The organism is Amycolatopsis sp. w19 (assembly GCF_051373225.1).
GTDB classification, from domain to species: domain Bacteria; phylum Actinomycetota; class Actinomycetes; order Mycobacteriales; family Pseudonocardiaceae; genus Amycolatopsis; species Amycolatopsis japonica.
In genome coordinates, this window is the sequence record NZ_JBPQFM010000001.1 from 970825 (window position 1) to 1027148 (window position 56324).

48 protein-coding genes (1 of these 48 running past the window's edge) are annotated in these 56324 nt (G+C 68.9%); 14 read left to right on the plus strand and 34 right to left on the minus strand.

What is annotated here, in order from left to right:
* Together ACSMFO_RS04400 and ACSMFO_RS04405 are read left to right on the plus strand one after the other, a co-directional pair.
* Nucleotides 1-693 carry the 3' portion of a PDR/VanB family oxidoreductase gene (locus ACSMFO_RS04400; protein ID WP_436457014.1) on the plus strand. The gene continues 261 nt to the left of window position 1, outside the view, so 693 of the gene's 954 nt are visible here — the last part of the coding sequence; the start codon falls outside the window, past its left edge; the stop codon is at nt 691-693.
* Nucleotides 694-794: 101 nt separating this feature from the next.
* The gene (locus tag ACSMFO_RS04405) at nt 795-2018 is read left to right on the plus strand and encodes a cytochrome P450 family protein (protein ID WP_436457015.1); all 1224 of its coding nucleotides are present in this window, start codon (nt 795-797) and stop codon (nt 2016-2018) included.
* Here the strand turns inward: ACSMFO_RS04405 and ACSMFO_RS04410 are convergent.
* The 3 genes from ACSMFO_RS04410 to ACSMFO_RS04420 form a co-directional block, all read right to left on the minus strand.
* A complete protein-coding gene (locus ACSMFO_RS04410; RefSeq protein ID WP_436457016.1) occupies nt 2007-2960 on the minus strand; it encodes an Lrp/AsnC family transcriptional regulator in 954 nt (317 codons plus the stop codon). The two genes, ACSMFO_RS04405 and ACSMFO_RS04410, sit on opposite strands and share 12 nt — an antisense overlap.
* 203 nt (nt 2961-3163) lie before the next feature.
* Nucleotides 3164-4669, minus strand: a complete 1506-nt coding sequence (locus ACSMFO_RS04415) for an FAD-dependent oxidoreductase (protein ID WP_436457017.1) — start codon at nt 4667-4669, stop codon at nt 3164-3166.
* 1 nt (nt 4670) lies between these two features.
* Nucleotides 4671-5579 (minus strand): AurF N-oxygenase family protein, encoded by a 909-nt coding sequence (locus ACSMFO_RS04420; RefSeq protein WP_436457018.1) that lies wholly within the window; start codon nt 5577-5579, stop codon nt 4671-4673.
* Between the two features lie 162 nt (nt 5580-5741).
* Here ACSMFO_RS04420 and ACSMFO_RS04425 point away from each other — a divergent pair, with 162 nt between their 5' ends.
* On the plus strand, nt 5742-6554 hold the full coding sequence (locus tag ACSMFO_RS04425; protein ID WP_436457019.1) for an alpha/beta fold hydrolase: 813 nt from the start codon (nt 5742-5744) through the stop codon (nt 6552-6554).
* Here the strand turns inward: ACSMFO_RS04425 and ACSMFO_RS04430 are convergent.
* A complete protein-coding gene (locus ACSMFO_RS04430) occupies nt 6538-6864 on the minus strand; it encodes a putative quinol monooxygenase (protein WP_037338511.1) in 327 nt (108 codons plus the stop codon). The genes ACSMFO_RS04425 and ACSMFO_RS04430 overlap by 17 nt on opposite strands.
* A 75-nt stretch (nt 6865-6939) precedes the next feature.
* On the opposite strand from ACSMFO_RS04430, the gene ACSMFO_RS04435 reads away from it, so the two are divergent.
* The 3 genes from ACSMFO_RS04435 (at nt 6940) to ACSMFO_RS04445 (ending at nt 9249) form a co-directional block, all read left to right on the plus strand.
* Nucleotides 6940-8139, plus strand: a complete 1200-nt coding sequence (locus ACSMFO_RS04435) for a sensor histidine kinase (RefSeq protein WP_436457020.1) — start codon at nt 6940-6942, stop codon at nt 8137-8139.
* Nucleotides 8127-8774 (plus strand): response regulator, encoded by a 648-nt coding sequence (locus ACSMFO_RS04440; protein ID WP_038512999.1) that lies wholly within the window; start codon nt 8127-8129, stop codon nt 8772-8774. The genes ACSMFO_RS04435 and ACSMFO_RS04440 overlap by 13 nt, the downstream gene beginning before the upstream one ends.
* 280 nt (nt 8775-9054) lie before the next feature.
* Nucleotides 9055-9249: a hypothetical protein gene (locus ACSMFO_RS04445; protein ID WP_436457021.1), complete on the plus strand. Its 195-nt coding sequence runs from the start codon at nt 9055-9057 to the stop codon at nt 9247-9249.
* A gap of 41 nt (nt 9250-9290) precedes the next feature.
* Here ACSMFO_RS04445 and ACSMFO_RS04450 read toward each other — a convergent pair whose 3' ends face one another.
* From ACSMFO_RS04450 to ACSMFO_RS04545, 20 genes are all read right to left on the minus strand, one after another.
* On the minus strand, nt 9291-12602 hold the full coding sequence (locus ACSMFO_RS04450; protein WP_436457022.1) for a serine hydrolase: 3312 nt from the start codon (nt 12600-12602) through the stop codon (nt 9291-9293).
* Nucleotides 12599-13591, minus strand: coding sequence for an ABC transporter ATP-binding protein (locus tag ACSMFO_RS04455; protein WP_436457023.1), 993 nt, complete (start codon nt 13589-13591; stop codon nt 12599-12601). The genes ACSMFO_RS04450 and ACSMFO_RS04455 overlap by 4 nt, the downstream gene beginning before the upstream one ends.
* A complete protein-coding gene (locus tag ACSMFO_RS04460) occupies nt 13588-15474 on the minus strand; it encodes a dipeptide/oligopeptide/nickel ABC transporter permease/ATP-binding protein (RefSeq protein WP_436457024.1) in 1887 nt (628 codons plus the stop codon). The genes ACSMFO_RS04455 and ACSMFO_RS04460 overlap by 4 nt, the downstream gene beginning before the upstream one ends.
* A 1-nt stretch (nt 15475) precedes the next feature.
* The gene (locus ACSMFO_RS04465; RefSeq protein WP_436457025.1) at nt 15476-16456 is read right to left on the minus strand and encodes an ABC transporter permease; all 981 of its coding nucleotides are present in this window, start codon (nt 16454-16456) and stop codon (nt 15476-15478) included.
* Nucleotides 16456-18054: an ABC transporter substrate-binding protein gene (locus tag ACSMFO_RS04470; RefSeq protein WP_436457026.1), complete on the minus strand. Its 1599-nt coding sequence runs from the start codon at nt 18052-18054 to the stop codon at nt 16456-16458. The genes ACSMFO_RS04465 and ACSMFO_RS04470 overlap by 1 nt, the downstream gene beginning before the upstream one ends.
* Before the next feature lie 183 nt (nt 18055-18237).
* On the minus strand, nt 18238-19140 hold the full coding sequence (locus ACSMFO_RS04475) for a serine hydrolase (RefSeq protein ID WP_436457027.1): 903 nt from the start codon (nt 19138-19140) through the stop codon (nt 18238-18240).
* Nucleotides 19137-20525, minus strand: a complete 1389-nt coding sequence (locus tag ACSMFO_RS04480) for a serine hydrolase domain-containing protein (protein WP_436457028.1) — start codon at nt 20523-20525, stop codon at nt 19137-19139. Before ACSMFO_RS04480 ends, ACSMFO_RS04475 begins: the two co-directional genes overlap by 4 nt.
* Nucleotides 20526-20646: 121 nt before the next feature.
* On the minus strand, nt 20647-21558 hold the full coding sequence (locus ACSMFO_RS04485) for a serine hydrolase (RefSeq protein WP_436457029.1): 912 nt from the start codon (nt 21556-21558) through the stop codon (nt 20647-20649).
* Nucleotides 21559-21694: 136 nt separating this feature from the next.
* Nucleotides 21695-22963 carry an MFS transporter gene (locus ACSMFO_RS04490; protein WP_436457030.1) on the minus strand — a complete coding sequence of 423 codons (1269 nt, stop codon included), beginning with the start codon at nt 22961-22963 and terminating at the stop codon, nt 21695-21697.
* Nucleotides 22964-23102: 139 nt separating this feature from the next.
* Nucleotides 23103-24773 carry a PucR family transcriptional regulator gene (locus tag ACSMFO_RS04495; RefSeq protein ID WP_436457031.1) on the minus strand — a complete coding sequence of 557 codons (1671 nt, stop codon included), beginning with the start codon at nt 24771-24773 and terminating at the stop codon, nt 23103-23105.
* A gap of 76 nt (nt 24774-24849) precedes the next feature.
* Nucleotides 24850-25956: an o-succinylbenzoate synthase gene (gene menC / locus ACSMFO_RS04500; protein ID WP_038512963.1), complete on the minus strand. Its 1107-nt coding sequence runs from the start codon at nt 25954-25956 to the stop codon at nt 24850-24852.
* Nucleotides 25953-26837, minus strand: coding sequence for a GNAT family N-acetyltransferase (locus ACSMFO_RS04505; protein ID WP_436457032.1), 885 nt, complete (start codon nt 26835-26837; stop codon nt 25953-25955). The genes menC and ACSMFO_RS04505 overlap by 4 nt, the downstream gene beginning before the upstream one ends.
* 31 nt (nt 26838-26868) lie before the next feature.
* Entirely contained in the window at nt 26869-28011 is a 1143-nt protein-coding gene (locus ACSMFO_RS04510; RefSeq protein ID WP_436457033.1) for a M20 family metallopeptidase, read from the minus strand.
* Nucleotides 28008-29483, minus strand: a complete 1476-nt coding sequence (locus ACSMFO_RS04515) for an amidohydrolase family protein (protein WP_436457034.1) — start codon at nt 29481-29483, stop codon at nt 28008-28010. The genes ACSMFO_RS04510 and ACSMFO_RS04515 overlap by 4 nt, the downstream gene beginning before the upstream one ends.
* 302 nt (nt 29484-29785) lie before the next feature.
* Nucleotides 29786-31117: a GH1 family beta-glucosidase gene (locus ACSMFO_RS04520; protein WP_073843487.1), complete on the minus strand. Its 1332-nt coding sequence runs from the start codon at nt 31115-31117 to the stop codon at nt 29786-29788.
* A gap of 32 nt (nt 31118-31149) precedes the next feature.
* Nucleotides 31150-31989, minus strand: coding sequence for a carbohydrate ABC transporter permease (locus tag ACSMFO_RS04525; RefSeq protein ID WP_037338559.1), 840 nt, complete (start codon nt 31987-31989; stop codon nt 31150-31152).
* Nucleotides 31982-32938 carry a carbohydrate ABC transporter permease gene (locus ACSMFO_RS04530; protein ID WP_436457035.1) on the minus strand — a complete coding sequence of 319 codons (957 nt, stop codon included), beginning with the start codon at nt 32936-32938 and terminating at the stop codon, nt 31982-31984. The genes ACSMFO_RS04525 and ACSMFO_RS04530 overlap by 8 nt, the downstream gene beginning before the upstream one ends.
* Nucleotides 32938-34251, minus strand: coding sequence for an ABC transporter substrate-binding protein (locus tag ACSMFO_RS04535; protein ID WP_436457036.1), 1314 nt, complete (start codon nt 34249-34251; stop codon nt 32938-32940). The genes ACSMFO_RS04530 and ACSMFO_RS04535 overlap by 1 nt, the downstream gene beginning before the upstream one ends.
* 143 nt (nt 34252-34394) lie before the next feature.
* Nucleotides 34395-34919, minus strand: coding sequence for a hypothetical protein (locus tag ACSMFO_RS04540; protein WP_436457037.1), 525 nt, complete (start codon nt 34917-34919; stop codon nt 34395-34397).
* Entirely contained in the window at nt 34916-35572 is a 657-nt protein-coding gene (locus tag ACSMFO_RS04545) for a GntR family transcriptional regulator (protein WP_436457038.1), read from the minus strand. The genes ACSMFO_RS04540 and ACSMFO_RS04545 overlap by 4 nt, the downstream gene beginning before the upstream one ends.
* Nucleotides 35573-35674: 102 nt before the next feature.
* On the opposite strand from ACSMFO_RS04545, the gene ACSMFO_RS04550 reads away from it, so the two are divergent.
* Nucleotides 35675-36106: a VOC family protein gene (locus ACSMFO_RS04550; protein ID WP_400563608.1), complete on the plus strand. Its 432-nt coding sequence runs from the start codon at nt 35675-35677 to the stop codon at nt 36104-36106.
* A gap of 200 nt (nt 36107-36306) precedes the next feature.
* Complete coding sequence (locus tag ACSMFO_RS04555; RefSeq protein ID WP_037338568.1) at nt 36307-36786, plus strand: cupin domain-containing protein; 480 nt, start codon at nt 36307-36309, stop codon at nt 36784-36786.
* A 3-nt stretch (nt 36787-36789) separates the two neighbouring features.
* Here the strand turns inward: ACSMFO_RS04555 and ACSMFO_RS04560 are convergent, their stop codons facing one another.
* Nucleotides 36790-37197: a RidA family protein gene (locus ACSMFO_RS04560; protein ID WP_360094603.1), complete on the minus strand. Its 408-nt coding sequence runs from the start codon at nt 37195-37197 to the stop codon at nt 36790-36792.
* A gap of 95 nt (nt 37198-37292) precedes the next feature.
* Between ACSMFO_RS04560 and ACSMFO_RS04565 the strand changes: the two genes are divergently transcribed.
* The 3 genes from ACSMFO_RS04565 (at nt 37293) to ACSMFO_RS04575 (ending at nt 40587) form a co-directional block, all read left to right on the plus strand.
* Entirely contained in the window at nt 37293-37682 is a 390-nt protein-coding gene (locus ACSMFO_RS04565) for a winged helix-turn-helix transcriptional regulator (RefSeq protein ID WP_360132641.1), read from the plus strand.
* Between the two features lie 60 nt (nt 37683-37742).
* Complete coding sequence (locus tag ACSMFO_RS04570) at nt 37743-38678, plus strand: helix-turn-helix domain-containing protein (RefSeq protein WP_436457039.1); 936 nt, start codon at nt 37743-37745, stop codon at nt 38676-38678.
* Between the two features lie 82 nt (nt 38679-38760).
* Entirely contained in the window at nt 38761-40587 is a 1827-nt protein-coding gene (locus ACSMFO_RS04575) for a fibronectin type III domain-containing protein (RefSeq protein WP_436457040.1), read from the plus strand.
* Nucleotides 40588-40858: 271 nt separating this feature from the next.
* Here the strand turns inward: ACSMFO_RS04575 and ACSMFO_RS04580 are convergent, their stop codons facing one another.
* Nucleotides 40859-41632 carry a maleylpyruvate isomerase N-terminal domain-containing protein gene (locus ACSMFO_RS04580; RefSeq protein ID WP_436457072.1) on the minus strand — a complete coding sequence of 258 codons (774 nt, stop codon included), beginning with the start codon at nt 41630-41632 and terminating at the stop codon, nt 40859-40861.
* A 297-nt stretch (nt 41633-41929) separates the two neighbouring features.
* On the opposite strand from ACSMFO_RS04580, the gene ACSMFO_RS04585 reads away from it, so the two are divergent.
* Complete coding sequence (locus ACSMFO_RS04585) at nt 41930-43378, plus strand: DHA2 family efflux MFS transporter permease subunit (RefSeq protein WP_436457041.1); 1449 nt, start codon at nt 41930-41932, stop codon at nt 43376-43378.
* 9 nt (nt 43379-43387) lie between these two features.
* Here the strand turns inward: ACSMFO_RS04585 and ACSMFO_RS04590 are convergent, their stop codons facing one another.
* The 3 genes from ACSMFO_RS04590 to ACSMFO_RS04600 are packed head-to-tail and all read right to left on the minus strand — an operon-like array spanning nt 43388 to nt 46637.
* Nucleotides 43388-44515, minus strand: coding sequence for an acyltransferase family protein (locus ACSMFO_RS04590; protein ID WP_436457042.1), 1128 nt, complete (start codon nt 44513-44515; stop codon nt 43388-43390).
* 57 nt (nt 44516-44572) lie between these two features.
* Complete coding sequence (locus tag ACSMFO_RS04595) at nt 44573-45967, minus strand: ATP-binding protein (protein ID WP_436457043.1); 1395 nt, start codon at nt 45965-45967, stop codon at nt 44573-44575.
* On the minus strand, nt 45960-46637 hold the full coding sequence (locus ACSMFO_RS04600; RefSeq protein ID WP_038512919.1) for a response regulator transcription factor: 678 nt from the start codon (nt 46635-46637) through the stop codon (nt 45960-45962). Before ACSMFO_RS04600 ends, ACSMFO_RS04595 begins: the two co-directional genes overlap by 8 nt.
* A 211-nt stretch (nt 46638-46848) precedes the next feature.
* Between ACSMFO_RS04600 and ACSMFO_RS04605 the strand changes: the two genes are divergently transcribed.
* Nucleotides 46849-48579 (plus strand): glycoside hydrolase family 6 protein, encoded by a 1731-nt coding sequence (locus tag ACSMFO_RS04605; protein WP_436457044.1) that lies wholly within the window; start codon nt 46849-46851, stop codon nt 48577-48579.
* A gap of 57 nt (nt 48580-48636) precedes the next feature.
* On the opposite strand, the gene ACSMFO_RS04610 is transcribed toward ACSMFO_RS04605, so the two are convergent.
* Genes ACSMFO_RS04610 through ACSMFO_RS04630 form a run of 5 tightly spaced genes read right to left on the minus strand, consistent with a single transcriptional unit; the run spans nt 48637 to nt 55085 of the window.
* Nucleotides 48637-50400: a glycoside hydrolase family 35 protein gene (locus ACSMFO_RS04610; protein WP_436457045.1), complete on the minus strand. Its 1764-nt coding sequence runs from the start codon at nt 50398-50400 to the stop codon at nt 48637-48639.
* Nucleotides 50393-51937 carry an alpha-N-arabinofuranosidase gene (locus ACSMFO_RS04615; protein WP_436457046.1) on the minus strand — a complete coding sequence of 515 codons (1545 nt, stop codon included), beginning with the start codon at nt 51935-51937 and terminating at the stop codon, nt 50393-50395. The genes ACSMFO_RS04610 and ACSMFO_RS04615 overlap by 8 nt, the downstream gene beginning before the upstream one ends.
* A gap of 3 nt (nt 51938-51940) precedes the next feature.
* On the minus strand, nt 51941-53269 hold the full coding sequence (locus ACSMFO_RS04620) for an ABC transporter substrate-binding protein (protein ID WP_436457047.1): 1329 nt from the start codon (nt 53267-53269) through the stop codon (nt 51941-51943).
* A gap of 23 nt (nt 53270-53292) precedes the next feature.
* Complete coding sequence (locus tag ACSMFO_RS04625; protein WP_240598267.1) at nt 53293-54156, minus strand: carbohydrate ABC transporter permease; 864 nt, start codon at nt 54154-54156, stop codon at nt 53293-53295.
* Nucleotides 54156-55085 (minus strand): carbohydrate ABC transporter permease, encoded by a 930-nt coding sequence (locus tag ACSMFO_RS04630; RefSeq protein WP_436457048.1) that lies wholly within the window; start codon nt 55083-55085, stop codon nt 54156-54158. The genes ACSMFO_RS04625 and ACSMFO_RS04630 overlap by 1 nt, the downstream gene beginning before the upstream one ends.
* 89 nt (nt 55086-55174) lie before the next feature.
* Here ACSMFO_RS04630 and ACSMFO_RS04635 point away from each other — a divergent pair, with 89 nt between their 5' ends.
* Nucleotides 55175-56185, plus strand: coding sequence for a LacI family DNA-binding transcriptional regulator (locus ACSMFO_RS04635; RefSeq protein WP_436457073.1), 1011 nt, complete (start codon nt 55175-55177; stop codon nt 56183-56185).
* Nucleotides 56186-56324: the final 139 nt, after the last annotated feature.

Here is a 56324-nt window from a genome sequence, read left to right on the forward strand (position 1 = left end):
GGCGATCACCTCAAGATCAGCGAGCCGCGCAATCTGCTGACCGTCGCCGAAGACGCGGACCGGCACGTCCTCGTCGCCGGCGGCATCGGCATCACGCCGCTGCTTTCGATGGCCTACGAGCTCTACACCTGGGGCAGCGAATTCGAGCTGCACTACTTCGCGCGCTCGCGGGAAACCGCGGCGTTCGTGGAACTGCTGGAAGAACGGGTCGAGTTCGCCGACCGGATCCGGCCGCATTTCGGCGTCCCCCGCGCCGGACATCCCGCCGTGCTGCGGACGATCGCCGAGGGACTGACCCCGTCGACCCACGTCTACACCTGTGGCCCCGACGGTTTCATGCGACAGGTCGGCGACGTGCTCGGCCCGGTCGTCGGCGCGGACCACGTGCACGTCGAACATTTCGAAGCCGCCGAGGTGGACACTTCCGGCGACCGTCCCCTCACCGTCGAACTCGACACCGGCGAGGAATTCGAGGTACCGGCCGGGAAATCGATCCTGGCGGTGCTCGAGGACAACGGCATCGAGGTCTTCAAGTCCTGTGAGGAAGGGATTTGCGGCTCGTGCGTGTCCGGCGTGCTCGAAGGCACCCCGGATCATCGGGACAACTGCCTGACCGCGGCCGACCGCGAAGGCCAGATGGCACTTTGCGTTTCGCGCGCGCTCACCGACCGGCTCGTCATCGAGCTGTACTGAGCGACCACCGTTTGGGCGACCACCGTTTGGCGAATAGCCGGGCGACGGGCGCCGCTGGCAGGCTGGACCCGGTCCGCTCCGCCGAGAAAGGGTGATCCCCGGTGACGCGTCCCCTGGTTCTGGACCCGAACGGCCAAGACATCCACGCCGAGAACGAACGACTCCGCGAACAAGGCCCGATCTCCCGGGTCGAGTTGCCGGGCGGTGTCGTGGCCTGGTCGGTGACCGGCTACGAACTCCTGCGTGACCTGCTCAGCGACCCGCGTGTGTCCAAGGACGCCCGCCAGCACTGGCCGGCGTTGGCCGAGGTCACCGCGGACTGGCCGTTGCTGGTGTGGGTCAACGTGCGGAACATGTTCACCGCTTACGGCGCCGACCACAAACGGCTCCGCTCGCTCGTGACGCAGGCCTTCACAGCGCGCAGGATCGCCACGCTGGAGCCCTGGATCACCCGGATCGTCACCGATCTGCTGGACGGGCTCGCGGCCCTGCCCGCCGACGAACCCGTGGACCTTCGGGAGAACTTCGCCTATCCGGTGCCCATCGAAGTGATCTGCCACCTGTTCGGCGTACCGGATTCGGCCCGAGGCAGACTGCGGCACTCGGTCGACGTCTTCTTCCGGACGTCGGCGAGCCAGGAGGCGATGCTGGCCGCGTACCAGGACATCCATTCGATCTTCACCGAGCTCGTCGCCGCCAAGCGGGAGAACCCCGGCGAGGATCTCACCACCGCGCTCATCGCCGCGCAGGACGACGGCGCCCGGCTGGACGAAACCGAGCTGATCGACACCCTGATCCTGTTCATCTCGGCCGGTCACGAAACCACCGTGAATCTCCTCGACCAGGCCATCACCGCGCTGTTGACCCATCCCGATCAGCTCGCACTGCTGCGCGCGGGGCAGGTCTCTTGGAGCGACGCGATCGAGGAAACCTTGCGGTGGCAGGCTCCCGTGGCGAACCTGCCGTTGCGCTACGCCGTCGAGGACATCGCCGTCGCCGGTGTGGTCATCCGGCAGGGTGACGCGATTCTGGCGGGCTACGCCGCCGCCGGCCGGGACCCGGCGCTGCACGGGCACGACGCCGACGCGTTCGACGTGGCACGGAAGGACAAAGCGCATATCGCGTTCGGGTACGGCGCGCATTTCTGCATCGGCGCGCCGCTGGCCCGGCTGGAGGCGGCGATCGCCCTTCCGGCCCTGTTCGAGCGTTTCCCGGACATGACCCTCGCGGCGTCGCCGGACGCCTTACGGCATCTCGACTCGTTCATCTCCAACGGCCATCGATCGCTGCCGGTCCGGCTCAAGAGCCCGAGTTCAGACTCGTAGTTCGGGTGTCAGCACGCTGCTCCGCTTCAGTCCCTTCGTCACCAGCCCGGTGTGCACGGAAACCGCGAGCCGTGCCCAGTCCGATTCGGCGACGAACCGGTGCAGGGTCTCGAAATCGGGCAGCGTCACGTCGGCCATCAGCTGGTGCTCCCCCATGGTCGCCGCGGCGTACCGGACGTACGGCGAGGCGAGCAGTCCCCGGCCGAGTTCGTCCACATCGGACGGACGGCTGCGGATCCACAGCAAGGCCTCGATCGGCAGGCCGAGCACCGCCGGTTCGACGACGGCGCGGATGAACATCTCCCCGCTCCGGCGCAGCGATTCCACCCGGCGGCGCACCGTCGACTCCGACACCCCGGCCAGCCGGGCGAGCTCCTCGTGGGTCCGCCTGCCGTCCTCGCGCAACGCCCGGACGAGTGCGCGCTCGTCCGGGGTGAAGACGTCACCGTCCGGATGCCGGGGTTGCGGCGTCAGCTGGGGAAGTTCGCTGAGTTCGGCCACTTCCGCCGCGGTCAGGATCCCCGGCTGCCATTCGTGCACGGTGCGGTAGTACTTCGTGATGGGATCCGCGGTGAGCTCGTGCAGTCCCGGGGTCGTGGCGATGTCCTCCGACAGGTAGGCCGCGAGCCGCTCGCGCGAACAGCACACCTCGGCGGCGACCTCGGCCTGCCCGGTGAGCAGGTAGCAGAAGCTCGCCTCGGCGCGGCGGGCCAGCGCCGTCGCGGCCGTCCTGGCGAGCCCGGCGGCGCATTTGGCGCGCACCAGCATCGGCACGCCGTAGGGCGTCACCGCCATCACCGTGACGATCCCGGTTTCCAGCAACCTCACCCCGCGCCTGGCCACGGTGCGTTCGGGGGCGCCGAGCGCTTCGGCGATACGCCGCCACGACGCCCGTCCGTCCACCTGCAGGGCGCCGATGATGCGGAGGTCGAGTGGATCCATCCGCCCATGATGTGGCCGATTCCGCCAGATGTCGAGCAAGTCTTGTCGAACTCGGTCAGGTCTGTGTCGCGAATGCCGCACTCGCGTGATTGAAGCCGGAACTCGCGTGATCAGAGACGGAACACCGAGTGCGGCCTCCAATCACGCGAGTCACGTCTCTAATCACGTGAGTCACGCGCCTGATCACGCGAGTGCGGGCAGCGTCACCGTCCGCGGAACCGCGCGGCCAGCGCGGCCACCGGCGATCGCCGCGCCCGCACCGGAAGCGCGCCGGAGGTGATGTCCTCCAGCAGAGTCGCCACGGTCTCCCGCGCACAAGTGCGGTTCGCGCCGATCCCGCCCGACGGACCGCGTTTGATCCAGCCGACCACATACGCGCCACTGCGCCCGTCGACGCGACCGGCGGTGTTCGGGATCGTGCCGCGGTCGTCGTCGAACGGAAGCCCCGGCACCGGGACACCTCGATAGCCGACGGCGCGGACGACCTGACCGGCGGCGATCTCCACCGGCCCGTCCTGCCCTGTGACGCGCAGGCCGCGCACCTGGGCGTCGCCGACGATCTCGCTGGGCGCGGAGTGGAACCGCAGGACGATCCGGCGAGCGTCCGAACCCGGCGGAACGGTCCAGTCGACGGTCTCGCGGCTGAGGTCGCGCAGCAGCGCCGCTTTGCCGCTGCCAGCGTCGATCGCGGCCGTGGTGCGCGGGTCGGCGTCGTCGACGACGAGCGGCACACCGGCGCGTCCCGCGAGCGCGAGCAGCTCCGGAGACGTGTAGGCCGCGTCCTCCGGTCCGCGTCGGGCGAGCAGTACGACCTCCCGGACCTTGCTGGTGCGCAAGCGTTCCAGGGCGTGCGGCGCGATCGTCGTCCCGGCGAGGTCGTCGGGGTCGGCGGTGAGGATCCGGGCCACGTCCAGCGCGACGTTGCCCGTGCCGACCAGCACGACACGTTCCGCGGACAGGTCGACCGCGTTCGCGGGCACGTCCGGATGGCCGTTGTACCAGGCGACGACGGTGGTCGCGGCGATACTGCCGGGCAGATCCTCGCCGTCCAGGCCGAGCCGGCGCGCGGACGAGGCACCGACCGCGTAGACGACGGCGTCGTGCCGCTCGGCCAGCTCGTCCACCGACACGTCGCGCCCGATCTCGGTGCCCAGGCGCATCTTCAGCCGCGGATGCTCGTGAAGACGCGAGAAGGTCTCGCCGATCCGCTTCGTGGCGGGGTGGTCAGGGGCGACGCCGTAGCGGACGAGCCCGCCGGCGACCGGCAGCCGGTCGATCAGCGTGACCCGCGCGTTCGTGTGGAGAAGCAGGTCCTCCACCGCGTACATACCGGCCGGGCCGGTGCCGACGACGGCGATGTCCGGCGGCGCGAAGTCGCTCGGGATGGCCCGGTCGAACGTCGGCGGGCTCCACCGGTGGAAGTTCGGCGCAGGATCCACCGAGGCGACGGGCTCGCGGTCGGCGTAGAAGGCCGCGTTGATTCCCGCGTAGACCTGGAGCGGTCCGGTCAGCAGGTCCGCCGGGAAGATGGCGTCCACCGGGCAGGCGTCCGCGCAGGCCCCGCAGTCGATGCACGTGTCCGGATCGACGTAGAGCATCTCGGTGGTGCCGAAATCGGGCTCGTCCGGCGTCGGGTGGATGCAGTTGACCGGGCAGACCGACACGCAGGTGGCGTCGTTGCAGCAGGTCTGGGTGATCGCGAAGGCCATGTCAGATCAGGTTCGCCCGCTTGTAGAACACCAGCGCGGGGCGGGTGAGCAGGCCGCACGAGCCGAGGAACTCCATCAACCCGGCACAGCTCGACCGCATCATCGACTTGTGATGCTCGTTGGCCTTCGCCTCGCGCAAGGCGCGCTTGGTGTCGAGTCCCGCGTGCTTGTACACGTCGCGGTTGATCATGCTGCTGACGATGAAGTACGAAGCGATCGCGATGACCAGCGCGTCGATCCGGCGGCGCAGGAAACCCGCACCCTTCAGCTGCTCACGCGTCTCCTCCCTGGCGAACTTCATGTGCCGGGACTCCTCGACCACGTGGATGTTGTTGATGGTGCGCACGAACGGGACCACGCGCTCGTCGCGCATCCAGTCGCGCTGCATGACGTCGAGGACCTCCTCGGCGACGAGGATCGCCGCGTACGCCGCTTCGCCGCTGGCCGTCGCCTTGAAGATCCGGCCGAGTTCGACGGCGAGCTTGCGCGGGCGGTACGGCGGCGCGCCGAGCTTCGCCGCGCCGCGGGCGAACATGATCGAGTGACGGCATTCGTCGGCGATCTCGGTCAGCGCCCATTGGAACGCCGGATCGGTCGGGTCCTTGGCGTAGAAGTCGCGCAGCACCATCTGCTGCAGGATCATCTCGAACCAGATGCCGGTGCTCGCCACGGAAGCGGCTTCCTGGCGCGTGAGCTCCTTCTGCTGCTCCGTGCTCATCTCGGCCCAGTAGCTCGTGCCGTAGAGGGTGCTCCACTCCGGGCTGGCCCCGTGGAAGTCCTTGTCCAGCGGCGTCTCCCAGTCCACCTCGGTGGCCGGGTCGTAGGACAGCATCGCGGACGAATCGAGGAGCCGCTGCGCGGTCTCGTGGCGGCCTGCCCCGGCCGTTCGTGGCACATCGGTGCTGGTCATACGGACCTCCCTGACGACGTCGACAGAGTGCGCGGCTACCTGTTACCGCGATTCACTGTTACTCAAGGTAACATATACGAGCAGTCCACGAAAGAAGGGGAAATCCGCCCATGACCGCGCCCCGCCGCATCGCCACCTTCGACCACGACGGACTCGTCTTCGATGTCCGGGACACCGGCCCGCTCGACGGCGACCCTCGTCGTCCTGCTGCACGGGTTCCCGCAGACCGGCGCCTCCTGGGACGACACCGCCGCCCTGCTCCACCAGCGGGGATACCGCACGATCGTGCCCGACCAGCGCGGCTACTCACCCCGCGCCCGCCCGCGGGGGCGCTTCGCCTACCGGTCCAGCCGCCTGGTGGCCGACACCGTCGCCCTCATCGACACCCTCGGCTCCGGGCCGGTCCACCTCGTCGGACACGACTGGGGCGCCGTCGCCGCCTGGTCGACCGCGGCCCGGCGACCCGACCTGGTCACCTCCCTGACCACCGTGTCGGTCCCCCATCCCGGGGCGTTCCTCCGCGCGATGCTCGGCAGCGATCAGCTGTTCCGGTCGTACTACATGTTCCTGTTCCAGCTCCCCTGGCTGCCCGAACTCGCCATCCGGAGCCGGCCACGCGTACTGGAACGCACGCTGGCCGGCACCGGGATGACACCCGCCCAGATCGACCAGGTCCGCCAGGACATCGTCCGCGGCGGCGCCCTCACCGGCGGACTGAACTGGTACCGCGCGATGGTCTTCAACCACCCGGCCGCCCTCCGCGCCCGGGTCACCGTGCCGACCACCCACGTCTGGAGCGACGGCGACACCGCCCTGTCCCGGCGCAGCGCCGAACTCGCCGGCCAGTACGTCGACGCCGCCTACCGGCTCGAAATCCTGACCGGCGTCAGCCACTGGGTGCCCGAAGAAGCGGCCACGACGCTCGCCGCCATCATCGACCGCACCGCCACGGAGGCCGCTAGTCGACCGGTGTGACCTCGGCCATCTCCGACCACGCGTCGCCGTCGAGGTTCTGGTAGTTGATCCGGGGCTTCTCGGCGACGACGGTCGCCATGAACGGGAAGAACTCCTGTGCGTGCTGCGTGGCGACGTGAGCGTCACCGGCGGCGCTGTCGGCGAAGACCTCGACGAGGACGAATTCGTTCTCGTCGCCGGCGTTCTGGTAGTAGTCGAACGAAATGTTGCCCGGCTCGCTCCGCACCTGCTGCGTGTAGCGCTCGATACCCGCGAGCCATTCGGTGCGCTTCTCGGGGCGGATCTGTGCTTTGAGAACGATCAGGATCATGGTCCGAGTATCGCAAAGCGGGCCTTCACGCGCTCCGCTCCGAGGCCGCCGACGGCCGGATGAAAGACTGACGGGGTGATCACCCGGCTCCGGTCCAGTTGGTCCGCGATCCGGTACCTGGCGGTCGGCGCGGCCTCGTCCATCGTCTCCTGGTTCGTCCTCGTCGGCATGCTGTTCGTGCTGATGATGTGCCCGTTCGGTGTCGGGATCCCGGCGGTGCCGCACGCGCTCAAGCTGATCAGGTATCCGGTCAACTTCGAACGACGGCGATCGGCGCGCCTGCTGGACGAGCCCATCCCCGAGCCGTACCGATCCGGGAACCCGGTGACCGACCCTGCCTCGCGACGGGATCTGGCCTGGCTCGTCTTCCACGCCGCCACCGGTTTCATCATCGGCATCTTCGCCATCGCCTTTCCGCTCGGCGGGCTCCGCCAGATCGTGACGGCGTTCATCTGGCCCGCGGTGCCCGGCGGGGTGGAAAGCTCGCTCGGGTTCATGGTCACGTCGTGGCCGCTCGCGGCGCTCAGCGCGGTCACCGGCGCCGGCATGATCGCGCTCCTGTTCTTGTATCCCCGCTTGGCACGCTGGCAGGCTTCCATCGCGCGCAGGCTGCTCGCGCCGGCGCCCGGGGTGGTGCTGACCGACCGCGTCGTCGAACTGGCCGCGTCGCGGGCCGCCGCGCTGGAGGCCCACGGCGCCGAACTCCGTCGCCTCGAACGCGACCTGCACGACGGGACCCAGGCGAGGATCGCCGCGGTGGTGCTGCAGCTGGGGATCGCCGATTCGCTGTTCGACAAGGATCCGCAGCGGGCGCGCGAACTGCTCGGCAAGGCACAGGACACCGCGACCGGCGCGCTCGCCGAACTCCGGACCGTCGTGCGCAGCATCCATCCGCCGTTGCTGACCGACCGCGGCCTCGACGGTGCCGTCACCGCGCTGGCCGACCGCTGCCCGGTTCCGTGCACTGTGGACGTTCGCAGCCGCAGTCGCCGTCCCGCCGCCGTCGAAGCGGCCGCCTACTTCGTCGTCGCCGAGATGCTGGCCAACATCACCAAGCATTCCGGCGCCGAACACGCCTGGATCACTCTCGACGGCACCGCCGACACCCTGCTCATCGAAATCCGCGACGACGGCCACGGCGGCGCCGACGAAGCCGCGGGCAGCGGCCTGTCCGGGATCCGCAAACGCGCCGAGGCCTTCGACGGGACCTTGAAACTGTCGAGCCCCGCCGGTGGGCCGACCGTACTGAAAGTGGAGTTGCCATGCGGGTCGTGATCGTCGAGGACGACGCGCTGCTGCGCGAAGGCCTGGTGATGCTGCTGAACACCTCGGGCATCGACGTCGCCGCCGCGGTGGACGACGTGGACGAGTTCCTCGAACTGGTCACCAAGGACCGGCCCGACGCGGTGATCACCGACGTCCGGCTGCCGCCGACCCACACCGACGAAGGCCTCCGCGCGGCCGTCAAGGCGCGGAAGATGTACCCCGGGCTGCCCGTGCTCGTGCTGTCCGCGCACGTCGAAACCGGCTACGCGGCGGAACTCCTCGCCGACGGCAAGGGTGCCGTCGGGTATCTGCTCAAGGAGCGGGTGGGGAAGGTCGAGAAGTTCCTCGACGCGCTGGACCGGGTCGTCAAGGGCGGGACGGCGATGGACCCCGAGGTGATCACCCAGCTGATGGCGCACCGCCGCGCGACCGATCCGCTCGAAGGGCTGACCGCGCGCGAACGCGAGGTGCTCGGGCTGATGGCGGAGGGGTACAACAACACGACCATCGCGGAACTGCTGGTGGTGAGCGACGGCGCGGTGCACAAGCACATCCGGAACATCTTCGCGAAGCTCGGGTTGCCGGAGGACAGCGGGCATCGGCGGGTCTTGGCGGTGCTGGCTTACTTGGGTGGTAAGGGCTGAGGCTCTCCCGAGGTCCGGGCGGCAAGTACATGAAGGACCCCTTCACTGCGCTAGACGCAGTGAAGGGGTCCTTCATGTACTGCACGGGGGGGCGGTGGTGCGGTCCCCACTCACGAGGACCCGAGGGGTTGCGAAAGCCACTTTCGCAACGTTGAAGGTTGCGAAAGTGGCTTTCGCAACGCCCAACGACCGGTCCTGCAGGCGCGGTAGCGCTGGCACCACCCCACGACGGGGGTCACTCCCCTGGTTCCCCGATCCGCCGGACCATAGCGTCTTTCCCATGAACGACACCAAAAACGCCGGCGGCGCACTCGTCACCGCCACCCTCTGGCTGGTCCTCCTCGTCAGCTCGGCCACCAACGCGATCGGCCAGTTCGCGGGGCTGGACTGGACTTTCCGCACGATCGCGGGCGCCGTCGCGGTCGTTTGCATCGTGTTGCTGATCGTCCGTTACGTCGCCCGGCGCAGGGCCTGAACACTTCGGCCCGCCCGGAAGTCCGGGCGGGCCGAGCGCTTTCAGGACACCTTCGGCGTCGCGCGCACGCCGTGGTGCATGTACGGCTCACCGGTCGGCAACGTGTAGAACGTGACCGGCATCCAGGTCTGCGCGCCCGGTTCACGGCAGACGTAGAGCGAGTCGGTCACCGGGACGAGGTCGAACTCCATCGTCTTCTCCGGCATCAGCTCGGCCAGCGGGCCCGTGGCGGTCTGCCGCAGCCGGAGTCCGTCCTTTTCGGACAGTACCTCCATCAGCACCCCGGCCCGCTCGTAGACGCCGACGTGCCTCGAACCGTCGACGGTGACCGGAGGCGAGGGCGGCGTCAGCGGCCGCGGCATCGCCACATCCGCCAGTTCGGCGAAGATCTCCCGGTACAGCTCCTCGAACAGGTCGCGCGTGTTGCCGCCGTTGGTGAGCAACGTGACAGCGAGCCCCTGGTCGGGCAGCAGCCGCAGGAACGCGGACTGCCCGATCGTGTTGCCATCGTGGCCGATGACCCGCTGTCCGCTCCACTCGTCACGGATCCAGCCGAGGCCCCAGGAGTCACCGAGCGAGTGCTTGTCGGGGAGATCGGCGTGCTTCTCGGCCATCATGGTGGCGGACGCCGTGGTCAGGATCCGCTCGCCGGACGGGGTGAGCCCGCCGGTCAGATGCAGCCGCGCGAAGCCGAGCACGTCCTTGGTGGTGGCGGTGATCAGGCCCGCCGGGCCCATGTTCCGCGGTAATCCCCAGACCGGCGCGGGCTTCGGGTCTTCGTCGGCGCCACCGACGTGCCCGACGGCGGCACGGAGCAGCAGCGCTTCCTCGGGCAGCGTCACGGTGTGGGTGAGACCGAGCGGCGCGAACAGTTTCTCCCGCATCGCGGCGTCCCAGGTCTGCCCGGTGAGCTTCTCGATCACCCGGCCCATGAGCACGAAACCCGAGTTGCAGTAGGAGAACGTCTCGCCGAGCGGGTGGTTCTGCGCGGCCTGGTCGAGGATTTCGACATAGCGTTCGAGGCAGTCGTCGCCTCGGCCGGTGTCGGTGAAGACGTCCCCGTCGATCCCGCTGGTGTGCGTCAGCAGATGCCGCATGGTCACCTGCTTGGCGACGTCCGGATCGGCGAGCCGCAGCTCGGGGACGACGTCGGCGATCGGCGCGTCGAGGTCGAGAAGGCCGTCGTCGACCAGTTGCATGACCACGGTCGCGGTCCACACCTTGGAGATCGAACCGATCTGGAACACCGAGTCCTCGGTGACCTCGACCCCGGTCTTCGTGTTCAGCACGCCGTAGGAGGCCAAGACTTCGGCGTCGTCGCCGACCCGCGTAATGCCCAGCGCGGCACCGGGGACGCGGTGCTTGCGCGCGAGTTCGGCCAGCCGTCGCCGCCAGTGCGCCGCTTCGATCGGCACCCGCGACACCCCGTCCGCGGGCGCGGCGTACTGCTCGACCCACTCGAGAACGCGCCGGTTGAAGTCGACGCGCTGCGAGGGCGGCCCGTCGAGGATGAACAGGTGCGAGGCGTCCGGGTACAGCACCAGCCGCGACGGGACACCTCGGGCGCGCAGAGCGCCGAACCACTGCTCGGCCTGACCGACCGGGCACCGGTCGTCGTTCGCGCCTTGGACGACGAGCGTCGGCGTCCGCACGTCGGCGACGCGGGCGAACGGCGAGAAGCGCTCGTTCGCCTTGTCCCAGGCCGGACCGCCGAGCTCGCCGACGGCCAGGTAGTGCCCGGCGTCGGACGTGCCTCCCATGCTGGTGAGGTCGCTGACCACACCGCCGGCGACAGCGGCGGCGAAGCGGTCGTCGCGGCTGGTCAGATAGCACGTCATGAACCCGCCGTAGCTGTAGCCCGCCACGGCGAGCCGGTCCGCGTCGGCGACCCCTTCGGCGACCAACTGGTCGAGGGGTTCGAGGAAGTCGGCCGCGTCGGCGACCCCCCACGCGCCGACGGCGCCGGTGTAGAAGTCCTCGCCGTAGCCGTCGCTGCCGCGCGGGTTGAGCAGCAGCACCGCCCAGCCGCGTGTCACGAGTTCCTGGTGATAGAGGTGGATCGAGTCGGCCGCGCCGTTCCAGGCATTGTGCGGTCCGCCGTGGATGTCGAGCAACAGTGGCGCCGCACCCGTTCGTGACGGGTCCCGCAGCAGCCAGCCGTGGACGACCGTGCCGTCGCCGATGGTGAATTCCCGTTCCTCGTGACGGAAAAGCTCGATGTCGGACTCGCCGTGCTTCGTCCGCACGTCGACCGCGCCGGTGGCCGGGTCTACGACGGTGACTTCGCCGAACGACGTGCCCGTGGCCAGGACGACCACGACCCTGCCGCCCGCGATGTCCATTCCGGACACGACGCGGTCCGCGCCGGCCAGCACCGGACGCGGCTCCCCACCCGTAGCGTCCACTTTGTACAGATGGGTGCACCCGCGGTCCCGGACGCCGAACAGCACGGCTCCGTCCTCGGTCACCTGCGGCAGGGCTCCCGGATAGCCGGGGCCGCCGGACATCACGTTGCGGTCCAGCGCGGCGGCCAGATCGCTTGGCTCGCCGCCGTCCAGCGGTACCCGCCACAGCCCCAGGTGCCCGACCTCGGTATCGGGCCTGCCGACCACCAGCAGCGCGGTTCCGTCGGCGGTCCAGCCGACCGTGCCCGCCATCCCTTCGCCCGAGCCGATCAGCCGCGGTTCGGAGGTCTTCGTGGTCACGTCGAGCACGTAGGCACCGGAACGGAACGTCAGATCCGCGTCACCGTCACGCCCGGCGGAGAAGGCCAGCCGGGTTCCGTCGGGCGACCAGGCCGGCTCGCCGGCGTGCCAATCGCCGAAGGTCACCTGCCGGACTTCCCGGGTGGCGACGTCGAGGACATGCAGATGCTTGCGGATGGTCTTGATCAGTCCGGCGCCGTCGGCCTTGAAGTCCAGCCGGTCGGCCACCACCGGGGCGTTGGGCGCGAGTTCCCCGCCAGCCAGGTCGACCGCGGCCGAGAACGCGATCTTGGCGCCGTCCGGGCTCCAGACCGGGGCGCCCGCACCCAGCGGGAGTTCGGTGATCCGCTCGGCCTCCCCGCCCGACGACGGCAGGAACCACACCTGCGGCGGTCCGTCCTGGGCGCGGAGGAACGCGATCCGCGTGCCGTCCGGCGCCCATTTCGGTGCCATGTCGGCGGTTCCGCGCGTGAGCTGCCGCGCTTCACCGCCGGTCGCGCCGACCTCCCAGAGCGTGTACACGGTCCGGTCCTCGTCGCGGTCGGCGGTGCGCAGGACGTAGACGATCCGGTCGCCGTCCGGGCAAAGCGAAGGCTGGCTGGGGACGGCGATGTCGTACAGGTCGTCGAGACCGAGACGTCGGGTCATGATGCGCTTGCTCCTCTGGAGATCGTGAGCGGGTGGCTCTCGTTTTCGCTGAAGTGGCAGGACGCCGAATGACGTCGGTGTGCCGCGTCATCGGCGGGGTCCGCCTCGAGGCAGAGCTCGCGGCCGGTCCGCACGAGCGGGCCGACCGGACAGCGGGTGTGGTAGCGGCACCCGGACGGTGGATGGTGCGGGTCGGCGGGTTCGGCGTCGGCGGTCTCGCTCGCGTCACCCAGGTCGAGCAGCGAGCCGGTCGCCGACGGCGCCGCTGCCAGCAGGTCACGGGTGTACGGGTGCTGCGGATCGGTGAGCACCTGTTCGGCCGGGCCGACCTCGACGATCCGGCCGAGGTACATCACGGCGACGATGTCACTGAGATAGCGGATCACCGCGAGGTTGTGCGAGATGAACAGCATCGACAGGCCCAGCCGCCGTTGCACGGACCGGACGAGGTTCAGCACCGCGCCCTGCACCGAAACGTCCAGCGCGGAGGTGATCTCGTCGGCGATCAGCACCTCGGGCCGTCCGGCCAGCCCGCGGGCGAGCGCCACGCGCTGCCGCTGGCCGCCGGAAAGCTGCCCCGGCAGGTGGGCCGCCCGCTCGGGGTCGAGATTGACCAGTTCCAGGAGCCGCGCGACCTCGTCCCGGCGCGCGGCGCGGCCGGGCAAGACGCCGCGCGGGATCGCCTCGGTGATCGACTCCCCGATGCTCATCCGGGGGTCCAATGAGGAATACGGATCCTGGAACACCATCTGCAAGGGAGGACGCCGGGGCAGCTTGCGCACGTCCACGCCGCCCAGCAGGACGCGTCCGGCACTGATCGGCGAGAGCCCGACGGCGGCACGGGCCAGCGTCGATTTCCCGGAGCCCGATTCACCGACGAGCCCGACGACCTGTCCGGAAGGGACGGTCAGGCCGACCCGGTCGACGGCGGTGAGTCCGCGCCTGCCGCCGTACCGCACGCTCACCGCGTCGAACACGAGATCGCTCACTCCGCACCTCCGGCGGTCACGGTTTCCTTGGCGGGCGGGGAAAGCGGCGCGGGATACCAGCAGGCGACGCGATGCTCGGCGTCCACGCGCTCCAACGCCGGGTCTTCGAGACGGCAGCGGTCGGTCGCCGCCGGACACCGGTCGGCGAAAGCGCAGCCGTTGGGCACGCGATCCGGCTCCGGTGGGCGACCGGGGATCACCGCCAGCGGAGCCTCACGATCGGTTTCGAGGTCGAGCGTCGCGGCCATCAGGGCCCGTGTGTAGGGATGCCGCGGCGTCGCGGCGGACGGCAGATCCTCCACCACCCGGCCCGCGTACATGACCAACATCCGTTCGCACGTCTGAGAAACGACCGCGATGTCGTGGCTGATCAGGATGATCGCCGTGTCCCGCTCGGCCCTGGTCCGCGCCAGGAGACGCAGCAACTGCCGCTGCACGGTGACGTCGAGTGCGGTGGTCGGCTCGTCGGCGATGATGAGCTTCGGGTCGCCCATCAGGCCCATGCCGATCATCGCGCGCTGCCGCATCCCGCCGGAGAACTCGTGCGGATACTGCCGCGCGCGGCGCTCGGCGGCGGGGATCCGCACCGCGCGCAACCGGTCAACGGCCCGCTCGAAGGCCTTGGCACGCGGAAGTCCCTGGTGCTGCTCGGCGACTTCGGCCAGTTGACGGCCGATCCGCCTGGTCGGGTTGAACGACGTCATCGGATCCTGGAACACCATCGCCAGCGAGGTGCCGAGCAACCCGCGCAACTCCCGTTCCGGCGTCGTCAGCACCGGTTTCCCGGCGAATTCGAGCTTGTCCGCGGTGACCACGGCTGGCGCTTCGACCAGCCGTGACGCCGCCAGCCCGGTCAGGCTCTTGCCCGAGCCCGACTCACCGACGACCCCGATCGCCTCGCCCGCGCGGACGGTGAAGCTCACCCCGCGCACCGGAACGGTCCAGCCCGCCGGACGCGGGAACGCCACCTGGAGGTTCTCCACCACCAGCACCGCGTCGTCGCGGGCGTCGGCGGCGGCCTCCCTGGCGGGTGTGACCGGCCGCGGCGCGAGCTTGCGCAGCCCCGTGCGGACGCCGATCACCCCGGCGACGGTCTCACCGACCAGGTTGAACGCGAGCCCGGCCAGCACCACGGCCACACCAGGCGCGAGCGCGGCCGCCGGGTTGACGTAGATCCCGTTGAGCCCTTCGCCGAGCAGCCGACCCCAGTCGTAATCCGGTGCCTGCACGCCGATGCCGAGGAACGACAGCCCGGAGAACGCCAGCAGGGAGGCACCCGCGCCGATGGTCGCGTTCACCACCAGCGGTTCGCCGATGTTGGGGAGGATGTGCCGGAGCAGCAACCGCATCCGGCCGACCCCGGAGATCCGGGCGGCGGACACGAAGTCCTGCCCCGCGACGGAGGCCGACAGTGTCTGCGCGAGCCGCGCGAACGCCGGCGCCAGCGCGAACCCGACCGCGAACACCGCGCCGTGCGTCCCGACCCCGAAGATGACCGAGAAGAACAACACCAGCAACAGCCCGGGGAACGCGACCGCGATGTTCACCGCCGACGTCACGAGCCGTGCCGCGGGACGCGGCAGCAGCGAGGGCAACGTGCCGAGCACAAGCCCGGTCACCACTCCGATCACCGTCGCGAGCACCGCGAGCAGGACCGAAAGCCGGGTCGCGACCAGGACGCGGAAGAGGATGTCGCGGCCGAGGTCGTCGGTACCGAGCCAATGCGCCGCCGACGGTCCCTGCCCGATGGCGTTCGTGTCGATCGCGAAAGCGTTGTCGTGCCACAGGATCGGGGCGAACACCGCGAGCGCGAGCACCAGCGTCAGCAGGGCCGCCGCGAACCCGCCCACCGGGGTGCGGAGGGCCGCGAACCATTTCGCCATCTCAGTTCTCCCGGATCGTCGAACGCGGATCGAGGACGGCCAGCAGCACGTCCACCGTCAGATTCACCAGCAGCACCCCGATGCCGTAGACGAGCACGATCCCCTGCACCAGCGGATAGTCCTTCTGCAGGATCGACTGGGCGATGGTGGAGCCGAGACCCGGCCAGGCGAAGACGTTCTCCACCAGCACCGTCCCGGCGACCATGCCGGTCAGCATCAGCCCGCCCATGGTGAGCGTCGCGGTCAACGCGTTCGGCAAGGCGTGCCGCAGGTAGACCAGCCGCGCGGGCAGCCGCTTCGCCCGCGCGGTGCGGATGAAGTCGTTGCCCAGCACGGAAAGCGTCTCCACCCGGACGATGCGAGCGAGTACCGACGCCGGGCCGAGCGCCAACGCGATGACGGGGAGCACGAACGAACTCGCGTCCGCGTTCCCCGCGACCGGGAACCAGCCGAGCTGGACCGAGAAGAACGCCACCAGGGCCACGGCGAGCAGGAACTCCGGGATGGCCGCGAGCAGCACGGTCGTCGAGGTGAACGCCAGCTCGCCGCCCCGCCGTCGTCCACCGCGGGTCAGCACGGCGAACAGCAGGCCCAGCGGGATCGCGACCGCGATGACCACCGCGAAGGCGGGCAACGCCAGTTCGAGGGTGGCGGGCAGCCGGTCGCCGATCACCTCGGAGACCGGCTGCCCGCTCGTCATCGACGTCCCGAAGTCACCGGTGACCAGTCCGCCGAGGTAGTGGACGTACTGCAGCCACAGTGGATCGTCGAGGCCGAGCGCCGCCCGCCGCGCGTTCACCAGCTCGACCGGCGCGGTCAGTCCGAGCGCCGCGCGGACCGGGTCACCGGGGATCAGCTGGATCATCAGGAACGCCGTCGTGATCAGGACCCACAACGAAATCGCGAACCGGCCGAGGCGGCGCACCGCGAACGACAGCCACGGGCTGCCGCGCAATCCGGCCGGGGCGACCGCGACGGCCATCAGCTGTACATCCGGATCGACGAGGGCTCGACCGAACCGAAGATGACCTTGAACCGCGCGTTGCTGCCGAAGGTCGGGATGACCGAGTTGACGTACGGCACGACGTCCAGCCGCTCGATGAGCGCCTGTTCCGCCGCGAGCCAGGTCGCGCAGCCCGACTCACCGGACATCTGCGCCGCCTGCGCGGCCTGCGATGTGTACTTCTCGTTCTCGATGTGGGCGAAGTTCGTGCCCGCCGGCGGTTTCGGTCCCGAGACGAACGGGCCGACCTGGCTCGGCAGCAGCAAGGTCACCGGTGCCAGCGAGATGTCCCACTCACCGGTGTTGAAAAGCACCTGGCTGGTCCCAGGGCTGTCGAGACCCTTGAGCGTCACGTCGGCGCCGACGGCCTTCCACGACTGCTGCATCAGTTCCGCGGCGGGCGCCATCGTCGGCCCGAGTTGCGTGCCGTAGATGGCGGTCAGCGCGAGCCGTTTGCCGTCCTTGACCCGCACCCCGTCCGCTCCCGGCTTCCAGCCGGCCGCGTCGAGGGCCGACTTCGCGGCGGCGACGTCGAACGCGGGGAGCTTGCCCGCCACCGCGTCCCCGGCGCACGCCCTGGGTTCGGTGGTGACCATTCCCTGGCTGGGCGCCCCGGAGCCGCTGGTGAGCACCTTGCCGATCTGGGCGAGGTCGAGTGCCTGCACCAGCCCGCGGCGCACGGCCTGGTCGCCGCCCGCCCGGCCGGGCGCCTGGTTGAAGAACATCTCGCCCATCGGCACGACCTGCTCGCCGTGGAACAGCTTCTGGGCACGCAGCCGCTGCTGGTCCTGGCCGGTGATCCGGGCGCCGTTGAGCTCACCGGACAGCAGCAGGTTCGCGGCGGTCGTCATGTTCTGGATGACCCGGAAGGTCACCTTCTCCGGCAGTCCTGGCTGCTCACGCTGCCAGTCCCCCGGCCCCCACGCGTAATCCTTGCGCCGGGTGAGGGTGTAGTGGTCGTTCGGCACGATCTCGGTCATGGTGAACATGCCGGTGCCGTACTTGCCCTTGGCGAGCGCCTGCCGGTCGGTCACGCCCTTGCCGCACACGATCGGCAGGCCGCCGACGTTGCGCAGCAGGAACGCGTCCGGCGCACCGCTGGTGAGCGTGATCTTCCGTGCCGCGTCGTCGGCGGTCGCCTTGGTCCCCGGCGCGACGGTGAGACCGGACATCGGCGACTTGTTGGCGGGATCGCCGACGAAGTTGACGTTCGCGGCGACGTCGCTCGCGGTCAGCGGAGTGCCGTCGTCGCAGGTGATCCCGTTCCGCAGGGTGAAGGAGGCCGTGGTCGTGGTGGCCTCCCACTTCTCGGCGAGACCGGCGATCGGCTTGCCCGCCTCGTCGAGGTTGATCAGGCTGTCGTAGAGGTAGCGCCCGATGTCGAGCGCGACCGAGAGCACGGTCATCGCCGGGTCCAGCGCTCCCGGATCGGTGCCGATCGCCATCGTGAAGGTCTTGCCCTCGGTCAATTTCTGGTTCGCGGTCCGGTCCTGCCCGGATTGCGACGTCCCCCCGCACGCGCTCACGGTCAAGGCCACCACGCTCGTGATCGCGGCGGTGAGCCGGGCTTTCTTCATGCGGTTTCTCCTACTGTCCCGAGTCGTTGGTTCGCGTCTTGAGTACTTCTGGTCGTGGGGTGGCTGAAGGGGACTTTCACCGCATGCGACGCGGGTGAAGCGCCCTTCATCGCGTGAGGTGAGGGGCGGTCGACGGTGCCAGGGGTCGTGAGTGATTTGGGCCGTGCTAACGACCCGAATCACTCACGACCCGACGGTCTGCGCACGGAGGTGATCGACGGCGAGGCGGGCGGCCTCGCCGAGGGCGGAGTCGACCGCGGGCTGGCGGTCGGCGAGGGAATCGGCGCGGGTGAACACCGCGACGGCGTACCGGCGACCGTCCACATGGGTCACCACACCCGCTTCGTTGCGGACGGCGGGGAGCGTCCCGGTCTTGGCCGCGATCGCGACACCCGCGGGGAAACCGGACGAGATCCGGTGCGGCCAGATCTGCTGCGCCATGATCGTCCGCACGCGTTCGCAGGCGGCCGGGTCGCCCGCGCGGTCGGTCCAGATCGCGTCGAGCAACGCGGTGATCTCCCTCGGCGTCGACGACGTCGTGCGTTCCGGGTCGAGCACCGAGAGCTTCCGCATCTGTTCTTCGGTCGCCGCGGCGAAGACGGCTTCCAGGTCGTCGTCCGGTTTCGCGCCGAGATCGGCGATCACCGAGGCGAACAGGTCTTCACAGCAGCCGACCAGCCGCGTCCGGGCGAGGCCAAGGTCGGTGAGCACCCGGTCGACGGCCTCCTGCCCGACCCGGTGATAGACGACGTCGGTCGCGGCGTTGTCGCTCATCGTCAGCATGAAACGCGCCAGGTCGCGCCAGCTCATCTCGACGTCGTCCGCGCAGCCGGCGGTCCCGATCCCGCCGATCCGGTACCGCGCGGTGACGCGGGTCCGCTCGGTCTCGTCGATCCGCCCGGCCGCCACTTCACGGGCGAAGGCGACCGCCACCGGGATCTTGAACACGGACGCCAGCACGACCGGATCGTCCGCGCCGACACCGGCTTCGGGACCGTCGGGGACGCCGATCTCGCGCGCGTGCACGAATCCGCGCGCCCCCGCCTTGGCGAAGACGGCCTCGATCTCGTCGGCGATCGCCGTCACCCGGCCACCCGGCGGTCGGCTCGTCCCGTGTGGACGAACAACGCGCGGCCGGTGCCGTCGTCACCGACGAACGCGTGCGGCATGTGCAGGCCGAGGCCGTCGTGCTCGGCGACCAGGGTGTCGCCCTTGTAGCCCAGCAGCCTGCTCTTCTCCGGCGCCGAGCCGAGGTCGGCGAACATGCCCTTCATCGTGCGTTCCAGCCACAGGCAGCCCTCTTCGTCCTGCGTGACGACGATGTCCGCCACCTGCGACGAGTACTCGCCCACGTACCGCGACGGGTCCGACGGGGCCTCCGCGGCATTCGGCTCCGGCAGCGACGGAACCTCGACACCGGCGAGGTCGCCCAGTACCTTCCGGAAGACGTCCAGGTAGAGGTGCAACGGTTTGCCGCCGTTGGTCAGCAGGGCCACCGCGACGTTGCTGCCCGGCACCACGCGCAGGAACGCGGACTGGCCGATGGTGCCGCCGTCGTGGCCGATCACCGGGCCGCCGTCCCAGTCGAAGATCATCCAGCCGAGTCCCCACGCCCCGCCCATCAGGCCGAGGTAGGGCAGTTCGACCTGGCGTTCCCACATGGCGCGGGCGGTTTCGGGCTTCAGGACCTGGGTGCCGTCGTCCGCGCGGCCTTCGTCGAGGTGCATGCGCACGAAGGTCAGCAGGTCGCGCGGGCGCATCGCCAGATGCGAACCCGCCGGCACGTTGGACCGCGTCAACGCCCAGGCGGGCGCGGCCACCGGCTCGTCGTCCGGCTTCGGCTGGAGGTGCCCGATCGCCGCGCGGTACCGGATCGCGTCGTACGGCCCGGCCGCGGCGTGGGTGAGGCCGAGCGGCGTGAAGAGATGGTCGCGCAGGCAGTCGTCGTAGGACTTGCCGCGCAGGACCTCGACGATCCTGCCGAGCACGCAGTACCCGGCGTTGTTGTAGGAGAACATCTCCCCCGGCTGGAACAGCTGGGGCACGTCGGAAAGCGTTGCCACGAGCTTCGCGACGCAGTCGTCGCCCTGCCCGGTGTCGGTGAAGATGTCGCCTTCGAATCCGGAGGTGTGACAGGTCAGCTGCCGCACCGTGATCCGCGACGCCGCGTCGTCGTCCGCGAGGGTGAACTCGGGAAGGTAGTCGCGGACCGGCTTGTCGAGGTCGAGCCTGTCTTCGTCGACGAGCTGCATCGCCAGGGTGGTCGTCCACACCTTGGTGATCGACCCGATCTGGAATACGGAGTCCACTGTGGACTCGACGTCCGTGTTCTTGTTCAGCACGCCGGCCGCGTGATCGATCACCTCGCCGTTCGCGAAGACCGCGACGGCGGCACCGGGCACCTGATGCTTCTCCAGAAGGGCGGAAAAGTTCTCCGCGAGCCAGGTATCGATTTCGGAAAGTTTCGACATGCGCACCTCTTGTCCGTGGAAAGGGTGGTCCGGCGGTTCCCGGAATGCTAGGCCGGTGACGGGCGTCACCGGTTCGTGCGGAACGACGAGAGCGGCGGGAAAATTCATCCGGGCGGACGAATCATTCGCGGTCGGCCTCGGGAAGCCTGAGCCATTCGACGGCCTGTGCCGCGGCGAACCCGATGAACGCGTCCCGCTCCGGCACCCGCGACCGCCCGTCGACCGCGTCGGTGAAAATCCCTACCGCGTAACGGCCGCCATCCGGGTACTCGACCACGCCGACCTCGTTGCGCACCGACGGCAGGGTCCCGGTCTTGCCGGCGACGCGGATCCCGTCGTCCGGGAACCCGGACCGCAGCCGGTGCGGCCACACCTGGAGGTCCATCCAGCGCCGGACGTCCGCGCACGCCGCCGGAGCCGCCGCCTCGTCGCGCCAGATGAGCCCGAGCAGCCGGGTGATCTCCTCCGCGGTCGTGGCGCAACTGTGCTCCGGTTGCAAGGCGCGCAACGACTTGATCCGCTCGATCGGGAGCTCGGTCAGCAGTCTTTCGTCGTCCTCGTAGGAGATTCCGAGGTCTTCCCCGATACCGCCGAGCACCTCACCGCAGTCCTGCGAAACGGTGGTGTGTTCGAAACCGAGGTCTCGCAACGTCTTCTCCGTCGCTTCCTTGCCGACGCGATCGAGGATCAGGTCGGTGGCGACGTTGTCGCTGATCCCGATCATCAGGATCGCGAGGTCGTACCAGGACATCGTGATCTCGTGCCGGAACGTGGCCAGGCCGTACGGGCTGGGTGTGGGATGCCCCGGCGGGACGGTGATCCGCTCGCCGAGGTCGAGCCCGCCCTCGGCCCCCTGCTTCGCCAGTTCCAATGCGATCGGGACCTTGAAGACCGACGCCGTGACGACCGGGGCGTGTTCGTCGACGCCGATCCGCCGGGTGCCGTCGATTTCGGCCGCGTGCAGCCGGACCCGGACGCCGACCTCCTTCGCGCGCTCGGTGATCGTTTCGGTGACTTGGGACGCGGTGGCCATGGAACTCCTTGTCTGCGTTGGGGTCGTGAGTGAGGTTGGGACCCGGGAGGGTGTTGCGAAAGCCACTTTCGCAACGTTGAAGGTTGCGAAAGTGGCTTTCGCAACACCGTCGGATGGGTTCAGCGATCCGGCACACTCACGACGCCGAGCTGGGACTCGCCGGGGAGAACGTGAACTGCGCCGGGTTCTGCGGTACCCAGAACGCCATCACGGCGGTGAGGAACGTCGTGCCGATGAGGAAACCGAACGCCGCGGTGTACGAGAAGGCGTCGGCGAGCCACCCCATGGCCACCGGCGCGACCGCTCCCGCCACCTGGCCGCCGAAGTTCATCACTCCCATACCGATCCCGGTGACCGCTGTGGGCAGCACGCGCAGTGGCAGTCCGAAGACCGCCATCGTCGCCATGCCGAACACCGCGAGCGCGAGCGTCTCGTACAGGGTGAACTCCGCCGTGGTCTCCGCGGACACCATCAGGATCAGCAGCACCACGGTCACCAGCGCGATCGAGCTGAGGTACCACCGGCCGTGGTCGTGGAAGTAGCGGTCGAACAGCCAGCCGCCGAGGATGGTGGTGCCGATGCTGACCAGCATCGGGATCGCCGCGAGCACACCGGTCTGGTTCAGCGTCAGTCCCCGTGCCTCGAGCAGGTAGCTGGGCACCCAGGTGATCAGGCCGTAGTTCAGCATGTTGGTGGCGCAGAACAACAGCGTGAACTTCCAGACCACAAAGGACTTCAGCACCTGTTTGCGGGAGACCTCCGGGGTCTTCGCCTCGTCGCGCGGAAGGCTGCTCAGCCTTTCGGGCAGTGCCTTGGGAAGCAGCGTCCAGACGACCACGCCGATGATCGCGCCGACACCCGCCATCCAGAAGAACGTGTGCCGCCAGCCGACCGCCATCAGCAGCGGGCCGACGATCAGCGGCGCCAGTCCGGCACCGATGCCCCCGGCGGACAGCATCACGCCGGTCACCGTCGCACGGTTGCCGGGGGTGGTCCGTTCGGCGATGGCCTTGAACGAGGCGGCCGGGAAAAGTCCTTGGCACACACCGAAAAGGCCACGGACGACGAGCAGCATGCCGAAGGTGCCCGCCATCCCGGTCATCGCGGTGAACGCCGACCACAGCAGCAGCGTGACCAGCATCGGCCCCCGCGAGCCGTATCGGTCGGCGAGGAAGCCCGCCGGGATCTGGCAGACCATGTACACCAGCGCGAACACGGTGACGAGCCAGCCCTGTTCGGTCTTGCTGAGCTCGAACTCGGCGCCGATCATCGGCAGCGCCATCCCGATCGAGAACCGGTCGATGTAGTCGACCGCCCAGGCGAACACCATCACCACCATCGTGATGAGCGCCGTCCGGTTGATCCGCCGTGCTGTCCAGGTGTCCTCATTGACCACTGCCGTCATGGCGCCTCCGCGGAAACTTTGGGAGAGAAGGAGAACGACGCGAGCGTGGCGCCGATCACTCATTCTGAAACGCGGCCGGCGGGCGGAGTTCGTGCGATCACACGAACATCGGCCGTCGTTTCGGGCCGGAAGACCAACGTCAGTCTTCGGCGCCCGGCGGTCCGGTCCGCGCGTCACGGGGCAGCAGCCGCAACTGCAGCATCGCGGCGAACCGCTCCCCCGCGTCGTCGAGGTCGATTTCGCCGACCTCGGCGAGACGCCGCAGCCGGTAGCGGAAGGTGTTCGGATGGACGTAGGCCGACGCGGACGCGGCTCCGATGTCACCGAAGGCGTCGAGCCAGCATCGAAGGGTGTGCACCAGTTGTGACTGGTGCTGCGCGTCGTAGGCGAGCAACCGCGCGACAGGTCCTGTCGCGACGTCTCCCCTGGCCGCGGCGAGGTCGGCCAGATCGAGCATGAGCGCGTCGACGTGGACGTCGTCCGCGGTGGCGACGCGTTTGGCGCCGCCGTTGGTGAGCAGCACCCGCAACGCCCGGTCCGCGCCGTCGCGGGAGGCGTGCAGGCCGGACGCGTCGAGCGCGAGCGGTCCGATGCCGATCGCGGCCGCCGCACGGCGTCCCGTGCGCTCCAGGAAGGTCGACGCGACCCGCGCCGAACGCTCCTGGCAGTCGGCGTGCCCACCGGGCATCGGGAGGATGCCGTAGGCGACGTCGCCGACCAGCGCGACGGCCGAACGGGGCTGGACGGCGCTCAGATGCATGGCCAGCGCGTCGGCGACCCGCTGACGGTCCGCGACCAGCCTCAGATCGTCCTCGGGATCGGGTGCGCCGAGCAGGCCCATGGCGAGCACGATCGACGGCTGGCCGAGCAGGCCGAGCCGGGCGATCGCCTCCGGCGCGCCGGCGCCGCCTTCGAGCGCCGTGCTCACCAGGTCCGCGCGCAGCCGTCGTTCGACGTCGGCGCCCGCACGCAGCCGGAGCAGGTGCAGCGCGACGAGTTTGGCGGCGTCGATCAGCGCCTGCGTCCGCTCTTCGCTGAGCGGTTCCCGCACCGCGGCCCAGATCGACCCGAGCACCTCGTCACCGGCGCGGACGGCGAACGCCACCCGCGGGATCGCGATCTCGTTGTCGTCGTACCGCTGCGGATCGACGTAGACCGGCGTGTGGTCGCGGTACAGCCGCTCGAAGACGCCGTCCCGTTCCAGGCCGCGGGCGAACCGCTCCGGCACCTGGCGGCCGAGGATGGTCTCGACCCGGGAGGGGTCCGCTTCGTCCTGGCGCCCGGAGAACGCGAGGATCCGGTTGCTGCGGTCCTCGATGGTCACCGGCGCGTCGATGAGCGCGGCGATCGCGTTGGCCAGCGCGAAGAGATCACCCGACGGCATTCCGCCGAGCGTCTGGGGCGAGACCTCGCCGACGTCCTCTTCGGCCAGCAAGGTCCGGAGCATGGCGGCGAGCTGCGTCCAGGACGCGCCGCGCGCGAGGCCGAGGAGGGCGACCCCGGACGAGTCCGCGGCACGCCGGAGTTCCGGCGCCGGGGTGACGGGAGACCGGACGACGAGTGCCGCCGCGCCTCTCGCACCCACGTCGTGCAAGAGGCGGACGACCTCGTCCTGATCCCGCACCCCGACGCCGAGCACGACGGCCCCGCCAGGGATTTCGGATTCGTCGTGCGGATCGTGGATGACCACCCCGCCGAGCTGCTTGCGGGTGGTCCGGCCGACCGCGACCGGCTCCAGGAGCACGTCCCCGAGGTCTTCGAGGACGCGTCCCAAGCTCGTATGCGGCTTGCTGGGCACCGGTGTCAGCACCCCCCGAAGTTAAACCCGGTCTCACCGAACCGACTGGTTCGATCCGACCAAATCTAACCCCGGATTTCGTGGCGCGCTACGAACCGATCCACGTTTTCTCCGTGGTGACCTCGTCCAGGATGGCGGGAATCGGAGTCACGCCGAGCCCTGGCCCGGTCGGCACCGGCAGCTGCCCGGCATCCAGCACGAACGGCTCGGTGATGTCGGTGCGGTAGAACCGGCCGGAGGCAGAGGTGTCACCCGGCAGCGTGAAACCGGGCAGCGAAGCCAGCGCGACGTTGGCCGCGCGGCCGAGTCCGGTCTCGATCATCCCGCCGCACCACACCGCCACGCCGTGCGCCGCGCAGACGTCGTGCACCCGGCGGGCTTCGAGGTAACCGCCGACGCGGCCCGGTTTGATGTTGACGATCTGGCACGCGCCCAGCTTGATCGCGTCCGCGGCGGCCTTGGCCGAGACGATCGACTCGTCGAGACAGATGGGCGTCCGGATCCGCTTGGCCAGTTCGGCGTGGCCGAGCACATCCTCCTCTTCGAGCGGCTGCTCGATCAGCAGCAGGCCGAACGGGTCGAGCCTGGACAGCAGGGGCGCGTCGCCCAGGGTGTACGCGGTGTTCGCGTCGACCTGGAGCAGCACGTCGTCGCCGAAGCGCTCACGGACCTGACGGACCGGCTCGACGTCCCAGCCCGGCTCGATCTTCAGTTTGATCCGGACATAGCCCTCGTCGAGGTAGCCGCCGACGACGTCGAGCAGCTGCGGGATCGAATCCATGATCCCGACCGAGACCCCGCAGGCCACGGAGTCGCGTGTGGACCCGAGCTCGGCCGCGAAGGACCGTTCGTGCGCGCGGAGTTCGGCATCGAGGACCGCCATTTCCAGCGCCCCCTTCGCCATCCGGTGTCCTTTGAACTTCGCCAGCAACGGCGTCACCTTGTGCGCGGTCACGTCCTCCGCGGCCAGCAGGGCGGGGATCAGATGGGTGCGCAGCACATGCTCGGCGGCGTCGTTGTACTCCGACGAGTAGAGCGGCGCCTCCATCGCGACGCATTCGCCCCAGCCCTCACCCGCCGGGGTCACCGCGCGGACGAGCAGCAGTTCCCGTTCGGACTGCGTTCCGAACGACGTCCGGAACGGAGCCACGAGCGGCATCCGGATCCGGCGCAGTTCCACACCGCTGAGTTTCACGACTGCTCCTTCGAGATCACGTACCAGCCGGCACGATCGAAACCGGTGACCTGGGCGTTGTCCGCCATCAGTCCACCGAGGACTTCACGCAGGGCGGCGCGCCACGCGGTGCCGCGCCCGGGGTCGGTGCGGCGTAACCGTTCGATGTCGGGCGGGACGGCGACGAGCACGGTCGGCGCGTCGGCCGATCCGATACTCGGACCGCCGTCGGAGTCGACCGTGAGCGCCTTCGCCGCGCCCAGCGCTTCCGCGTCGATGAGGACGGGTTCTCCGAACGCGGCGGCACGGACCTCCGGACTTTCGAGGTCCCACCCGACCATCAGCCGGTCGGTGTCGCCCGAGCCATTGATGCTGTCCTCCATCGGACCGTAGAAATCGGGCAGGTAGCCGATCGGGCGCGCGCCGAGTTTCCCCAGGTTGAAATAGGCGTTGCGGCGCACCAGCGGGTCGAACGTCCAGGTGATCACCGAGACGTCCTGGAGCAGCGCCCACCCGCGCTGGTGCAGTTTGAGCGCGTGCCCGATCCCGCGGCCCACCCCCGCCTTGGCGACACCGGCGATGTGGCTGTGCAGGCTCGCCTTTCCGGGATTCCCGAAGAACCCGAAACAGGCCCCCAGGAGTTCACCGTTCTCGAAGGCGCCCGCGACATAGTTGCCCGCGCTGGACATCGCGCGGAGCAGTTCCGTGCTCACCGGCCGCGCGCCGGGTGCCGATCGCCAGATCGACTCGAACAGGCCGACCACCGCGGCCAGCTCGGCGATTTCGGTGAGTTCGCGGATTTCGACGCCCGAAGCCGCGGCCGCGGCCCGCGCGGCCGCGACGGCTTCGTCGCGCACCCCCGCCGACGCGAGGCTTTCCGCGTTCGTCGCAAGATTCGTCACGGGACAATCCTTTCCCCGCACGACGGCCGAGTCACCGTCGTGCCGTACCAGATTCGCCCGCGCGATTCGTCGCACCGGACGGATCCCGTTTCGCGAGCACGTTCTCCACGAGCGCGGCCAGCAAAGCGGTGCGGCGCGGCAGTTCCGCGACGACGACGTGTTCGTGATCCGCGTGCGCCCCGCCCCCGACGGCGCCCAGACCGTCCAGAGTGGGAATCCCGATGCCCGCGGTGTAATTGCCGTCCGAGGCGCCACCGACCGACGCCGAGGTCAGTTCCCCGAGGCCGAGTTCGCCCGCCAGGTCCTGGGCCAGCGCGAACAATCCGGCCGACGAGCCCGCTTCGAGCGGCGGCCGGTTGATTCCGCCGGTCACCAGGACCTCGGCTCCTTCCAGTACCGGAGGGAGTGCCCGCATGGCCCGGTCGACGCGGAGTTGCTCGGCCTCGTCCCAGACGCGGACGTCGACGGCCACACTCGCGGCGGCAGGCACGGTGTTGACGGTCGTTCCCGCCGAGACGACGGTGGGTGTCACGCTCGTCCCGGCCACGGGGTCCGCGAGCGCGGCCACTGCGAGGATCTGGTGGGAGATCTCGATTCCCGCGTTGACGCCCTTCTCCGGTTCGAGCCCGGCGTGCGCGGCGCGGCCGACGACCTCGACCCGGTAGTGGGAAACACCTTTGCGGCGGCATTTCAGCGCGCCGCCGTCGGCCGAAGCCTCCAGCACGAACGCCGCGTCACAGCCCGCCGCGGTCTCCTCGATCAGCGCGCGGGACGAGGGAGAGCCGATCTCCTCGTCGCCGGTGACCAAAATGGACAGTCCAGCGCAGTCGGCCACTTTCGCCGCGGCGTGCAGCGCCATCACGACGCCCGCCTTCATGTCGAAGCAGCCGGGCCCGCGCAGCACCCCGTCCCGCACCGAGAACGGATGCGTCTCCAGCGAACCGTGGGGCCACACCGTGTCGTGGTGACCGAGCAGCAGCACCCGAGGGGGACCGCCACCGAATCGCCAGCGGAGATGGGTGACTCCGTCCACGACGATCCGCTCGGGTTCCACACCGAGCAGCCTCAGGCCGACCTCGGCCACCACTTCGGCGCTGCGAGCCACCGCGTCGTGATCCGACGACGGCGACTCGCAGCGCACGAGCGTCTCGATGTCGGCGATCAGGTCGCTCATCGCGGTTCACCTCGCAGCGGCTTGCCGGGGAACGCGTCCGTGCGCAGATTCCCGTCGGTGACGACCGGAACCCCCGAAACGAACAGGTGCCGGACACCGACGGAAGGCCTGGTCGAGTCGAAATAGGTCGCCGCGTCGGTGATGGTTTCCGGGTCGAGGACGACGATGTCGGCGTCGGCTCCGACGTTCAGCCGTCCCTTCGCCACCGCACTGGGAGCGACCTCGTCGAGCACGCGCGCCGGAAGGTAGGAGCAGCGCCGGAACGCCTCCAGCCAAGTCCAGGCCTTGCTCTCCCGCACCATGAGCCGCAACGTCTTGCTGTACGTCCCGGACGTGCGCGGATGCGTCGCCCCGCCGGGCGGCAACGGCCATTCGGTGCTCTCGCTCGTGCCGTTCTTCCAGTACACGGGCAGCGCGTCGCTGGCGACGATGGCGTCCGGGAACGCGAGCGCCTGGCGCAGCAGGCCGAGGTCGTGCGGGCTGCTCTCGTCGAGGAATTCCAGGATGCACGGCGCGCCGGGATCCTCGGCACGCACCTGAAGCAGACGGCCTTCGTCGGCGATCCGCTCCCCCGACTCCAGCATGATCACGCTGGACGGCGAGAGGCCCTTCATCTTCAGGCGTTCGGGCGACAGGAACGCCGCGCCGATCCCCGTGCTGCCCGCCCCGTACGGATAGGCCTCGACCGTCACCCGCGAACCGGCCGCGCGGCCGGCTTCGAGCGCCGCGAGCACCCGCTCGATCTGGTGACCGGAGGTGCTGTTCACGTGGCAGTGGTGCATCGCCGCGCCGGTCTCGGCCGCGACGATCGCGATCTCCGCCGAGCCGTCGATGGGCGTCTCCGGATTCACCTCGACCAGTTCACGGACGTGGGTGTAGGTCGGCGCCCCGGCCTCCTTCGCCAGCCGGGCCAACGCGAGGAACTCACCGGGGTCGGTGTCGGGCGCGTAGCCGAGGAGCACGCCGACGCCGAGCGCGCCGGCGGCCAGCTCACCGTCCACAAGGGACAGCCACGCGGCGAGCTCCTTCGGTGACGACGTCCTTTGCCAGACAGGGTTTCCGAGGACCGCCAAGCCGCTGTCGATGTTCGCGTCCGGCTCGATCCCGGCGAGCACCTGCGCCCGCGCGGCTCCCCAGGACGCGGAGAATCCGTAGTGCAGCGGCCGTCCCGCCGCGGCCGCCTCGGCATACGCTCGCTCGATCGGCATCAAACCGGCTTCGAGGTCGAGTGCGGTCGTCACCCCGTCCATCGCCTGCAGCCGCTGGCCGGCGATGGTGTGCACGTGGCTGTGCAGGTCGATGAAACCCGGTCCGACGACGAGCCCGCGGACGTCGATCTCCGCGTCGCCCGGCTCGGCGGTCAAACCCTCCCCGACGGCGGTGACCACCCCGTCGGATACCAGCACGTCGGCCGTACCGTCGAAGCCCGTCGCCGGATCGATGACACGACCGCCGCGCAAGAGTGTCCGCATACTTCGCCTCCTAGGATCGCCTCGTTCATGGCGACCCTAGGAGGTTTCGACGGGCGTCCGTTCGTACCGCGCGACGAATCCGGACCCCTCGGTCCATCCGCCCGCACGAACCGCTTACCGGCTCAGCCCCGACGGGAGGCCACGCCGCGAAAGCCACTTTCGCAACGTTGATGGTTGCGAAAGTGGCTTTCGCAACCATCAACGGAGCTTGGCGCCCGCCCGCCCGGGGCCCATATGTCATGAAAGGGTCGTTCAGGACGAAATATGTCCTGAACGACCCTTTCATGACATACCGAAACCCCTCAGCGTTTCCGGTGTTCCGCGATGATCTCCGCGTACCGGTGACCGCTCGCCTTGACCGTGCGGACCTGAGTGTCGTAGTCGACCCGCACGAGCCCGAACCGTTTGCTCAGCCCGCTGTCCCATTCGAAGTTGTCGAGCAGAGACCAGGCGAAGTAGCCCTTCACCGGAGCCCCGGCTTCAGCGGCCCCGGCCACCGCGCCCAGGTGTTCCTCCAGGTAGGCGATGCGGTCGGCGTCGTGGATCGAACCGTCCTCGCCGACCTTGTCGTCGAAGGCCGCTCCGCTCTCGGTGACGTAGATGGCGCGGGCGCCGTACTCGTTGGCGAGCCGGTGGATCAGGTCCGCGAGCCCCTGTCCGTGGATCTCCCAGCCCATCGCCGTGGTCGCCGCGCCTTCGACCGGCACCTGCCGGGCACGGGGCGCGGGACCGCCCGGATCGTCCTCGACGATCTGCCGGAAGTAGTAGTTCAGCCCGTGGAAGCCGACCGGCGTCGAGATCACCTCCAGGTCGTTCCCGACCACGGGTGGTTCGACGCCGTAGACCTCGATCATGTCCGCCGGGTAGCCGCGACCGTTCGACGGGTCGAGCCACCAGCGGTTGACGTGCCCGTCCATCCGCTTCGCCGCCTCGACGTCCGCGGCCGAGTCCGACGCGGGCTCGATCCCGCTGAGGTTGACGACCAGGCCGACGTTGGCGGCCCGCGCGGCGTTGGCTGTGATCGCCTGCACGCCGAGGCCGTGCGCGAGCAGGAGATGGTGCGACGCGTCGATGGCCTGCTTGAGGTCTTTGACGCCAGGGGCGAACCGGCCTTCGAGATAGCCGAGCCAAGCCGAGCACAGGGGTTCGTTGACGGTGTTCCAGTCCGCGACCCGGTCTCCCAGCCGAGCCGCGACGACGGCGGCGTAATCGGCGTACGCGTAGGCCGTGTCGCGCTCCGGCCAGCCGCCTGTCAGCGCCGAGGGCAGATCCCAGTGGAACAACGTGGCGAACGGCCGGATCCCGGCTTCGAGCAACGCGTCGACCAGCCGGTCGTAGAAGTCGAGGCCGGCCGCGTTGACCGTGCCGCGACCGGTCGGGATCACCCGCGGCCAAGCGACGGAGAAGCGGTAGGCGTCGAGGCCCAGTTGCTTCATGATGGCGAGATCCTCCGGCCAGCGCCGGTAGTGGTCGCACGCGACGTCGGCGGTGTCACCGTTCAGGACGGCACCCGGGACCCGGACGAAGTCGTCCCAGATGGACGGGAGACGGCCGTCGGCGTCGACGGCGCCTTCCACCTGGTACGCGGCGGTGGCCGCACCCCACAGGAAATCGGCGGGCAGGTGCAGATTCAAGACGGACCTCTCTGTACGGAGCGACGGTTGGGTCATTTCACGGCACCGGCGGTGAGCCCGGCGACGAGATAGCGCTGGAGCAGAAGGAATCCGGCGACGACCGGGACGGAGACGATCAGGGACGCGGCCATGACCTGGTTCCAGTACACCTGGACCTGGGTGGAGTACTCCTGGAGACCGACGGCGAGGGTCCGCGTGCCCGAGTCGGTCATCACCGACGCGAACAGGACCTCGCCCCAGGCCGTCATGAACGAGTAGATCCCCACCGCGACGATGCCCGGCATGGCCGCCGGGACGACCACGCGGATCAGCGCGCCGAACGGCCCGGTGCCGTCGACCATCGCAGCCTCGTCGAGTTCCTTGGGGATCGAGTCGATGTAGCCGGCGAGCATCCAGATGGCGAACGGCAGCGAGAAGGTCAGATACGTGATGATCAGCCCGAGCCGGGAGCCGTACAGGACGATGCCGGTGGTGTTGCCGATGTTGACGAAGATCAGGAACAGCGGCAGCAGGAACAGGATGCCCGGGAACATCTGCGTGGACAGCACGGTCATCTTGAAGAAGTTCTTGCCACGGAAGCGGAACCGGCTCAGCGCGTACGCCGCGAAGATCGCGATCACCACCGAGAGGATCGCCGCCGAACCGGAGATCACCAGGCTGTTCACGAAGTACTCGGCGAGCGGGATGGTCTCCCAGATGTCGAAGAACGGCTGGATGGTCAGCGTCGTCGGGATCCATTCCCAGGTGCCCTGCACGTCCCCGAGCGGCTTCAGCGACGAAGAAACCATCGCGTACAGCGGAATCAGGGTGAACAGGGCGAGGAAGCCGAGGACGAATCGGCGGGCCCACGGGACCCAGCGAGGCTCAGACAACGGCGTTCCTCCTGCGCGCGGTCAGTCCCCAGTAGACGGTGCTGACGATCAGCAGGAACAGCAGCAGAAGCACCGACATCGCCGAGCCGAGGCCGAAGTTCCAGGTCACGAAGGAGCTCTGGTAGATGTGGATCGAGATCAGCGACGCCTCCTTCGGCGCGGACGCTCCGAAAAGGACATAAGGCGTGTTGAAATCGTTGAACGTCCACAGGAACAGCACCAGCAGCAGAACCTGGTTGACCGGGCGCAGCATCGGCTGGGTGATCGCCCGGAACTGGCGCCACCAGCTGGCGCCGTCGATGGCGGCCGCCTCGTACAGCTCGCCGGGGATGTTCTGCAGCCCGGCCATCACGATCAGGAACGCGAACGGCCAGTTGCGCCACACCGAGACGACCACCAGCGACCAGAAGCTGTTGTCCCCGATGAGCCAGAAGGAATCGGTGCCCAGCAGGTCGTTCACCAGGCCGGTGTCCTTCTGGAACATGAACGACCAGGTGATCACCGCGGCGTACATCGGCAGCGCGTACGGCACCAGGAACAGCGTCCGGAGCAGGCCGCGTCCGCGGAAGTCCTTCTGCATCAGCACGGCCGCCGACGTCCCGAAGAGCCAGCAGAACCCGACCGAAAGGACGGTGTAGAGGATGCTGATCCAGAACGAGCCGAGCAGCGACTTCCCGGCCGCCGCGTTGAAGTCCAGGACGAACTTGTAGTTGTCCAGCCCCGCCGCCGGGGCCGACGAGAAGTCCCGGATGGAGAACTGCGTGAGTTTGAAGAAGCTCATCACGAGCCCGGCGACCATCGGAATCAGGTGCACGAGCAGTTCGAGCAGGATCGCCGGAAGCAGGAGCAGATACGGCAGCGCGACCCGGCGCCGCTTGCGCCGGACACGCTGGGGGCCGGGCGCCCCGGCCGCGTTCACGGCCGGGGCGTCGTCGAGCGCGGTCGGCATCAACTACCGGCCGCGATCTGCTGGTCCGCCTGGTTCAGCTGGTCGCGGATCTTGGCCCCGTCGACCGGCTTGCCCGCCGCGACGTCGGCGAACATCCCCTTCATCGCGGTGCCGATCAGGGTCTCGAACTGCGATTCCTGCGGAACCTGCGGCATCGGCTCGGCCGAATTGGCGAGCACGTTCTGGAACACCTTGACGTCTTCGGTCTGGAACGCCGCGTCGCTGTAAGCGTCCTGGACGGTCGGCAGCGAACCATAGGTCTTGTTGAGCAGCGCCTGCTCCGGTGCCGAGACCATGAACTTGACGAAATCCAGGGCGGCGTCGGGGTTCTTCGTGTTCTTGAAGACCGACAGGTTGATGCCCGCGACGAAACTGGTCACCTTCCGCCCGTTCGGCGGCGCGGTGGTGGGGAGCGGGATCGGCGCGACACCGAGGTTCGCCATGTCCATCCCGATGTTCTTGAACGACCCCGCGGAAGCCTGGTTCATGAACATCGCGGCCTTGCCGTCGGACAGGTCCTTGAGGGATTTGGCGGTGTCGGCGTACTCGGCGTTGGCCGGGTTGACGATCTTGTCCTTCTGCATCAGGTCGACGAACTGCTGCACGGCCGCGACAGAGGGATCCGACGCGAGCTGCGGTTTGCCCTCGGCGGTGAAGAACTGCGCACCCTGCTGAGCACCGAGGATCGCCGCGTGGTGGCTGTTCTCCGTGACCTGGCCGGCTTGCAGCGACATCCCCCACTGGCCCTTGTCGGGTTTGGTGAGCTTCTTGCCGTCCTCGACGAGCTCTTCCCAGGTGGCCGGCGGCTTGGTGATGCCGGCCTCGGCGAAGAGTTTCTTGTTGTAGTACAGGCCGTACGCCTGGCCGTAGAGCGGTACGCCGACCGGCGGCTGTCCGCTCGCCCCGGTGGCCGCCAGCGACGGGCCGAGGAACCGCGACTTCCCGCCGACCTTCTCCAACGCGGCGTCGTCGAACGGCAGGAACGCCCCGGTCGCCTGCAACGAGGCAGACCAGGTGTTGCCGATGTTGAGCACATCCGGCCCCTTGCCGGACGTGGTGGCCGCGAGGATCCGGTTGAGCAGATCCGTCCACGGGACGACCTCGAGCTTGACCTTGATCCCGGAGGCCTTCTCGAACTTGTCCAGTTCCGGCTGCAGGACGGCCTTGTCGTTGTCGAGACTGGTGCCCTGGTTGGACGCCCAGTACACGAGCTCCTTGGGAGCACTGGACGACGTGTCGCCGCCGCCGCACGCCGTCGTGGCGGCGGCCGCCAGCGCCAGGACGAGCGCGGGAGCGATCTTTCCGATTCGCATCGATGGTCCTCGGGGTGAGTGGCCAAGCCGCGTCCGGAGCCTGTGACCCGGGACACGCCTTATTTCAGGGCTTGAGTTAAGCCGTGGCCCACCTTGGCGTCAAGACCCAGGGCACCATTTCGTCCACCTCGGCGCCGTATCGGTCACCAGGGGGTTCCGCCCAGGGTCGCGGGACCGCGATCGACGGTGATCACCTTCTCCATACGATAGGCGTCCAGGTCGTTGTGAAGCCAGGACTCCCCTGGCCGGGCACGGTGGAACCGGAACGTCCCGTTCGTACTGTTGGCGCCGACGACGCACCGGACGGGGACCGGCGCCGCCTTGGCGATCTCGAGCGCGAACCCGAGGCCGTGACGCAGCATCAGGATCTGATCCGCTTCGGAGATCACCGGTTCGCCGTCGGGCAGGCTTCCCGCTTCGATCGGCAGGTGGTCTTCGAGATGGAGGCTGCTGACGAAGCACTCCCAGCCGGTCAGGTCGGCCTGCCTTCCCGGCGGCCGTCCCGCCCAGTCGGGAATCTCGCCGAGAGAGAGCACTTCGCCGGTCAGAACGACCCCGCCGGCGATCATCTCCCGCAGCCCCGACGCCAACCGGTCGAGCGGTAACGCATCCGCCGGGCCGAGTGCGGCGGCGGCCAGGTCGTTGAACCGGATATTGAGCACGGTCACTTACCGGTCAGCACGTCGAAGGCTTCCCCGCGGTGGACGGCGAAGAGTTCGAGCGCCCTCTCGCCATCACGAGCACGAAGCGCCGACGCCAGCCGGCGATGCTCGGCCGGGATGCTCGTGAGGTAGCCGTCAGAGCTCACTCCGATCCGCGTCAGCAGGAACAGGTACACCTGGGAGCGGATCGCCTGCCACGCCTCGACGAGCCGCCGGTGCCCCGACGCGGCATAGACCGCGTCGTGGAAGTCGATGTCGCAGCGGACCATCTCGTGCTCGTCGCGCGCCCGGTCCATCCGGTCGACGACCTCGTCGATCGCGGCCAGGTCCGCCTCCGGCGCGTTCGCGACCACGAGCCGGACGGCGAGCTGTTCCAGCGCCGAGCGCAGGCTGTCGAGTTCCGCGACGTCCACATCGGACAGCGTCGTGACGATCGCGCCGCGATGCCATTCACTGCGGACCAGGCCCTCGCGCTCCAGTTTCAGCAGCGCCTCGCGCACGGGACCGCGGCTGACGCCGAGCGCCGCCGAAAGCTCGACCTCGCGCAGCTGCGCGCCGGGCGGATAGACACCGCCGAAGATGGCGTCCCTGACCCTGTCGGCCACCTCGTCCGCCAGCCCGCGACGACGCGCCGGCACCACCCTGCCGGGTTCGCTCATCCTCATCCTTCCGCCGGAACGCCCGATCGTAGCGACCACGCACCTTGTCCCAATGTTAACATTGCGACAAGTGCTTCGCCCCGCCGGAAAGGATCCCTCGAAATGACCGTCCTCGACTCCCCCATCCCGCGCTTCCACCTCGCCATGCCCGTCGACGACCTGGCCGCCGCGCGCACCTTCTACGGCGAAGTCCTCGGCCTCGAGCAGGGCCGCAGCTCCGACACGTGGATCGACTGGAACCTCCACGGCCACCAGTTCGTCACGCACGTCGCCCCGGAGCGGCCGCAGCGGATCCACAATCCCGTCGACGGTCACGACGTGCCCGTCCCCCACTTCGGGCTGATCCTCACCGTCCCGGAGTTCCAGAAGCTCGCGGACCGGCTGCGCGCCGCGGACACCTCGTTCGTCATCGAGCCCTACGTCCGCTTCGAGGGCCAGACCGGGGAGCAGTGGACGATGTTCCTGCTGGACCCGGCGGGCAACGCGCTGGAGTTCAAGGCTTTCGCCGACGACTCGCAGGTCTTCGCCGCCTGACCTAGGGGCGCGCAAGTCCGTAAAGGCCTCCTTGAGGGCCCCAGAGTCCCTCAAGGAGGCCTTCACGGACAACCAGCCGCATCGATAACCTCCGCATTATCGATCAGTGCGGGTTTCCGCGTTGATCACCCGCCACTCCGGGGAGAAGCTGGGTTCTGTCAGCGAGCCTGCTGAACACGAAGAGCCAAGGAGACGCCACCATGTTCGACCCCATCCTCCTCCGGGCCGCCGACGCCGAGATCGTCAGCGACGCGCCGGGCAGCGAGATCACGCTGCTGGCCGACTCGGACACCACCGACGGGGGCTTCACCGCGAACCGCGCGACCCTGAAGGACGGCGTCTTCGGCACCCCGGCCCACTTCCACACCCGCGCGACCGAGTTCTTCTTCGTGCTCGAAGGGAAACTCCAGGTCCTCGTCGAGGAAACCTTGCACACCCTGGAAAAGGGCGACTTCCTCGCCGTGCCGCCCAGAGTGCCGCACGCGTTCGGACCCGCCGCCGGATCGGACGCGGACGTCCTGGTCACCTTCACGCCGGGCATGGCCCGCTTCGACTACTACCGGCTCCTCGACCGGGTCGCGCGCGGCGAAGCGGACCCCTCGGAGATCGCCGCGTCCTCGAAGCAGTACGACAACCACTACGTCGACAGCCCCATCTGGCGCGCCGCGCGCGGTCAGTGAGCGTCAGTCGATGACCGCGGTCGCCTCGACCTCGACGAGGTGCTCGGGCACGTCGAGTGCCGCGACACCGATCAGCGTTCCCGGCGGGACCGGGGTGCCGCCCAGTTTCGCGGCGGCCCGGTCCACGCCTTCGAGGAACAGCGCGAGTTTGTCCGGCGTCCAGTCGACGACGTAGACGGTCATCTTCGCGACGTCGTCGAAGGTGGCGCCGGCCCCGGCGAGCGCGGTGCCGATGTTCAGGTAGCACTGCTCGACCTGGGCGGCGAGGTCGCCTTCGCCGACAAGGGCGCCATCGGCGTCCCAGGAGACCTGCCCCGCGATGAAGACCAGCTTCGACCCGGTCGCGATCGACACCTGCCGGTAGGCGGGGATCTCCGGCAGTCCCGCGGGATTCACCAGGGTGATGCTCATCCGTACTCCTCATAGGTCACTTGTGGTTACCCAGGAACTGTAGGAGAGTGTGCGACGACCTGGAAGAACGCACTTTTTCGTGACTGGGGAACCTCATGGTGACCAAGCAGCTCAACGGTTCGGACGACGCCGATCTCCTGCGGGCGGACTCACTGGCACGCGAGATCTTCTCCGACGTCGCCAACAAGTGGGCGCTCCTGATCATCGAAACGGTCGGCGACCGCACGCGGCGGTTCACCGAGTTGCGCGACGACATCGAGGGCATCAGCCACAAGATGCTGACCCAGAACCTGCGCATGCTGGAGCGCAACGGCCTCCTTGAGCGAACCGTGCATCCGACGGTGCCGCCGCGCGTCGACTACACCCTCACCGAGGCGGGCCACGGTCTGCGCGCGACGGTCGACGGGATGTGCGACTGGACCCACCGGTTCCTGGGCCACATCGAGAACTCGCGACGCCGGTTCGACGCACCTGTTAACGGTTAACGCCCTGGCCGAGGCCTTCCGCGGTTCAATTTCCCGTGGTCGGCGATCTATGCTCACCTGGTGATCTCCGGCGGAGCGGAACCCCGGCCCGAGTTCGAACGCCTTCTCCGCGAAGGGCCCTTCGCGGACGCGCTGCGCGAGGCGATCCGGGTACGCGGCCTCAGCCTGGAACGCCTTCGCGATCATCTGCGCGCTCGCGGCGTCTCGATCACCGCCGCGACACTCAGCTATTGGCAGTCGGGGCGCAGCCGCCCGGAACGCCGGGATTCGGTGCTGGGACTCCGCCACCTCGAACAGGTGCTGGAGATACCGCCCGGCAGCTTGGCCGCGCTACTCGGCCCGCCTCGTGCGAGAGGCCGCCGGCCGGCCCGCGCCGACGGCCTGCCGGAGATCGGCCGATACTGGCCGGATCGGACGCGGATCGACTCGGCCGTCAGTGAGGTAGACACCCACTGGGACGAACGGCTGACGAGGATCAGCCAGCACGACGTCGTCTTCGTCGGCCCCCGTCGGGAAGAACTCGCGTTCCAGTCCCGGCAGGTGCTGCGCGCCGAGGCGGACGGCCCGGACCGGTGGGTGATGATCGTCCACATCGACGAGCACGATCGTCCGTTGCCGGAAGCGACCCAATTGCGAGGCTGCCGACCCGGCCGGAGTGTGCTCCACCCCGAAGACGGTCTTCTCGTGATGGAACTGCTTTTCGAGCGGCCACTCGCGAAAGGCGAAACGGTCATCACCGAACACACTCTGGTGAACAGCGCCCCGTTCCCCCAGGCGACGAACTACGAACGCAAATTCCGCTTGCCGACGAGGGAGTACGTGCTCGAGATCCGGTTCTCCCCCGGCATGCTCCCGGCACGATGCCGCCGACGTTCTGAACAGGACGGACAGCCCACGGAGTCGTCGGAAGTCGTGCCGGTAGTCGATTCCGTGCACGGCGTCGCCCTGAATTTCGGCCCCGGCAGATTCGGGTTCGAGTGGGACTGGGACTCTTAATTGTTAACGACTCGCGGGCCTACGATTCCACGAGTCGAAGGAATTACCGTCTGCGCATCGCCTTTCAAATCGAGGAGTGCGTATGCGACGGCACAACGGAGTGCTTTCCTGTTTGAGCGTGATGGCCCTGGCGACACTGGGGTTCGGCCCGGTGGCTCAGGCGGCTTCCCCGCCTGTTCCGGCCCACCCCGACGCCGAGGTGAACGGCGTGGCCGCGGCGTTCGATCTTACCGTGTCCGAAGCGAAATCCCAGCTGTCCGCCCAGGACGAGGCCCACCGGCTGGCCGCGTCGCTCCCGGACGGGCTGCGCGCCCGCTCCGCCGGGCAATGGTTCGACGCGGCGACGGGCAAGCTGTTCTTGGCCGTGACGAGCGCGGCCGACGCCGAGGCGGCCCGGTCCTCCGGCGCCGAACCCCGGCTGGTGCCACGGACCAAGGCCGACCTCGACCGGACCGACGCGGCGGTCCGCGCGCTCGTCGGCGACGGCGTACCGGGAGTGTTCGGCTGGGGTGTCGACGTCCGGAACAACGAGGTCGGCGTCTCGGTCGACCACTCCCGCAAGACCGCCGAGACCGAGAGTTTTCTCTCCCGGGCAAGGGATCTCGGCGTGCGGATCACCGAAACCGGTTCGTCTCCGCGGCAGCAGGACGGCACGATCCAGACCGGCAGCCCGTGGTGGCCGGGCGGCGAGAGCAACTGTTCCGTCGGGTTCGGTGCGACCGATTCGGCGGGCGCCAAGCATTTCCTCACCGCCGGGCATTGCACCAACGACCGTGACCAGGCCGCTTATGGCGCGTCCGGCCAGCAGAACCGCATCGGCACTTCGAACGTCGGCGGAACACGCAGCGTCAACGCCCGCGAAGGCGACATGGGCGTAGTCGCGGTGACGCAGCCCGGCTGGGAGCTCTCGGCCGTGGTCAACACCTGGGGCGAGCCCACCGTCACCGTCACGGGCTCGGCCGAGGCGATGGTCGGCGACCGGGTCTGCCATTCCGGCAACACCTCGAAATGGAAGTGCGGTGAAGTGAAGTACACGCACAAGGCCGTCGACTACGGCGGCGGGCTGATCATCGAAGACCTGACCTGGACGACGGCGTGTTCACTCGGTGGCGACTCGGGCGGCGGCTGGCTCCTCGGCACCAAAGCGGTCGGCCTGCACGACGGCGGCCCTTCCCACTGCGTGCCGGACCCGAGCGACGGGGACATGTCCCTCTTCCAGCCGGTGATCGAGGCGCTGAACAAGTGGCACCTCACTCTGGTGACCGGCGGCGGAAACGGCGACACGACCGCGCCGAGCGCGCCGGGGAACCCGCGGTCCACCGGTACGACGTCGAACAGCGTGTCGCTGGCCTGGGACGCGGCCACGGACGACGTCGGTGTCACCGGCTATGACGTCTACAACGGGTCGACGCTCGCGACCTCCGTGCCGGGGACCAGCGCCACGGTGAACGGTCTCGGCCCGGACACCTCGTACGCCTTCACCGTGAAGGCTCGCGACGCGGCGGGGAACCTGTCGCCCGCCAGCGGCGTCGTGTCGGTCAAGACCCAGCCCGGCGACAGTGGCGGCCGGACGTTGGCCAACGACGCGGACTTCGCGATCCGCGACTACCAGCAGGTGTTCAGCCCGGTGACCTCGACACTCACCGGACAGGCCGCCGCCTCGGTCGGGATCTCGGTGACCGTCCGGCACACGTGCGCCGAGGACCTCGGCGTGACGCTCCTGGACCCGCGGGGCAAGGCCTACCCGCTCAAGTACAGCGGTGGTTCGGCCTGTACGGCCTGGAACGGCGTCCGGACGTTCACCGCGCCCGGCTCGTCGTCGCCGGCGGGCGGAAAGTGGCAGCTGAGGATCACGGACTACGGGCCCGGTGACACCGGCGTGCTCGACAGCTGGTCACTGACGCTCTAGAGCCTCGTGAGTGGTGAGACGGTTCTAACCCGAAACGCCACTCACGACCACCGGGTCGGGCACCTGAAGTACATGAAGGCCCCCTTCCTTGCGCTAGACGCAGTGAAGGGGGCCTTCATGTACTTGGAGAGGGTGTGAAGGCCCCCTTCACTACCTTCAAGGTAGTGAAAGGGGCCTTCACGGACCCGACCCGCGATCAGCCACAGCCAAAGTCCAGTAGGTACTTAACGCACCCTTCGCCCTAACCGTCCTCACCACTCACGAGCACGTATCAGGGCAGACGCACGACACGCAGGAAAGCGGGCAGCAGCCACGGTCGCGGACCACCGACGACGACCTTGCCCGTCAGCGCGGAACGCACCTTGCCGACCCGGTGGAACAGCATCAGGTTCAGCGACGGCGGATCGAACGAGATCCGCGCGTCGACCGGGCCTCCGGGCTCCTCGACGCTCACCCGTCCCCGATGCAGCACCAGCACGACCGGCGACGTGTACGCCGACCGGAACGCCACGGCGATCCGTCGTTCTCGCGGCGGCTCGCCGGTGTCGAGGAGATGCCCGATGTCATGGCTCAGCACACCGACCAGAAAGAGATCGAAGAACAAAGCCGCGTCGGCCGGCGGAATCGTCCACGGCAGCTTCAGTGCCCTGGCGATGTCCCAGCCGTGGATCTGCAGTTCGTTGACCAGGTGGGCGAGCACACCGGCCAGCGGCACCTTCGAATCCCCGAGCCAGTCCAGCAAGGTCGCCGGGTCGGCGTCCTCGGTCACGCGCAGTACTTCTTCGATGTCCGCGAGCAATCCGGTCACCAGCACACCGAGGTCGCGTTCGGGAAACTCCCGCAGCACCAAGCCGTTCAATACGGAAACCGTGTCCACAGTGGTCTTTTCGACCTGGCTCCGGCCGCGGGCGTCCAGCACCGGGGCGCCGTCCGGGCGCACCAGCGCCGTGTACATCTTCGCGATCATCGCGACGTGGGCGACCGTTTCGGCCACCGTCCACTCCGCGGTGACCATCGCCGCCGGATCCCGGACGCGGCCCACCATTTCCGCGAATCGCGCGCCCGTCACCCGATAGGCTCGCCGCACCGAATGCCATCGTTCCGCCGTGATCGCTCTGGTCACAGGCCGATTTTACGTGCCACCACGGAAAATCCGTTCCGCCGACGTGCGGTTCGAGGCCGCCCGAAGGGGCAGTGACCGTACTCACTACGGAAATTCACGTGACAGGCACGGACCAGCACAGGCAGACTGAAGGACGAATTCACCCTCGCCTTCGCTGTCACGTCGCCGTCGTCGAAGGCGGCCCACGCGGACCCGCGCCCTTCCAGGAGCCCTTCACTGATGACCGAGACCCTGCCCGAAACCGCCCACGACCAGGAACGGGCACCGGCGAAAGCCGGGCTCCTGATCGGGGTCCTGGTCCTGTCCGCGTTCGTGATGATCCTCAACGAGACCATCCTGAGCGTCGCGCTGCGTGACCTGACCGTCGACCTGAAGGTCCCGACCACCACCGTCCAGTGGCTGACCAGCGGCTTCCTGCTGACCATGGCGGTCGTCATCCCGACCACCGGGTTCCTGCTCGAACGGTTCACCCCGCGCCAGGTCTTCCTCGCCTCGCTGACCCTGTTCAGCACCGGCACCCTGGTCAGCGCGCTGGCCCCGGGCTTCGCGCTCCTGCTGACCGGCCGGGTCATCCAGGCCTGCGGTACCGCGGTGATGCTGCCGCTGCTGATGACCACGGTGATGCGCCTGGTCCCGGTGGAGAAACGCGGCGCCACGATGGGCACGATCACCATCGTCATCGCGGTCGCCCCGGCGATCGGCCCGACCATCGGCGGTGCCGTGCTCTCCTCGCTCGGCTGGCGCTGGATGTTCTGGATCGTGCTGCCGCTCGCGCTCGCCGCCCTGGTGGTCGGCATGCTGCAGCTGCGGCTCGGGAGCGACACCCGCAAGGTTCCGCTGGACGTGCTGTCGGTGATCCTGTCCGCCGTCGGTTTCGGTGGCGTGCTGTACGGCCTGTCCGTGTCCGGTGAGTCCGCGGGCGGGCACCAGCCGGTGCCGCCGTGGGTGCCGATCGTCGTCGGTGCCGCGGCGCTCGCGGTGTTCACTTGGCGCCAGCTGCGCCTGCAGAAGGAAGATCGCGCGCTGCTGGACCTGCGCCCGTTCACCCACCGCAGTTTCGTCGTCTCGCTGGTGCTGACGGCGCTGCTGTTCATGTGCCTGCTCGGTGCCGCGGCGATCCTGCTTCCGCTGTACCTGCAGACCGTCCTGCGCACCAGCACGTTCGTCAGCGGGCTCGCGGTGCTCCCCGGCGGTCTGGTCCTCGGGTTGCTCGGCCGCCCGGTCGGCGCGTTGTACGACCGCCTCGGTCCCCGGCCCCTGGTCATTCCCGGCGCGGCCGCGATGGCGGTCTCCCTGTGGCTGTTCGCGCTGCTCGGCCCGGAATCACCGCTGATCGCGGCCATCGCCATCCACGTCCTCCTGATGGGCGGGCTCGGCCTGATGATGACCCCGCTGATGACCGAGTCGCTCGGGTCGCTGCCCGAGCACCTCTATTCACACGGCAGCGCGATCCTCGCCACCCTGCAGCAGCTCGCCGGCGCGCTCGGCACCGCGATGTTCATCGCAGTGGCCACGGCGAGCACGACCACGGCCGGGGCGACCAGCCCCGACTCGGCGGGTATCCGCACCACGTTCATGGTCGCCGGTTGCATCGGGCTGGCCGCGTTCGTCGGTTCGCTGTTCGTCAAGAAGAGCGCCGGCGGCACCCCGGCCGCCGCTCACCACTGATCCACCGCTTCACCGTGCGCCCGCCGTGGCCTCCACCGGAGGTTCGGCGGGCGCACGTCGTTCGAGCACCTTCCGGCCGTAGGCGATGGCGGGCTGTTCGACCCAGCGGCGCAGCGCGCAGGCGAACACCAGCGCGACACCGGTGGTCGCGGCGGCCTTGGCGAGTCCGCTGGGCAGCAACCAGCCCGTGACCCCGGCGGCGCCGGTCTGGGCGAGATAGAGCGCGTAAGAACGATCCCCGACGAACGTCAACGGCCTGCTCGAGAGCACGGCCCGCACGGGGCCCGGCGAGACGACGGCGACGAGCAGCAGCGCCGAGCCCACCGCGTAGACCGGGACGACCAACTGCCAATGCCCGCCGAGCGCCTTCGCCAGCGGACCGACGGAGAACTGCAGCACGACGAACCCGCAGCCGATCACCGTGGCGACGGCCGGGCTGGTCAAGGGCCGGACCAGGGCGAACCCGCGCGGATGGTGGAGCGTCATCGCCAAGAGACAGCCGACGACCAGCGAGCAGTAGTGCACCGAAAGGCTCGCCCAGGTGTGCGACGGTGCCAGCGGGAGCGCGAACAACACCACCCCGAGAACGGCCGACGCGCCCAGCAGCAGGCGCAACGCGGTCTTCCCGCTTCTCGCGAACGACGTCAGCACCAGCACCGCGGGCCACGCCAGGTAGAACTTCTCCTCCACCCCCAGTGACCACGAGGTCGGATACGGCGTGTTGAAGTCGACGAGTTCGTTGCCGAAGACGAGGTAGTACGGCATGGCGTCGGCGAGCCTGCTGCTCTGATACGTCCCGGCGATCGTCACCGCGACCGTGGTCAGCGCCAGGAGCAGGAAGTACACCGGCATGATCCGGAAGGTCCGGCGCAGGTAGAACCCGCGCAGCGAGATCCGGCCGTCACGGTCTTCCTCGCGCAGGGCCAGTGTCGTGATGAGGAACCCGGACAGCACGAAGAACAACTGCACGGCGATCCAGCCCTGGAGGCGGTCCACGACGGGACCTCCGTAGTGGAAGAACACGACGGCCACGGCGGCGAGCGCGCGCACGCCGGTGAGGCCGGGGAACCACGACGAGGCCAGGTGGTCGGCGTGGCCGAGGGGCCGCCACCACGAACGGAGCGAAGGAGCGAACATGGCCCGAAGATTCGAGCCCGGACGCTGAACCGAAGCTTAAGGAAACTGAAGACGTCTTCAGCTTCGCGTTTCCGCCACCGGCAGGCGGACGACGAGACGGGCGCCGCCGTCGTACTCGGCGACCTCGACGGTGCCGCCGTGCGCGTGGGCGATCTCGGCCACGATCGCCAGCCCGAGACCCGCGCCGCCTTCGTCACGCGCACGTCCGTCGTCCAGCCGCACGAACCGGTCGAACACCCGCTCACGGTCCGCGACCGGGATGCCGGGTCCGTCGTCGGTCACCGTCACCACGGCGAATTCGTCCACAGTGGACGTGCGTACCTCGACCCCGGTCCTGGCATGGCGTTGCGCGTTGTCCACCAGGTTCCGCAGTAGCCGTTCCAGCCTGCCGCGGTCGCCGAGGACCGTCGGATCGTCCTCGATCCCGGCGCGGACGCCCTGCCGCCCGGACAGGCAGGATTCGACCACTTCGGACAGTCGCACCGGGGCGGACCGGTCCGGCTCGGCGTTGTCCAGCTTGCCGAGCAGGACGAGGTCTCCGACGAGGTCCTGCAGCCGCGTGATGTCGAGGAGCGCGTTACGGCAGGCGTCGCGCCAGTCCAGCCGGTCCGGATGGGCGAGCAGCACCTCCAGCTGAGTCCGCAGGGACGCCAGCGGAGTACGCAGTTCGTGCGACGCGTCCGAGGTGAACCGGCTCTGCCTGCTGACCGCGGTGTCCAGGCGCGCGAGCATCGTGTTCATCGTTTCGGCGAGCTTCGCGATCTCGTCGGCGCTGTCCGGCGCCGGGACCCGGCGGGAGAGGTCGTGCGCGCCGATCTCGGCCACTTCCGAACGGATCGCCTCGACCGGACGCAGCGACCGCCGGACCGCGAACCACGCGATCGCCCCGATCAACAGGGCGATCACCGGGACACCCACCAGCAGCGTCACCCGCACCGAATCAAGCGCCGCCTGTCCGGACTCGTCGACGATGGAGGCACCGTAGACCCGGTACTTGCTGTCGCCGCTCACGGTGGCCGCCACGTGCAGCCGGAGTCCGTTCCGCTCCGGATCTTCCCCGAGCGCGCTCGCGCAGCCGACCGATTCCCTGCTGGCGAGATCGACGGCACCGGGCTTGAGGTTCTGGACACTGTCGCCGTACTCGAAGTCTCCGTCCGGGACGATCGTCCCGAACCGCAAGCCGGGGCAGGACGCGACCCGCTCACCGGTCTGGGTGGTCACCTCGTAGATCGAAGCCCGCACGAGGAGCCGCAGGTCGGCCGGGGCGGCGCCGGTGGTGAGTACCTGGACGACCGCGGCCGCGCGCTCCCTCGCCACCTGCGCGGCGCCGCTGCCCAGCCGGTTCTGGGCATCGAGCACCAGCCACGCCGAAACGACCGACAGAGCGATGATCGACGCCAGGAAAGCGGTCAGCGCGACCCGGAAGCGGGTCGACCGCCATGCCTTAGGCACCGGAGCCCACCACGTGGTAGCCGGCACCGCGCACCGTCCGGATCGTCTCCGCGCCGAACGGCAGGTCGATCTTCCGCCGCAACGCGCTCACGTGGACCTCCACCAGGTTCGCGGTCGCCGAGGCCGCGAAGTCCCAGAGGTTCTCCAGCAGTTCCGCCTTGGTGACCACCTCGCCCTGCCGTTTCATCAGATACGCCAGCAGGGCGAACTCCTTGGTGGTCAACGGGATCTCGGCGCCGCCGCGACGGCAGGTGTGGCTCGCCTGGTCCAGTTCGAGGTCGCCGAGCCGCAGCGTGCCCGGCCGGGTCGCTCCCCCGCGCCGGATCAGGGCCCGCAGCCGGGAGAGCAGCACACCGTAGGAGAACGGCTTCGGGAGGAAGTCGTCGGCGCCGGTGTCGAGCGCCTCGATCTCGTCGTCCTCGCCGTCCTTCGCGGTCAGCATGAGGATCGGGGTGGTGTCGCCCCGTTCGCGCAACCTCCGGCACACGCGGTACCCGTTCAGCCCCGGCAGCATGATGTCGAGGATCATCGCGGCGTACGGATGCTCGGCGGCGTACCAGAGCGCGTCGCGGCCGTTGTGCGCGACGTCCACGGCGTAGCCCTCGGCGCTCAATCCCGCCCGGAGCGACTCGGCCAGGCGTCGCTCGTCCTCCACGAGCAAGATCCTCATCCGCTCACGATCCCATACGGCCCGCTGTCCGGGTGAAGGCCGCGCCGCCGTCAGGACGAACCTCCCATCGGGGGACTCACTCCTTCGGCCGCTTTCTGGGAGCGATTCCACAATGCGGGTTCGAGCAGCCTTGTCACGACCGGCCCACCCCTTTACGGTCCTTGATGGGAGCGCTCCCATAAATCGGATTCCGGTCGCAAGGAGGCGACGTATGAGATTCCGCAGAAAGGGTGCCACGGCACCACTGGCCGTCGGCGCGGTACTCGCGATGGTGGCGGTGCCGGTGGTGCTGGGCTCGAGCGCCGAAGCGGCGCCGGGTTGCAAGGTCGACTACACGATCACCAACCAATGGGACACCGGGTTCGGGGCCACCGTGACCGTCACCAACCTCGGCGACCCGATCAGCGGCGGCTGGACGCTGAGCTGGGACTTCCCAGGAGACCAGAAGGTCCAACAGGGCTGGAACGGCACTTTCACCCAACAGGGCAACCGGGTGTCGGTCCGCGACGCCGGGTGGAACGGTTCGATCGGCACCGGCGCCACCGTCTCCCCCGGCTTCAACGGAAGCCATTCCGGCACCAACGGCAAACCCGCCGTCTTCACCTTGAACGGCACCACCTGCACCGGTTCCACCGTCCCCACCACCACGACGTCTCCCACCACGACGACCACGACGCCGAGTCCGGGCGGGCCGAAGGCGGACAATCCCTATGCCGGTGCCGGCGTCTACGTGAACCCGGAATGGTCGGCGAAGGCCGCGGCCGAACCCGGCGGCTCCCGGATCGCGAACCAGCCGACCGGTGTCTGGCTCGACCGGATCGCCGCCATCGCGGGCACGAGCACGAGCCGCGGGCTGCGCGGCCATCTCGACGGAGCGCTCCAGCAGGCGGCCGGGAAACCGATGGTCGTCCAGTTGGTGATCTACAACCTGCCCGGGCGGGACTGCGCGGCGCTCGCGTCGAACGGCGAACTGAAGGCCGGCGAACTCCCGCGCTACCAGGCCGAGTACATCGACCCGATCGCCACCATCCTCGCCGATCCGAAGTACGCGGCGCTGCGGGTGGTGACCGTGATCGAGATCGACTCGCTGCCGAACCTGGTCACCAACGTGTCGCCCAGGCCGACGGCCACCCCCGCGTGCGACGTCATGAAGGCCAACGGGAACTACGTCGCCGGTGTCGGCTACGCGCTGGCGAAGTTCGGCGCGATCCCCAACGTCTACAACTACATCGACGCCGGGCACCACGGCTGGCTCGGCTGGGACGACAACCTCGGCCCGTCCGCGGCGCTCTTCGCACAGGCCGCGAAGAGTTCCGGCAGCACACTGGCCAACGTGCACGGTTTCATCGCGAACACCGCGAACTACGGCGCGCTCAAGGAGCCGTACTTCACGGTGAACGACAGCGTCGGCGGGACTTCGGTGCGGACGTCGAAGTGGGTCGACTGGAACCGCTACGTCGACGAACTGTCCTACGCGCAGGCGTTCCGGCTGGAGGCGATCCGGGCGGGCTTCCCGGCGGACGTCGGCATGCTCATCGACACCTCGCGCAACGGCTGGGGCGGCACCGCGCGGCCGTCCGGTCCCGGCCCGTCCACCACGGTCGACGCCTATGTGAACGGGGGCAGGACCGACCGCCGGATCCATCTCGGCAACTGGTGCAACCAGGCGGGCGCCGGTCTCGGCGAACGCCCGACGGCCGCGCCGGCCGCCGGGATCGACGCCTACGTCTGGATCAAGCCGCCGGGTGAATCCGACGGTGCCAGCAAGGAGATCCCGAACACCGAGGGCAAGGGTTTCGACCGGATGTGCGACCCGACGTACACCGGCAACCCGCGGAACCAGAACAACATGTCCGGCGCCCTGCCGGACGCGCCCCTCTCCGGGCACTGGTTCTCCGCCCAGTTCCAGGAACTGCTGAAGAACGCCTACCCGGCTCTGTAAGTGCCCGGCCTCGTGAGTGGTAAGGACGGTTAGAACCGTCCTTACCACTCACGAGGCTCAAGCCTCCGTATGTCCCAGGAGAGGCCGGGGCACGAACCTCGCCTCGGGTTCGAGCATCGTGTCCAGCTCCAGCACGACGACATCGTTGCGCCCCGCCCGGACCACCGGCCGCGGCACGTACAGCGTCCTTTGTGGACCGCGCCGCCAGTAACGGCCGAGCAGGAACCCGTTGATCCAGACCAACCCCTTGCCCCAGTGTCCGGTGTCCAGGAAGAGGTCGGCGGGCTCGTCGAGATCGAAGCCGCCCCGCACGGCCACCGGGCCGGAGAGCGGCCCCGACGGGCGCTCGGCCGCGGAGGCCTCCGGCAGGAGATCCGGCAGCGCGGGCACGTCGATGGGGACGACCTCCCAGCCCGTCAGGGGTTCGCCGTGCACACGCGCGCCGCCGATGATCCCCTTGGCCTCGCCGATCCGCTCCCCGTAGTTGACCCTTCCCAGGTCTTCCACCAGCACCAGGAGTTCACCGCGGGCCCGGGGCAACCGGATCGCGCGATCGCGATGTTCGCGGAGGAGGGCGCCGAGGCGGTCCCCGTCGAAGAACACCGTCGCCCGATCACGCACCTCGCCGAAGGTGAGCACGCCCGGCGCCCCGACGTCGACCGTCGTCCGCAGGAACGCCAGGCGCGGGGCCGGGGTCAGTTCGTCGAAAGTGGGCAGATTTTCGTGCTCCTGCGCGGTCCCCCAGCGGCGTGGAGAGTCGAGCAGCCACGCGGGATCTCCCAGGACCGCGACCGGCGTCGGCGCCGGCCGCGCTTCGGGCGGAACACTGTCGGGAACCTTGTGATGCCGCGCGATCACCTCGCGGAAAGCGTGATACTTCGGTGTCGGGCCGCCCGCTTCGTCGAGCGGGGCGTCGTAGTCGTAGGAGGTCACCAGTGGCTGGTAAACGCCCTTGTCGTTGGCCCCGTTGGTGAGCCCGAAGTTGGTGCCGCCGTGGAACATGTAGAGGTTGACCGAGGCACCGGCCGCGAGCAGGGCGTCGAGATCCGCCGCCGAGCCTTCGACGGAGGTGGTGTGGTGGTGCGCGCCCCAATGGTCGAACCAGCCGTTCCAGAACTCGCTGCACATCAACGGCCCAGTCGGCTGATGTTCGCGCAGGGTCTTCAGCCGCGCCGTGCTCTGTGAACCGAACGACGCCGTCCGGTGGAGCACCCCGTCGAGACCGCCGTTCGCCAGCATCTCGTGGGTCGGCTGGTCCACCGTGGTCAGTGGGACGGTGATCCCGGCGGCGCGGGTGTAGTGGGTCAACGCGGCCAGATACCGCTTGTCGGAACCGAAGGCGCCGTACTCGTTTTCCACCTGCACGAGCAGCACCGGTCCGCCCCGGTCGATCTGGTGCGACGCCACCACGCGGTACACGTCGTCCAGATAGCCGCGGACAGCGGCGAGGTAACGCGGTTCGAACTCACGGACGCGGAGTTCGGGATCCCGCAGCAGCCAGGTCGGCAGGCCGCCGTTGTCCCATTCCGCGCAGATGTACGGGCCGGGGCGGACGATCGCGTACATCCCGGCCTCGGCGATCAGCCGGAGGAACCGGTCGAGATCGAGCCCACCGGAGACATCGAACTCGCCCTGTTCCGGCGAGTGCGCGTTCCAGGCGACGTAGGTCTCGATGGTGTTGAGCCCCATCCGTCGGGCCTTGTCGATGCGGTCGGCCCAGAGGTCCGGATGCACCCGGAAGTAGTGCAGTGCCCCGGAAATGATCTGGAACGGTTTCCCGTCGAGCAGGAAGTCGGTGTCCCCGATGACGAACTCAGGCATCCCGGACCACCTCCGCGGTCAGCCGGAGCGCGGTCCAGGAGAGGGGTGGCAGCGTGACGGTGATGATGGTTCCTTCCGGATCGTACGCGGCGATCGCGCCGGGCAACGGGACGGGCCGGACCGGCTCCGCGTCGGCGGAATTCGTGAGATGACGGTCGTGCCCGTCCGGGACCGCGACCGTCCAGGTGTCCGCGAGCGCGAGCCGCGCGCCGCGGATACGCAGCCGCACACCGGTCGCGGACACGGTGGCGCGATTGGTGAGGAACACGGCACAGCGACCGCCTTCGTCGAAGGTCGCCGCCGCGTCGACGACGTCCACGCGGCCGTGAAGTCCTGTGTGGACGGTATCACCCGTGACGGTGAGCCGGAGGCTGTTCCCCGCCGCCAGCGCCGAGGTGAGGCTGAACGGGTGGAACGTCGACTGCCGCCATGCCCGGCCACCTGGTTCGGTGCGGATCGGCGCGATGACGTTCACCAGCTGCGCCTGGTTCGCCATCGTGACGCGGTCGACGTTGCGCAGCAGGGAGCCGAGCAGCGAGCCGACGACGACCGCGTCAGTGACCGTGTAGTCGTCTTCGATGATCCGCGGATGTTCACGCCAGCCGCCGTCGATCAGTTCTCGCTGCTCGACATCGTTCCAGTGGCGCTGATCCCAGACGTTCCACTCGTCGACGCTGATGCCGATCTTCTTGTCCAGCCCGGCCTTCCCCAGGACGTCGTCGATGATCCCGCCGGTGGTCCGGATGTAGTCGTCCAGGGCGGCGGCGCTGGCGAGGTAGCTGGCGACGTCGCCATCGTGTTCCTGGTAGTAGGCGTGCAGCGAGAGGTGGTCGACGAGCCCCGCGGTGTGCTCCAGCACGGTCCGCTCCCATTCGCCGAACGTCGGCATCTCGCGGTTCGAGCTCCCCGCGACCACGAGCTCGACGCCGGGATCGATCATCCGCATGAGCCGCGCGGTCTCGGCGGCCAGGCGGCCGTACTCGTCCGCCGTCTTGTGCCCGACCTGCCACGGCCCGTCCATCTCGTTGCCGAGGCACCACAGGCGGAAGCCGAACGGACGGTCGGCGCCGTTCGCGCGCCGCCGCTCGCTCAGTTCGGTGCCGCCGGAGTGGTTGCAGTACTCGAGGACGTCGGCGGCCTCTTGAATCCCGCGGGTGCCGAGGTTGACCGCGTACATCACCTCGACCTCCGCGGCTTCCGCCCACGCCGCGAACTCGTGCAGCCCGAAGCGGTTCGACTCGATGCTGTGCCACGCCGGATCCAGCCGCACAGGCCGGCTTTCCACCGGCCCGACGCCGTCCTCCCAGCGGTACGCGGAAACGAAGTTCCCGCCGGGATAGCGGACGACGGACGGACCCAGCTCACGGACCAACCCGAGCACGTCACCGCGGAAACCCCGACCGTCCGAAGTGGACTGACCGGGTTCGAAGATCCCGGTGTACACGGACCGGCCCATGTGCTCGACGAAGGTGCCGAACAGCCGTCGCGGCACCGGTCCGATCACATCGGAAACGTCGGCTTCGATCTCGATGCCCACGCCTCACCCCGCGCTGACGGTGAAGCCCTGCTGGTTGCCGTAGTCGACGATCGCCTGTTGCCAGGCGTTCAGCCCGGCGTCGAGCGAGGTGCCTCCGAGGTAGGCCTTGCCGACGGTGTCACTGAAGACGCTGTTGGCGTAGGTCTGGTACGGCAGGTAGCTCCAGCCCTTCGCGACGTTCTTCGACGCGTCGTTGAGCACCTGGTTGATCTTCTGGCCGCCGAAGTAGGGATCGGCCTGGCCGAGGAAGGCGGGCGAGTTCAGGTCGGCCGTCGTCGCCGGGAAACCGCCGCTGGCGATGAACGGCTTGACCCCGTTGCCATGGTTGAGCCAGCGGACGAACGCCGCCGCCAGCGCCGGGTTGCCGCTCTGCTTCAGCACCGACTGCGTGCTGCCGCCGTTCTCCGCGGTGACCGGCTGCCCGTCGTAGGTCGGCATCGGCGCCACCGCCCATTTGCCCGCGCCGCCGGGGACCGAGGATTTGAAGTTGCCCGGCATCCAGGCGCCGGTGACCAGCGAGGCGATGGTGCCGTCGCCGAGTGCGCGGAACCAGTCGTCGGACCACTCCTTGATCGGGGCGAGGAGTTTGCCTTCGACCAGCTGGTTCCAGGTGGCGGTCCACTTCTTGGTGCCCGGGTCGGCCAGGTCCACCTTGACGTTCCGCCCGTCCGAGATGAACGGTTTCCCGCCCGCCTGCCAGATCATGCTGGTGGCGAAGCCGGGGTCGCCGGTGTCGGAGGTGAGGTACTTGCCGGGGTCGGCCGTGTGCAGTTTCTTGGCCGCGGCGACGTACTCGTCCCAGGTCTTCGGCACGGCGATGCCGTGGGCGTCGAAGACTTCTTTGTTGTAGAACAGCGCCATCGGACCGGAGTCCTGCGGCAGACCGTATAGGCCGTTATTCACCCGGACACTGGACCAGGCCGAAGGCGCGTAGTCCTTTTCGAAGGCCCCGAAACCGTACTGATCGAGATTGGCCAGCGAGTCGGTCAGCGCGAACTGCGGCAACGCGTAGTACTCGATCTGCGCGACGTCCGGCGCCCCGGAGCCTGCCTTGATGGCGTTCTGCAGCTTGGTGTACTGCTCCTTGTTGGTACCGGCGTTGACGTAGTTGACCTTGACGTTCGGGAACTCCTTCTCGAACGCGGCGACCTGGTCCTTCGCGGACGGCGTCCAGCTCCAGTACGTGATCGTGCCGCCGGCTTTGAGCGCGGCGTCGACCGAGTCCTGCGACCCGGTGGCCGGACCGTCCGCGCCGGACGAACAGCCGACGGCCAGTGCCGCGGCCAGCGTGACGGCGACGGCGGCCTTGACGCGTCTGTGGATTCGCGACATCGAATGTCCTTTCGGGACGGTGATCATTGCTTGACGCTGCCCGCGCTCAGGCCGGACTGCCAGTAGCGCTGCATGAGCAGGAAGGCGATGACGAGCGGGACGATGGTGAGCAGCGAACCGGTCAGCACCAGGTGGTACACCGGCTGGGCGCCTGCTCCGGAGGCCTGCGCGCTCCACTGGTTGAGCCCGACGGTGAGCGGATACCACTTCGGCTCGCTGAGCATGATCAGCGGCAGGAAGTAGTTGTTCCAAGTGGACACCACGGTGAACAGGGCCACCGTGACGATCCCCGGCGCCAGCTGGCGCAGCGTCACGGTGAGGAAGATCCGGATCTCCCCCGCGCCGTCGATCCGCGCCGCCTCCAGCAGTTCGTCGGGAATCGCGTCGGAGGCGTACACCCAGATCAGGTACAGGCCGAACGGGCTGATGAGCGACGGGATGATGATCGCGAGCGGTGTGTTGGTGAGGCCGAGTTCGCTGAACATCAGGAACGTCGGCACCGCGAGCGCCGTACCGGGGACCGCGACCGCGCCGAGCACGACCGCGAACACCGCACGGCGACCGGGAAAGCGGTACTTCGCCAGACCGTATCCCGCCGCGGTGGCCAGGATGGTCGCTCCCCCTGCGCCCGCCACGACGTAGAGCAGCGTGTTCCCCAGCCAGCGCAGGAAGATCCCGTTGTCGTAGGTGAAGGTCTCGCCGATGTTGTCGAACAATGCGAACGGCCCGCCGAACGCCAGACCCGACGTGGTGAACAGGGCGGGCTGCGTCTTGGTCGCGTTGATCACCAGCCACACGAGCGGCACGAGCGTGTAGATCAGGTACAGCGCCATGACGGCGGTGAGGACACGCGACTTCCGTGGCCGCGTCACCGAGAACGTCGCCATCACATCCCCTTCCGGGATCCGCGCAGCTGCACGACATAGGCGATGATCGCGGTGATGACGCCCATCACGATCGCCACGGTGGCGGAGTAGTTGTACTGCTGCGCGCCGAAGGAAAGGTTGTAGGCGTACATGTTCGGCGTGTAGAAGGTGCCGATCACGTTGGGCGCCAGGGTGCGCATGATGTTCGGCTCGTTGAACAGCTGGAAACTGCCGATGATCGAGAAGATCGTCGCGATGACGATCGCGCCGCGCAGCGCGGGCAGCTTCACGCTCAGGATGGTGCGGAACGCGCCGGCGCCGTCGATCGCCGCGGCCTCGAACTGTTCCTTGGGAATCACCTTCAGCGCGGAGTAGAAGATCAGCATGTTGTACCCGGCGAACTCCCAGGTGACGACGTTGCCGATGGAGGCGAGCATCCAGTTGTCCGACAACGGTTTCACCACGTCGCGGCCGAGCAGGTGGTTCAGGTCGGCGGCCAGTCCGAAATGGTCGCCGTAGAGGAAGCCCCACATCAGTGCGGCGACCACGGCGGGCACGGCGTAGGGCAGGAAGATCACGACCCGGAAGAAACCGGCGGCGTGCAGCCGGGCGCTGTCGATCGCCAGCGCCGCGATCAGCGCGAGCACCAGCATGATCGGCACCTGCACGGCGAGGAACACCAGCACCCGCTGGAAGGAGTCCCAGAACTTCGGGTCGGCGAGCACCTGCGCGTAGTTGTCCACCCCGACGAAGGTCGTGCCGCCGAAGAAGGCCTGTTCACGGAACAGGCTCAGGACGAACGCGTAGCCGATCGGGGCCAGGAACGTCAGCGCGAACACCAGCATGAACGGGGCGACGAAGAGCCAGCCACGCCAGTCGCGGCGAGCGCGGCGCGCGGTGGCCGCACGGCGGGGTTGCGCCGGCGTGGGCGCGACCGCTGTGGACGTCATCGTCCCTCCGGATTCTGGCGAGAATGGCGCGGCTCGCGAGATGTTTACGTCAACATCAGACCGGCGGAGGCTATCGTGTTGACGTGAACATGTCCAGGAGCGGCCGCGGGCCGTCGATGGCCGACGTCGCCAGGGAAGCCGGAGTGTCCGGCCAGACCGTCTCCCGGGTCGCGAACGGCAGGTCGAACGTCGACGAGGCGACGCGCGAACGCGTGCTCGCCGCCATGCGCCGGGTGGGCTACCGGCCCAACAGCGCCGCCCGCGCGCTGCGCAACGGCCGTTTCCGCAGTATCGGCGTGATCATCTCCGCGCTCTCGACGTTCGGCAACAGCCGAACCCTCGACGCCGTCGCGTCCGCGGCCGCCGGCGAAGGGTTCTCGATCATCCTCATGCCGGTGACCAGGCCGTCCCAAGGCGAAGTGTCGGGCGCATTCAGCAGGTTGGACGAACAAGCCGTCGACGGCGTCATCATCCTGATCGAGCAACACGAACTGGACCAGAGCGAGATCGAACTCCCCCACGGGCTCCCCGTCGTCGTCATCGACGCGGGCGGGCGGCGCGACCATCCGGTGGTCGATTTCGACCAGGCCTCCGGCGCCACCGCCGCGACCAGGCATCTGCTCGACCTCGGCCACGAGACCGTCTGGCACGTGGCCGGACCGCCCGAGTCCTACGCCGCCGAACGCCGCCGGAAGTCGTGGCAGGAGACGCTGGAAGACGCGGGCCGGGAGGTGCCGCCGCCGCTCACCGGCGACTGGTCGTCGCGATCCGGCTACGAACACGGCGTCCGGCTGGCCGGCGATCCCGCCGTCACCGCTGTGTTCGCCGCCAATGACCAGATGGCGCTCGGACTGCTGCGAGCGCTCCACGAGAAGCGCCGGTCCGTCCCGGGCGAGGTGAGCGTCGTCGGCTTCGACGACATGGACGAGGCCGCCCATTTCTGGCCGCCGCTCACCACGGTCCGGCAGTCGTTCGACGAGGTCGGGAAGCGGGCCGTCGCGGCCCTTCTGGCCGGGATGTCCGAGGCGGGGGCGGCGGAGGCGATCAGCGTCCCGACCGAACTCGTCGTGCGCTCCAGTACTGCCCCACCGGCTCGCTGAAGGGGAGCCTATACGCGCGCGGGGTTGCGAAAGCCACAGTGATGATGATGTGTGTGGATGGAGTTCTGGCGGGGTCTGGCTCGGAAAGCCACTGACGCCCTGGTTGGGGTTGTCTTGTGAAAGATCTGCCGGCTCGTGC

Excerpts from the sequence above, each read along its gene's own strand:
- ACSMFO_RS04560 (WP_360094603.1), bottom strand. The coding sequence starts at position 37,197 with ATGAGCATCACCCTGGTGAATCCCGCGGGACTGCCGGAGATCCCCGCC.
- ACSMFO_RS04575 (WP_436457040.1), top strand. The coding sequence starts at position 38,761 with ATGCGACGGCACAACGGAGTGCTTTCCTGTTTGAGCGTGATGGCCCTG.
- ACSMFO_RS04580 (WP_436457072.1), bottom strand. The coding sequence starts at position 41,632 with ATGGTGGGCCGCGTCCGGGATCCGGCGGCGATGGTCACCGCGGAGTGG.
- ACSMFO_RS04605 (WP_436457044.1), top strand. The coding sequence starts at position 46,849 with ATGAGATTCCGCAGAAAGGGTGCCACGGCACCACTGGCCGTCGGCGCG.
- ACSMFO_RS04415 (WP_436457017.1), bottom strand. The coding sequence starts at position 4,669 with ATGGCCTTCGCGATCACCCAGACCTGCTGCAACGACGCCACCTGCGTG.
- ACSMFO_RS04465 (WP_436457025.1), bottom strand. The coding sequence starts at position 16,456 with ATGGCCGTCGCGGTCGCCCCGGCCGGATTGCGCGGCAGCCCGTGGCTG.
- ACSMFO_RS04585 (WP_436457041.1), top strand. The coding sequence starts at position 41,930 with ATGACCGAGACCCTGCCCGAAACCGCCCACGACCAGGAACGGGCACCG.
- ACSMFO_RS04635 (WP_436457073.1), top strand. The coding sequence starts at position 55,175 with ATGTCCAGGAGCGGCCGCGGGCCGTCGATGGCCGACGTCGCCAGGGAA.
- ACSMFO_RS04430 (WP_037338511.1), bottom strand. The coding sequence starts at position 6,864 with ATGATCCTGATCGTTCTCAAAGCACAGATCCGCCCCGAGAAGCGCACC.
- ACSMFO_RS04630 (WP_436457048.1), bottom strand. The coding sequence starts at position 55,085 with ATGACGTCCACAGCGGTCGCGCCCACGCCGGCGCAACCCCGCCGTGCG.
- ACSMFO_RS04565 (WP_360132641.1), top strand. The coding sequence starts at position 37,293 with ATGGTGACCAAGCAGCTCAACGGTTCGGACGACGCCGATCTCCTGCGG.
- ACSMFO_RS04480 (WP_436457028.1), bottom strand. The coding sequence starts at position 20,525 with ATGTCGAAACTTTCCGAAATCGATACCTGGCTCGCGGAGAACTTTTCC.
- ACSMFO_RS04450 (WP_436457022.1), bottom strand. The coding sequence starts at position 12,602 with ATGACCCGACGTCTCGGTCTCGACGACCTGTACGACATCGCCGTCCCC.
- ACSMFO_RS04590 (WP_436457042.1), bottom strand. The coding sequence starts at position 44,515 with ATGTTCGCTCCTTCGCTCCGTTCGTGGTGGCGGCCCCTCGGCCACGCC.
- ACSMFO_RS04510 (WP_436457033.1), bottom strand. The coding sequence starts at position 28,011 with ATGAGCGACCTGATCGCCGACATCGAGACGCTCGTGCGCTGCGAGTCG.
- ACSMFO_RS04445 (WP_436457021.1), top strand. The coding sequence starts at position 9,055 with ATGAACGACACCAAAAACGCCGGCGGCGCACTCGTCACCGCCACCCTC.
- ACSMFO_RS04535 (WP_436457036.1), bottom strand. The coding sequence starts at position 34,251 with ATGCGAATCGGAAAGATCGCTCCCGCGCTCGTCCTGGCGCTGGCGGCC.
- ACSMFO_RS04550 (WP_400563608.1), top strand. The coding sequence starts at position 35,675 with ATGACCGTCCTCGACTCCCCCATCCCGCGCTTCCACCTCGCCATGCCC.
- ACSMFO_RS04610 (WP_436457045.1), bottom strand. The coding sequence starts at position 50,400 with ATGCCTGAGTTCGTCATCGGGGACACCGACTTCCTGCTCGACGGGAAA.
- ACSMFO_RS04490 (WP_436457030.1), bottom strand. The coding sequence starts at position 22,963 with ATGACGGCAGTGGTCAATGAGGACACCTGGACAGCACGGCGGATCAAC.
- ACSMFO_RS04460 (WP_436457024.1), bottom strand. The coding sequence starts at position 15,474 with ATGGCGAAATGGTTCGCGGCCCTCCGCACCCCGGTGGGCGGGTTCGCG.
- ACSMFO_RS04515 (WP_436457034.1), bottom strand. The coding sequence starts at position 29,483 with ATGCGGACACTCTTGCGCGGCGGTCGTGTCATCGATCCGGCGACGGGC.
- ACSMFO_RS04600 (WP_038512919.1), bottom strand. The coding sequence starts at position 46,637 with ATGAGGATCTTGCTCGTGGAGGACGAGCGACGCCTGGCCGAGTCGCTC.
- ACSMFO_RS04620 (WP_436457047.1), bottom strand. The coding sequence starts at position 53,269 with ATGTCGCGAATCCACAGACGCGTCAAGGCCGCCGTCGCCGTCACGCTG.
- ACSMFO_RS04425 (WP_436457019.1), top strand. The coding sequence starts at position 5,742 with ATGTCCGGGACACCGGCCCGCTCGACGGCGACCCTCGTCGTCCTGCTG.
- ACSMFO_RS04545 (WP_436457038.1), bottom strand. The coding sequence starts at position 35,572 with ATGAGCGAACCCGGCAGGGTGGTGCCGGCGCGTCGTCGCGGGCTGGCG.
- ACSMFO_RS04530 (WP_436457035.1), bottom strand. The coding sequence starts at position 32,938 with ATGCCGACCGCGCTCGACGACGCCCCGGCCGTGAACGCGGCCGGGGCG.
- ACSMFO_RS04410 (WP_436457016.1), bottom strand. The coding sequence starts at position 2,960 with ATGGATCCACTCGACCTCCGCATCATCGGCGCCCTGCAGGTGGACGGA.
- ACSMFO_RS04420 (WP_436457018.1), bottom strand. The coding sequence starts at position 5,579 with ATGACCAGCACCGATGTGCCACGAACGGCCGGGGCAGGCCGCCACGAG.
- ACSMFO_RS04470 (WP_436457026.1), bottom strand. The coding sequence starts at position 18,054 with ATGAAGAAAGCCCGGCTCACCGCCGCGATCACGAGCGTGGTGGCCTTG.
- ACSMFO_RS04555 (WP_037338568.1), top strand. The coding sequence starts at position 36,307 with ATGTTCGACCCCATCCTCCTCCGGGCCGCCGACGCCGAGATCGTCAGC.
- ACSMFO_RS04625 (WP_240598267.1), bottom strand. The coding sequence starts at position 54,156 with ATGGCGACGTTCTCGGTGACGCGGCCACGGAAGTCGCGTGTCCTCACC.
- ACSMFO_RS04440 (WP_038512999.1), top strand. The coding sequence starts at position 8,127 with ATGCGGGTCGTGATCGTCGAGGACGACGCGCTGCTGCGCGAAGGCCTG.
- ACSMFO_RS04485 (WP_436457029.1), bottom strand. The coding sequence starts at position 21,558 with ATGGCCACCGCGTCCCAAGTCACCGAAACGATCACCGAGCGCGCGAAG.